The organism is Streptomyces sp. NPDC030222, from assembly GCF_055573115.1.
Genome location: NZ_JBVICA010000022.1, coordinates 13,401 through 69,566 on the forward strand (window position 1 = coordinate 13,401; position 56,166 = coordinate 69,566).

The window sequence follows — 56,166 nt, forward strand, 5'->3', positions numbered from 1 at the left end:
TTTCTTCCGGGGCTTTCCCTTTTTGTCCTCCTTCCCCCCAGAAGACTCTCAACACCCCCACCCTCCCCCCCCCCCCCCGGTGCCCCCCCCCCGCGCGCGTACCGGGGCGTCAGGCGTTGGCGCAGAGGTTCCCGGCTGCGGGGTTGAGCAGCGAGACGGCGCCCACGCTGTTGCCGCAGAGGTTGAGCGGGAGGTGGATCGGGACCTGGATGACGTTGCCGGACAGGACGCCCGGCGACGAGGCGGCGACGCCCGACGCGCCGGCGTCGGCGACGGCGGTGCCGGCTCCGGCGATGGTGCCTGCGGCGACGAGGGCGGTGGCGGCGAAGGCGGTACGAATGCGCATGTCTCTCCAGTTCGATGACTGCTCGAGGGCGGTTGTGGACGACAGGGCGACAGGACGTCGCGCCCTCGATAACAGCGGCAGCCGCGAGGAGTTACGGGGCATTCGTCCGATCAGTGGCGCGTCGGGTGACGGTCACGCTCTGTGCTCGTTCCGATCGCCACGTGCGAGAACTGCGGACGCTGCGCATGCCGGCCGTGATGGTTCTTCGTGTGGCGGCGATGCTGTCGGAGACCTGCTGGGGAAGTCGGCGGTCGGTGAACGGACATGCCTCTCGGGCCCGTATTCCTCGACATGAAGTCCATGTCGACGCAAGGGCGTTCATGACATGCGGTGATCAAGGGCATTCGCAGCGCAACGAATTTGACCGAAGTTCAGGGAAATTGCAGCCCGCTGAATATTTCGGTTGTATTACGACATCCTTAAAAGGGACTAGACCAATTGCCTTGCGTGCGTTCAACTGCCCATCTGTGCAGTTAAGTTGACTGATCATCAAACGGTGATCGCCGGTAACGGAACCGCATCTACCGGCATGGCCCAATTTGCCCCGACTCCTCCTTTGAGCGCCTCTGGCAGGCTGCCGCGCACCCAATCCCCTGACCAAGGAAATGAGGTGCATCATGTCGGGACGAAGAAGGCTGACAACCCGTCGGCAGACGTCTCGCCGGTATATATGGGTCACCGCCGCGGTAGTCGCGGGGGTGCTCGGCGGGGGCGTCGTCGCCTTCGACGCCGTGCAGTCCGGGAACGATGACCGGCCGGCGATCACGCAGGCCGCAGGCGCACCGACGGCGGCCCCCGAGCCCGCCGCCGCGCCGACCCGTGACGAGGAACCCGAGCCGATCAAGGCGAAGCCGAAGAACGAGCCGCAGCGCGGCATGGTGTACGACGGCCTCAGCACCGCTTCCAAGGGCGACAAGTGCGCCGGTGTGTACCGCACCGACAGCGGCCTGTGCACGCACGGGCCCGACGCGCCCCCGAAGGGCGTGGACATCAAGAAGGACACGCCTCCGGCGGTCAAGTCGACGGCCCCGGCAGCCGATCCGGGCCGCCCCGACGCCGCTCCGGACGCCACGTCCGACAAGCTTGCGCAGGACGCCCCGGCCGCCCTCGACGCGCGGACCGGCAAGGCGACCGACCCCGGTCGCGCGCCCTCCGCTCCCGCGGCAACCGGCGGCTCCGCCGCCTCGCCCGGTCCCGCCGCCTCCGGCGGCTCCGCCGTGGCCAGCGGACCGGCGGGACAGACCGTGCAGTGCGACGGCGACGGCAGCACCGGCAACCGCACCCAGGTCGTGTACGTCCACGCTCCCGGCCGCGACCGCTACGCCCAGTACGCCGCCTCCTTCCGCAAGTGGGCCGCCGACGCCGACCTCATCTACTCGGCGAGCGCCCAGGAGACCGGTGGCGTCCGGCACATCCGCTATGTGACCGCGGCGGACTGCACCCCGACCGTGCTCAACATCGAGGTGCCCGCGAACGCCCTCTCCGAGTTCAGCGCCACCAACCGCGCGCTCGCCGACAAGGGCCTCAACCGCCGCGACCGCAAGTACATGATCTTCGCCGACGCGCAGGTCTACTGCGGCATCGGCACCTTCAACGGTGACGAGCGCCCCGGCCAGAACAACCTGAGCAACTTCGGCCCCTCCTACGGCCGTACGGACACCGGATGCTGGGGCGGCCACACCGCCGCCCACGAACTCGGCCACAACCTCGGCGCGGTAAACAACAGCGCGCCCAACACCAGCCGCGGCGCGCACTGCACGGACGAGTACGACGTCATGTGCTACTCGGACTCGCCGTACTACCCGCAGATGCGCACGGTGTGCGGGGACCAGAACCACGAGCAGCGGCTCGACTGCAACCACGACGACTACTTCCACACCAACCCCCGCCCGGGCAGTTACCTCGCCACGCACTGGAACATCGCCGACAACCAGTTCCTGATGCGTGCCAAGGGTGACGGCGGCGGTGGCGGTGGTGGTGGCGGTACGCAGCCGACGCCGACCCCGAGCCCCACCACCTCCACCGGACCGGCCCCCACCACGGGCCCCGACGTGACCGTCGGACAGATCACGCCCGACTCGGCCGTCGTCAGCTGGAAGAGCGTCCCGGGCGCCGCCTGGTACCAGATCGTCCTGGGCGGACGTCACATGGCGTGGGTGCAGGCCAACGTGGTCCGCGTCTACAACCTCCAGCCGGGCACCGACTACAGCGTCGCCGTCGCGGTCCGCGACACCGCAGGCAAGGACACCCGGCCGGGTCGTGCCACCTCCTTCCGCACGCCCGGCAACGGCGGAGGCACCACCACGCCGAACGTCCGTCACCTCCTCACCAACGGCGCGACCGGTATCGCCGCCGAGATCTGGGGCGGCAGGACGAGCGACGGCACGGTCCTCACCGGCTCCCGCAGCAACGGATACGCCCACCAGCAGTGGTACTTCGACGACGCCGGCAGCGGATACACCCGGATCCGCTCCGCGGTGTCCGGGAAGTGCCTGCAGCTCGGCGGCGCATCCGCCGCGGGCATGTGGGTCTCCCAGCAGCCCTGCGGCAGCTCCCCGGCCCAGCAGTGGCGCCTCGCGGCGAAGGGCGGCGGGGTGACCGTCACCGCGAAGTCCGGCGACTTCGTCCTCGGCGTGAGCAACCGCCCGTACTACGGCGCCTGGCTGCTGGAGCTCCAGAGCCCGGACGGCCGTCCGGCCCAGATCTGGACGGTCCAGAAGACCTCCTGATCCCTGTGCCCCACTGCCGGGGGCGGGCCGAGAGCCCGCCCCCGGCACCTCCGTTTTCCGTCCCACCACAGGAGCCGCACGACATGCGCCGCGTCCGCGCCGCCCTGCCCCTCGCCGGCCTGCTGCTGTCCCTCGCCGCCGTCCCCGCCCAGGCACACGGCGACACCCTGCTCGTGGAGATCACCGGCCACCGCCAGGGCCACATCACGACCACGGTCACCTGGGAGAACGACAAGGACCCGGTCGACGAGAACGTCGCCGCGACCGTGAACGCCCAGAGCCCCGACGGCACCCGTTCCGCGGGCCCCTGGCGACTGGTCCGCAGCCCGGGCACGCCCACCGGCTACACCACGGCCGAGGCCCTGCCGCCCGGCCGGTGGAACGTCACCGTCGAGGCGGGATTCCCCGGCCTGGGAGCCGCGAAGAAGGAGATCACGGTGGAGGCAGAGGCGTCCCGGCCGTCGTCCCCGCCGGACACGTCGTCCCCGCCGGCGCGGACGTCACCGCAGGCAGCCGCCGGAGCCGCGAGCGCCCCGGCCGCCCCCGCGGCCACCCGCGCGTCCGCCCCGCAGCAGGCCGACGGCAACACCCTGACCTGGGCGCTCGGGGCCGGCGGCCTCCTCGTCGCCGCGGCGGCCACCACCTGGTGGCTCCGCCGTCGCAGCACCTGACGGTCCGGCGCGCGGAGGAGCGCCGGGGCCGGGCGACCAGCCGGGGGCCCACGGACACCCCCCGCCGGGGGTTGTCCATCGAGCCGGACACCCGCTACTCTTCGGCCTCCTCCAGCCGCTCGCCCGGCGCCGTCGCCATCACCAGCTGGGTGATGGTGGAGCCGTCGTAGGTCCGTGCCGTGACCCGGTACAGGCCCGGGCTCCGCACCGTGACCTCGGCGACGATCCGCCCGTCGGCCCAGGCCGGCACCGCCGCCCGGCGGTTGCCGGGATCCTCCAGGTCGACGACGTCGCAGGTGAGACCGGCGAGCGAGTCGACCTCGTCGAACGACACGGTCCAGGGCCGCCCGGCCTCGACGAGGTCCGGAGTGGTCAGACCACAGCCCTGGTCGCCCTGGGGCGGCCCCAGATGGGCGTCCTCCCGCAGGATCTCGGTGACGGCGTCGAGCGAGGCCGACGCCTTCGCGACATCGCCGTGCTGGAGCGGGAGCGGCGTCACCGCCGGGCTGATGGAAGCCGACTCCTTGTAGACGGTGCCGTCGCCGTGGACATGGAAGTACCTGACCCGGTCGTGGCGGTCGCGGATGAGGGTCCCGTCGCTGTTCTGGCGCGCGCCGTCGAGATGCGCCTCGACCCGCCCGCCGTCGATGGTCAGGCTCTGCCAGGTGGGCTGGTTGACGCCGACGACCGAACGGTGGTCCGGCAGGCGGATCTTCTTCTGCGACTCGTGGAAGGCCGCGGCGTCGCGCGCCAGCTCGGCGTTGCCGCCGATGGCGGTGATGTCCGCGGGGGTGAGCCGGCGCACGTTCCCGTCGGCGCGCAGCGCCTTGTACTGGGGCAGCAGATCGTGGAGGCCCGGCATGGTCGCGCAGATGGAGCGCAGTCTGCGGTGCGGCAGCGGTACCGGCGTGCCCCGGCCGGTGTTGAGGATGACGGTCGCCTTGACGGCCCCGTGGAAGGGCGTGCCGAGGGTGATGACGCCCCGGGTGTCGGCGGCCAGCTCGGCGTCGTACTCCGCGCCCAGCGCGGCGCGGGTGACGAGGCCCCCCATGGAGTGGGCGACGAAGACGAGCCGGCCCGGACGCTCGTCCACGCGGTGCCGGCGGGCGGCGTCATGGGCGGGGTGTCCGCGCCAGGCCGTGAGGTGCCGGCGGGCGGCGTCGGCCAGGAGACGGGCGTTGACGGCGACGGGAAGCCGCCAGTCGTACCCGAACTCCAGGACGGCGGCGGGATGCGCGACGCACCGGCGCACCGTGCCGACGAGGTCGGTATAGGGCTCGTGGCCGGCCAGGTAGGGCGTCCAGGCGCTGTGCTTCAGGAGGCCGACGGCCTTGATCCTGCCGTGCCTGCCCTCGAGTTCGTCGTCCGTGAGCCGCAGCGCCCGGAGTCCGCCGGGGAGGGTCCACGCCTTCAGCAGCCAGGAGACGCCGCCCAGGCCCCAGACGGTCTTCCCGGATTCGGTGTCGAACAGCTCGCTGCCCATGATGCCGGGCACCACGACGACCGCGTCCTGGGTGACGTGGTCCGGTAACTCGCCTTCGGAGCCGTGGATCACAGCTTCGGATCGATGGTGCTGGTGGTCGTCCATGGCTGTGAACAATAGGGAACGTGAACGGGGATCGGGCAGAGATCGGCTTACTGGGTTCCACGGGTACGACGGTGGCGGTCGGGGCACCTCCTTCCCCGCCGGCAGGGCTGCTGGTCGCCCTGGCGGTGGAGGACGGCACCCCCGAGTTCGGCGCGGCGGTCGACGAGCAGCTGGAGGCGGTGGCCCTCTGGTGGGAGAGACCCCGGCCGGACGAGCCGGGCTTCGTGAAGGTGCAGTCGCGCGCCCCGCGCACCCGGCACGACGTGGAGTGCTTCCTCCACCGGTCCGGGGTGCGCGAGGCGGAGCCGGAGGTGCCCCTGGTGCTGTTCGTCACCGGCCACGGCTTCGTCGGCTCGTCGTCGAAGCACTACACCCTGCTGCAGGACACCGACCGCACCCGGCTGCTGGGCACGGGCCTGCGCACCAACGACATCGTCACCGCCGCGCTCGACTCGCACGCCCGCGACGTCCTGGTGATCGTCAACATGTGCGAGGCGGCGGGGATCGCGCCGGAACTGCTGGAGCTCGAACGGGACCTGGCGATGTCCCGCACCACGGGCGGCACGCTGAACGTCCTGGCGACCACCGGTCCCCGGACACGGGTCCTGGGACGGGAGTTCGCGCTCGTCCTGCGGGAGGCCCATGACTGGGTGAGCTCCCGGCAGCACATCACCCGCCCGTACCTGACGATGGCGGAGTTCACCGAGGCGCTCCGGCACGCCACCGGAAAGGTCAACGCGAGGTACGGGAGGAAGCTCCTCGGACCACGCCCGGTCCTCACCGGCGGACTGGACGTGCCGACCGCGACCCTGCCCAACCCCGGATACCGGCCCGGGAACGCGGTCGTCGCGTCCAGCCGCCGGGAGGTGGCCGCCACCTCCGACGAACTGGACTACTGGCTGGAGAAGGCGAGCGGGCGCACCGGCGCCGCCGACCCCGGCTGGTACTTCTCGGGCCGCCACGCGCTGAACCGCGAGGTGACCGCCTTCCTGCAGGGCCCGCCGGGGGTGCTCGTGGTCACGGGCACCGCGGCCAGCGGCAAGTCGGCGATCCTCGGCAGGGCGGTGACCCTGAGCGACCCGTCGTTCCGTGCCTCCGCGCGGTACGCCGAGGCCGTCACCCACTGCCCCGACGACACCGTGCCCGTCGCCGACGCGGTGACCGTGGCCGTCACCGCCCGCAACCGTGACCCGCTCACGCTCCTGCGTACCGTCGCCCAAGGCCTCGGAGCCACGGCGGACCCGGCGGGACGGGACGCGGTCCGCCGCTGGCAGGCCGGCCTGAGGACGTTCCTCATGACCCCGGGACCGATGGTCACGATCGTCGTCGACGCCCTGGACGAGGCGTACGACCCCATGGGATGCATACGCGACGCTCTGGCGCCGCTCGCCGTCCACGCCCGAATACCGGCCGACGGGCCGTCACCGGCCGCGGGCCCCGTACCGGACACCCCCGGCCCGTCACCGGCCGTGTGCCCGCCGCTGCTCCCGGCCCAGGGCGGCTCCCGCCCTCCGGGCGACGCTCCGGGGCGCGGCCTGAGGCTGCTGCTCGCGGTGCGCAGCAGCAGCCCCGCCGCTCCCGCCCACGGTCCGTCGGCCTCCGGCCCGTCAGTCCCCGGTCCGTCGGCGCCCGTCCCGGCTCCGTCCGCGTCCGGCCACGACCTCCTCGACGAACTCCGCGCCCAGTTCACCGCCCCGACCGTGCTGCGCACCGACGCGGACGGGATCGCGGACGACATCGCCGCCTACGTCCGGGCGCTCCTCGACGGAGCGCCGGCCTGGGCCGGGAACGATCTGCGCAAGGTGTCGGAGGCGGTCGCCCGGCGCGTCGAAGGGTCCTTCCTCGACGCCCGGCTGGCGGCGGAGCAGCTGCGCGCCGGCGGACCGGCCCTCCTGGAGGACCCGCGGTGGCTCGTGAGACTCGACCAGGGGACGGTCGGACTCCTGGAGGCGGACCTGAACGAGGTCGCCGAGGACGGGCTCGCCGCCGACGAGGCCCTGGCGCTGCTGCGCGCCACGGCGTTCGCGCCGGGGCGCGGAATGGCGTGGGGAGAGGTGTGGCCGGCGGTGGCCTCGGCGCTGTACGGCGGCACGCTGGAAGACGCCGACGAGAAGATCGACACGCTGCTGAAGGGACGTCTGTCGGGGTATCTCACCCATGACAGCGAGGACGAGCGACTGGTCTACCGGCCGGCCCATGACCGGCTGGCCGCGGTATTGAGGCGCTGGCAGGGGGCCGGCGGCACACAGGGTGGGGGAACTGGGGGGAGCACCTGATGCGCACAGGTGAGTATGACGGGCCGTCCGACGGCGGAGCCGCCGAGCAGGCGGACCACGCCCGGATCGCGGCCGCACTGGCGGAGCTGGCGGGGACGTACGCGAACACGGCTCCGCCGCCCTACTTACGGCGTCATCTGGCCCGGCACGCCCGGCTGGGCGGGGTGCTGGACGACGTGCACGTGCCGCCCGCGCTGCTGCCGTGGGTGACCGGCGACGGCATCAGGGGCATGCTGGCCTCGCCCAGCGACCACGGGCCCCGCCAGTGGCTGGAGGCCTGGGCCACGGTCGAGCCGTACCTGCACTCGGCGGACGTCCCGTCCCGCCTCGCCAGCCTGCACCTGGCCTACACGGCACTGCAGTACCCGCGCGTGCCCCGTGCGCGGATGCCGGAGGCGGCGGCGGGGCCCGAGGGGTCCCGGCTGACCGTCCTGTGGTCGCAGTGGACGCCCCCGGCCAACGTCCTGGCGAAGGTCGCCCACCAGGTGCAGTCGCTGGCGGCGGTCACCACGCCCGAGGGCAGGTCCCTGCTGGCCGCGGGCGACGAACAGGGCGGCATCGAACTGCTCGACGCGGTGGAGGGAACCGCGGTCGGCGAGCGCATCCCCGCTCACGAGGGAATGGTGCGCTGCCTGATCGGCGCCCCCAGGGCGGGCGGGGGAAGCCGCACTCCGGGCCCGGCACTCCTGGTCTCGGGGAGCACCGACGGCACCGTCCGTGTCTGGGACCCCGGGCGGGGCACCCTGGTCGACCAGATCGCCCGGCCGGGCAACTTCTGGACCGACGACGTGACCGCCTACACCGACGACGACGGCGAGACGGCCGTGGTGGCGGTCAACGGGGAAGGGGCGGTGACGTGGTGGAACGAACGTCTCGGCATGCGGCCGCTGCCGCCGCTCCCGGGCGAGCCGCCGCGTGACGGCAAGGCGTCCCTGACCACCACGACCGGTGCCGACGGCCGGCGGCTGCTGGTGATCGCCGACGGTGCGTCGCTGACGTTCCGGCAGGCGGAGGATCACGCCGTCGTGGCCGAGTACCCCCTCGCGGGCGCGGTCCGGGTGCTCGTCCCCACCACCCGGGAGGGGACCGTCGCCGCGGGACACGCCGACGGCACGGTGTCCCTCTGGTGCGCCGACGGGTACCGCGGCACCCTCGTCGGTTGCGACAGCGCGGTGACGGGGCTGGCCGCCCTGCGTCTGGACGGGCGCGACCTGCTCGCCGCGGGCGGCGGCAGGACCGTCGCCCTGTGGGACATCGCCGGCCCGGAGCAGGAGGCCGGGCGGCTCGCCGGGCACACCGCGGCGGTCACCGCGCTGTGCCGGGTGTCCCTCCGGGGCACGGACGTGCTCGCCTCGGCCGCCGCGGACAACACCGTGCGTCTGTGGGACCGCGACCTGCTCGCGCAGGCGCTGAACGGCGACGGCAGCTCGGCCCGGTGCACCACGGGCGGGGCCTTCCTCGCCGACCACCGGGCCCGTGCCGCCCGGCTCGCGATCAGCGGCAGCGATCCCCGGCTCGAACTGTGGGACACCGTGAACGGCCGCAGGATCGCGGGCATCGACACCGGATGTCCGGTGACCGCCATGGCCTGGGCGGAGCGCGCCCAGGGCCACCTTCTGCTGTGGGCCGGGGAGGACAACGGCATCCGCTGCTGGGACGCGACGACCAGGAGTCTGCTGCCGGCCGTGCTGGAGGGCCACCGCCTGCCCGTGCAGGCCATCGACGCCTGCACCACGGCACAGGGCCGGCACCTCGCGATCAGCGGCGGCGACGACTGGACCGTGAGGCTCTGGGACCTGGACGGGCTTACGCTCCTGCGCACCTGGAAGGGGCACGAACTCCGGGTCCGCGCCGTCGCGGCCGCCTCGGACCACCGCAGCCAGGAGTGGTTCGCCTCCGCCGGTTCGGACGGCACCGTGTGCCTGTGGGACGTCGACCGAGGCCTCGTCGGACGGCCCATCAGATGCCGGCAGGGCCTCATCGACGCCCTCGCCGTCAACGCTCTCCCGACCAGCGGCCTCCCTCCCTATCTGGCCAGCGGCGGCGACGACGGCAGCATCCGCCTCTGGGATCTCCTGACCCGTGAGCCGCTCGGCGAGCCGCTCCGGGGCCACACCGCCGGGGTCAACGCCCTGGCCACGTGGTCCGCCGACGACCACGGCTGCTTCCTGGCCAGTGCGTCCGGCGACGGCACGGTCCGGGTCTGGGACCTCGTCGCGGGCCGGTGCGTGCTCCAGCTCGCCACCGGGAGCCCCGTACGGACCCTGTCGGCCCATGCCGCGGCGAGCAGCGAAAGGGTCGTGCTCGCCCTCGCGGGCGAGGCGGGCGCCGTGGTCCTCGAACTCGACCTTGTCGACGCCCGGCAGAGCGGAGCCTGACCATGGGCTGTGCGCCCCCCGGAATCCTTCGTGCGCCCCTCATTGATTGGTGCAACAGGCACTCTTAAGTCCTACCAGCACACGAAAATGATCGTTCGGCATGTGCCAGGGACGGTCCCACCGTGCGGCGCTGCCCCCGCAACAACCGTGCTACGGCAACGAGCACAACACCCGAGACGATCACCGGCTCGACGGCGAGCCCGCGCGCGGCGGCGCCGGCCCCTGCCGTCGGGCCACGAGCATCACCGGCCGCGTGCCCGCGCGCCCGCGCGAGGGCACGCGGCCGGAGCTAGGAGTGGCGCGCATGAGCAGGGCGACACAGCAGCCCGACGTCCGCCTGATCCCCGCACCCGACCGCGGCATCTGGCGGCTGGGGAAGGCCAAGGAGCCCCTGAGGTACGAGAGGATCAGTCCGGACGACGACTCCCGGGCCGGAGGCAACCGCTGGAGCCTGGTCGGCTACGGCACGCTGTACTGCGCCTCCGCCCACGACGGCTGCTTCGCCGAGGCCCTGGCCCCCTTCCGGGTGCACCCCTCGATGCGCGAGGTCATCGCGGACGACTGGCAGGAGCCTTACTACATGACCCCGGGGAAGATCCCCCGGGACTGGACCACCCGGCACACCCTGGTGCGCTTACAGCCCTCCAAGGACGCCCGATTCCTCGACGTCGACGACGAACGCACCCTGAGCACCCTGTCCCGCGAGCTCAAGGACGAGCTCGCCGAGCACGGGGTCGACGAACTGACGGCCGAGCACATCCAGGGCTTCAACCGGCGCATCACCCGGCAGATCTCCGCCTGGGCCATCAGTCAGCGCACCGGCCACACACGGCAGGAACGCCTCGTCCACGGCATCGCCTACCGGTCGCGCTTCGGTATGCGGCAGTGCTGGGCCGTCTTCAGCGACGTGGAGCTCCAGCAGGTGGAGTCCAGCCTGGTCTTCCCGGAGGCCGAGGCCCTGCGCACGGTCGCCGAGGAGTACGGCCTCACCATGCTGTGACCCCGTCGGCCGCCCGCCGTACCCTGCCGTACCCCACTGCCACCCGCCTTGGACTCCCCGAAAGTCCACCCTGAAGTCCACCAGGAAATCCACCGCCTCGCCATAGTCCGAACGAACGAAATCACCCCGATCTCCTCAGGAGTCACGCCGCCGTCCCGCCCCGGGAACGGCGGCGAAACTGCAGGCCAACGCCTCTCCTTCCGCGTGATGCAGAACTCTTGACGTTTCGTCAACCGTGTCGACAATCTCGGCCAAGCAGTGGAGTAGGGGTGGCAAAGTGGGTAGCCTATGGGGTGTCAGTAACCGAGAAAGTGGGGGGATCCTATGTCCGTTGCCAGGAAGCACTTACCGGCCTCGTGCGACGTGCCGTTCCCGGCGCGGCCCGGCCGAGGCTCCGGGAGTACGCCGGCCGGCGAGCGTCGCAGGACGGCCTTCTCCGGCCTCGATCCCCTCAGTCATCCCTGCACCGGATCGCACGCGACCGGCAAGCACCGATGCTGAACACCGCCGCCCGGCCGGCGATCCGGACGACCCGTGACGGTCATGCTTCCCGACGGGTCCGACACCTCCACACGAAGCAGTCATAGCCCGCCGGACCAGCGTCCCATGCGCTCTCCCATCGACACCGCATGCGACAGCCGGGTCCCCGCGTGCATCAAGCACCCGTCGTCTGACACGCGACCGCCATGCATCCAGGCGCGCAGTCAGGACAACGAGGGAGACGACACCATGGCCCAAGAGACAGACACCGCCCCCAAGAGCGCGGCCAGTGCCGAGCGCGCCCACGCCCTCACCGTGCGCATGCACATCGACGAGATCGCCCGGTTCCTCCAGGACAGCCTCGGGCAGCGCCTGACCGCGAGGATCGCGGGCATCAGCGATCCCAAGCAGGTCGGCAAGTGGGCGTCCGGCGACACCAGGCCACGACAGGAGTCCGAGGACCGGCTGCGCGCCGCGCTCCAGGTCTTCCAGCTGATCCAGGACGCCGAGAGCCTGTACACCGCCCGCGCCTGGATGATCGGAATGAATCCCCAGCTCGAGGACGAGGCGCCAGCACAGTGCATCGCCGACGGGCGGTTCCGTGACGTCATGGTCGCCGCGCGCGCCTACGTCGACGGAGGCTGAACCCGTCACCCCTGCTGCCCGCCGCCCGGCGGGCAGCAGCGCAGGGCGTGTCACACCTCCCGGGGTCAGATGATCCCGGTGGAGTGCGCCGGGGCGCCCAGGCCCCACGCCTGGTGCATCGCGTCGGCGAACGTGCCCGCCAGCTTCCGTTCCCCCGAGGCGTTGGGATGCGTCCCGTCATAGGTGTCGAGGTCGATGTCGTACCCCGCCGGCTGCGAGGCCAGCAGCAGTGGCGAGCGTTCCTCGTCGAGGTCGGCGACCAGCTTGGCGAGGAGCTCGTTGAAGCGGCCGACCTCGGCCGCGAACTCCGGTGAGCCGACGGCCAGCACGTTCGGTACCACCGGCAGGCACACCACCTGGATCCGGGGATTGGCGGCACGCGCCTCCATGAGGAAGAGCCGTGCGTTCTCCACCGTCTGGTCGGCGTTCGTGTAGAAGCCGAGGTCTATCAGGCCCAGGGAGACCAGAACGGTGTCCGCCCGCGTCGAGGCGACCGTGTCCCGGATCAGCGGTGCCATGTGCAGCCAGCCCTCGCCCCAGCCCGCCAGGTGCCCCCGTGCCTTCTCGGGGAACGAGGGATCGCCGTACGCGTACGAGACGGGAGCGTCGGCCGAGACGTCGTGCAGCGTGGTGCGGGGCCCGACGATGGCGAAGGGCCCGCCGAACGAAGCCGACAGGTGCTGCCACATACGGAAGCGCCAGGTGTGGTCGCCGGCGCTTCCGATCGTCATGGAATCGCCGACGAAGAGGAACCTGTGCACCCGGTCATGATGGCCGAACGGCCGGGATCACGCTCCTGACCAGCCATGTGAGTCTGAACACGCCGTGGGGATGGCAGTCTTGGGTCATGCGTGCGCGTTCGTTCGTCTCTGTCTCCGGGGCCGTACTGGCCGTCGTCCTCGCCGCCGCGGCACCGGCGGCCGCGGACGACGAGGACCGTTTCACGATCAAGGACACCCGGATCAAGGAATCCAGCGGCCTGGCCGCGAGCCGGAACCATCCGGGCGTCTACTGGACGCACAACGACAGCGACGACGGCCCGTACGTGTACGCCGTCGACGGGCGCACCGGGGAGACGGTGGCGACGATCTCCCTGAAGGGCGTCGGCCGGCCCCGCGACGTCGAGGCCATCTCCATCGGCCCGGACGGCTACGTCTACGTCGGCGACATCGGCGACAACCTCAACGGCAGCTGGAACCACGTGTGGATCTACCGTTTCCGCGAGCCGAAGCAGCTCCGGGACGCCACCGTCGAGGCGACCCAGTTCACTGTCCGCTACGCCGACGGCCCCCGCGACGCCGAGGCGATGATGGTCCACCCGGTCACCGGCCGCGTCTACATAGCCTCCAAGAACGAGGACGGCGGCGGCCTCTACGAGGGCCCGGCGCGGCTCTCGGCGTCCGGGTCGAACGTGTTCCGCAAGGTCGGCGAGGTGCCGTGGGTGACGGACGGCGCGTTCTCCCCCGACGGGAAGGAGCTGACGCTGCGCAGCTACTTCAGCGCCCGGGCGTACGAGTGGAAGCCGGGCGCCGGCGGCACCGGCCGGCTCGGCGCGGACCGCGCGGTCCGCGCCCCGCTCCTGGGGCAGGCCGAGTCGGTGACCTACACGGCGGACGGCAGCGCGCTGATGTTCGGCTCCGAGGGCGCGCAGAGCGATGTGGTCCGGGTCGAGGTCCAGCGCCCCGGCGGCCCGACCGGCGGCCCCGGCAAGGACTCGGGCTCCCCGGGCCGGCAGCCGGGAGGAACGCTCCCCACGGGCGACAGCGGCGACCTCACGGTCGGCGTACTGGTCGTCGCGGCGGCGGCCGTCGTCTTCTTCGGGCTGAAGCGGCTGTTCCGCCGGGGGTGACGCCCGGGGGTGTCCGGCGGATCACGGCCGGACCCTGCCCGGCACCTCCTGGCAACCCCCTGGCCGTCGGCAGGGACCTGCGGTCGGCCGGGACGGCAGGGAGCCCGTGACACCCCACCGGGATGTCACGGGCTCCATGAACGCCGGGTCTCCGGGAGCCCGCCGGCTACAGCCTCTCGATGACGTAGTCGATGCAGGCCGTCAGGGCCTCGACGTCCGCCGGGTCGACGGCCGGGAACATCGCGATGCGGAGCTGGTTGCGGCCGAGCTTGCGGTAGGGCTCGGTGTCGACGATGCCGTTGGCGCGCAGGGTCTTGGCGACCGCGGCCGCGTCCACCTCGTCGGCGAAGTCGATCGTGCCGATGACCTGGGAGCGCTTGGCCGGGTCGGTGACGAACGGGGTGGCGTACTTGGACTCCTCGGCCCAGCCGTACAGGGTGCGGGCGGAGGTCGCCGTGCGGCGGACCGACCAGTCGAGGCCGCCCTGGCCGTTCAGCCACTTCAGCTGCTGGTCGAGCAGGAAGAGGGTGGAGAGGGCGGGGGTGTTGTACGTCTGGTTCTTCAGCGAGTTGTCGATCGCCGTCGGCAGCGAGAAGAACTCCGGCACATGGCGGCCGGACGCGTGGACGCGGGCCGCGCGCTCCAGGGCGGCGGGGGAGAACAGGGCGATCCAGAGGCCGCCCTCCGCGGCGAAGGACTTCTGCGGGGCGAAGTAGTAGACGTCCGACTCGGTCACGTCGACCGGAAGGCCGCCCGCGCCGGAGGTCGCGTCCACCAGGACGAGGGCGCCCTCGTCCGCGCCTGCGACCCGCTCGACCGGCGCGGCGACACCGGTGGAGGTCTCGTTGTGGGTGAGCGCGTACACGTCGACGCCCGCCTCGGCGGCCGGCTCCGGGTGAGTGCCCGGCTCCGAGGAGATCACGGTCGGCTCGGCCAGCCACGGCGCGAGCTTCGCGGCCTTGGCGAACTTGGAGGAGAACTCCCCGAAGCTCAGGTGCTGCGACTTGTTCTCGATGAGCCCGTGCGTCGCGATGTCCCAGAAGGCGGTGGAGCCGCCGTTGCCGAGGACCACCTCGTATCCCTCGGGGAGCGAGAAGAGGTCCCGGACGCCCTGGCGGACCGAGCCGACCAGGTTCTTGACCGGGGCCTGGCGGTGGGACGTGCCCAGCAGGGACGTACCGGTGGCGGCCAGGGCGTCCAGCGCCTCCGTCCGCACCTTGGAGGGGCCGGCGCCGAAACGGCCGTCGGCGGGCTTGATGTCAGCGGGAATCTGGATATCGGCCACGCTCGGAGCGTAGTCGGTTCCGCCGACCCGTGAGCGGCGTTGTCCGGCGGATGAGACGAGGACCTCCCGGTTCCGGGACGCCGGATCCGTGGAATCCGGGACGTCCCGGCGGGTTCCGGCCGCCGTGCACCGTCACCCGACCGGGTAACCGCGCGGCGGCAGCCCGCGCCCCGTCCGTGGGACCGGGGGCGCCCGGCCGTCATGCCGCGCCGGGGCACCGTGTGCCCTGCGGGCGCACCCCGGGCACGCTGGTCGCATGGACGGGCACCGGGAACTGGAGCGGGCGCTGCGGGCCGCCGTGCGCGGCGAGGTGGAGTTCGGGGCGCAGGCGCGGGCCCTCGTCACGATGGACGCGTCGAACTACCGGCGGGTGCCCGCCGGGGTGGTCGCGCCACGAGGGCCGGAGGATGTCGCCGCGGCGCTGGCGGTGTGCCGGGAGCACGGGATGCCGGTCGTGCCGCGCGGCGGCGGCACCTCGATCGCGGGACAGGCGACCGGGACCGGAGTGGTGCTGGACACGACTCGGCACCTGCGGTCGATCCTGTCCGTGGACGCGGAGGCACGTACGGCCGTGGTGCAGCCGGGCGTGGTGCTGGACGTGCTGCGAGAGGCGGTGCGGCCGTACGGGCTCACCTTCGGGCCTGATCCCTCCACACACGGCCGGTGCACCCTCGGCGGCATGATCGGCAACAACGCGTGCGGTGCCCACTCGGTGGCGTGGGGGACGACCGCCGACAACGTGCGTGCGCTGCGGGTGCACACCTACGACGGCACCGAGCTGCGGCCCGGACAGGGGTGGGCGGGAGCACCGGAGGGACTGCGCGGGCTCGTCGAGGGTGAACTGGCGCTGCTGCGCACCGGCTTCCCGCAGGAGCTCCCCCGGAGGATCTCCGGCTATGCGATGGACGCGCTGCTCCCCGAGCGGGGTGCGGACGTCGCCCGCGCGTTCTGCGGCAGCGAGGGCACGCTGGGGGTGGTGACCGAGGCCGTCGTCCGACTGGTGGAGACGCCCCGGGCGAGGGCCCTGGCGGTGCTCGGGTACGCCGACGAGAGCGCGGCCGCCGACGCCGCGCCGGCGCTGCTGCCGCTCGGCCCGCTCACCGTCGAGGGCATGGCCGCCGACCTGGTGCGCGGCCCCGCGGCCGGACTGCTGCCCAGGGGCACGGCCTGGCTGTTCGTGGAGACGGGAGGCGCGGACGCCGCAGAGGCCCGGGCGAACGCCGAGGCCGTGCTGCGCGCCGCGGACGCGCTCGACGGGACGGTCGTCGACGGCCCGGCCGCGCAACGGGCCCTGTGGCGGCTGCGCGAGGACGCGGCCGGCACCGCCACGCGCCTGCCGGACGGCAGCGAGGCCTGGCCGGGCTGGGAGGACTGCGCGGTGCCGCCCGCCCGGCTCGGCGCGTACCTGCGGGACTTCCGCGCGCTGATGGCCGCGCACCGCCTGCACGGCTCCCCGTACGGGCACTTCGGGGAGGGCTGCATCCATGTCCGCATCGACTTCGGCCTGCTGACCGACGACGGGGTACGGGCCTACCGGCGCTTCTCGGAGGAACTGGCCGAACTGGTCGTCGCACACGGCGGGTCGCTCTCCGGGGAGCACGGCGACGGGCAGGCGCGCGCCGAGCTGCTGCCGAGGATGTACGGCGACGAACTCGTCGCGCTCTTCGGGCGGTTCAAGGACGTGTGGGACCCGGACGGCGGGATGAACCCGGGGGTGCTGGCCCGGCCCGCCCGGCTCGACGAGAACCTCCGCTTCGCCGTGCTGCCGCCCGGACCGGTCGACGTCGTCTTCGGATACCCGCACGACGGCGGGGACTTCCGGGCCGCCGTACGCCGGTGCGTCGGTGTCGCCAAGTGCCGTACGGCGCAGGTCACGGGCCCGGAGGTGATGTGCCCCTCGTACCGGGCCACCGGCGCCGAGCAGCACTCCACCCGGGGCCGCGCCCGGCTGCTGCACGAGATGCTCGCCGGCGGGATCGTCACGGACGGCTGGCGCTCCGAGGAGGTGCGGGACGCGCTCGACCTGTGCCTCTCCTGCAAGGGCTGCCGCAGCGACTGCCCGGTCGGCGTCGACATGGCCACGTACAAGGCTGAGTTCCTGCACCACCACTGGGCCGGCCGGCGTCGCCCCGCGTACCACTACGCACTGGGGTGGCTGCCGCGCTGGCTCCGGCTGGCGGCGCCCTTCGCCGGCCTCCTGAACGCGGCGGCCCGGCTCCGCCCCGTGGCCGCCCTCGCCGGACGCGTCGGCGGTCTCGCGCCGGAGCGCGGCCTGCCGCCACTCGCCACCGAGACGTTCGTGCGCTGGTGGCGGCGCAGCGGACGGCCGACGGGCACGGACGGGCAGGTCGTCGTGTGGCCCGACACGTTCACCGACCACCTCGAGCCCTCCGTGGGGCGCGCCGCGACCGCGGTGCTGGAGGCCGCCGGGCTGCGGCCGGTGCTGCCCGGGGGAAGGGTGTGCTGTGGCATCACCTACGTCTCGACCGGACAGCTCGACCGGGCCCGGGCCGTCATGCGGCACACCCTGGACGCCGTGGCTCCGCTGCTCGACGCCGGCCTGCCCGTCGTCGTACTCGAACCGAGCTGCGCCGCCGCCCTCCGCGGCGACCTGCCCGAGCTGTTGCCGGGGGACCCGCGGGCGGGGCGGCTCGCCGCGTCCGTACGGACGTTCGCCGAGGCGCTGGAGGAGTACGCGCCGGACTGGCGGCCCCCGCGCATCGACCGGCCCGTCGCCGGCCAGACGCACTGCCACCAGCACGCCGTACTGGGCGACGCAGCCGACCGCCGGCTGCGGGAACGCGCCGGCCTCACCGGCGACCTGAGCGGCGGCTGCTGCGGGCTCGCGGGCGACTTCGGCTTCCAGCGCGGTCATTGGCAGGTGTCGGTCGCCTGCGCCGAGGAGCAGCTCCTCCCCGCCGTCCGCGCCGCGGCCCCCGGCACCGAGATCCTGGCCGACGGCTATTCGTGCCGCACCCAACTCGCCCAACTGGCCGGCCGCCCGGGCCGCCACCTCGCGGAGGTGCTGGCCGAGGCGCTGAGCGAGGGGGTGCCGGGCGGCGGGGCGGCCCCTGGGACCACTCGGCAGGACGGAGACGAAGCGGCCGGCGGCTCGGGGCGGCGGGGACGGCCGTAACGGGTGGGATCGGGGCGGGTGCGCAGCGGGGGCCGGAGCCGTGGGCGAAAGGGTGTCCGGAATGCGGCTCAACCTTCAGCGACGGTTCCTCGTCTCACAGCGGGATCTGCTACTCCCGTGCGGCCGGGGCGCGTTGACGTCCCGCCAGGGGGAGCAGGCATCCAAAGACCACGGAGATCCTGCAGACAGAGGAGACACCCCCCAATGCGTCTTTCCCTGCCCGACAGCCGCCGTGCCCGGCGCATATCGTCCGCCGCGCTCGCGTTCGGCGCGGCCGCCGGCCTGCTGGCCGGCGGCGTCACGGCGGCCCACGCCGCCGGTCCGTCGCCCGCCGGACCCAAGGACAGCGGGCGGCCCAGCGCCTACATCATCGGCGGCGTCGACAAGAAGGACGGCTCGCTGCCGTTCATGGCGGCGATCCTCAGCAAGGGCAAGGGCAGCGCGACGGACCGCCAGTTCTGCGGCGGCAGCCTGCTCGCCCAGAACGTCATCATGACCGCCGCGCACTGCGTCGAGGGCGAGAAGGCCAAGAGCATCGAGGTCACGGTCGGCCGGACCGTGCTGTCCAAGAACAAGCAGGGCCACCTGCGCAACGTGACCGACATCATCGTCCACCCGCGCTACAGCAAGGGCCAGGAGGCCTACGACGTGGCGTTCCTGCTGATGGACAAGCCCGTCAAGGGCATCGCGCCGGTGCTGCTGCCCACGCTCGGCACCGACGCGCTGATCCGTCCGGGCGCGACCGCCACGGTCGCGGGCTGGGGCAACACCAACACCGAGATCCCGTCCTTCCCGGACCGGCTGCGTGCCGTGGACGTTCCGGTGCTCTCGCACATCGAGTGCAAGGCGACCTACCCGTCGTACGACAAGAAGGTCAACATGTGCGCGGGCGTCGAGGGCAAGGACTCCTGCCAGGGTGACAGCGGCGGCCCGATCTACCGCAAGCTCCCGGGCCGCCAGGGCGTCTACCAGATCGGCGTCGTGTCGTACGGCGACGGCTGCGCCGAGCAGGGCGCGCCGGGCGTGTACACGTACACCGGTTCGTCCCAGCTGTGGGCGACCCTCGGGGAGTCGCGCGACGGCAAGCGCATCAAGAAGATGCTCGGCCGCTGACGTCCCGGTCCCGAGCCGTCCGGCCCTTCGGGGCCGGGCGGCCCGGGCCGCTCGGGCGCGTACCCCCGTGTCATCATGGGTGCATCCCATTGAACACGGAGGTTCAGCGCAGTGAACGATCTTGGCCGGGCCGAATCGGTCGCAGCCGCTCCCGTCGCACCCGTGGCGGAGTCGGCCGCCGTACCGGCCGGAGGTCGTGCCGGACGCGACGCGGGCCGCTCCGGCCGCGGCGGGGGCGGACGCCTCGGACCCGTCGCCCTGGTCGTGGCGGGCGGGGTCTCCGTGCAGTTCGGCTCGGCCGTCGCCGTGCTGCTGATGCCCCAGGCCGGCGCAGCCGGCGTCGTCACCCTGCGCCTGGCCGTCGCCGCGCTCGTCCTGCTGCTGGTCTGCCGCCCCAAGGTGCGCGGATACACCCGAGCCGACTGGGGCACCGTCCTCGCGTTCGGTCTCGCCATGGCCGGCATGAACGGGCTCTTCTACCAGGCCGTGGACCGCATTCCGCTCGGCCCCGCGGTGACCCTGGAGGTGCTGGGCCCGCTGGCCCTCTCGGTGATCGTGTCGCGGCGCCCGGTCAATCTGCTGTGGGCCGGTCTCGCGCTCGGCGGCGTGGCGCTGCTCGGCGAGGGCGGGTTCGGGCGGCTCGACCCGCTGGGCGCCGCGTTCGCCGTCGGCGCGGGCGTCATGTGGGCGCTGTACATCGTGTTCAGCGCCCGCACCGGGCGGCGCTTCCCGCAGGCCGACGGGCTGGCCCTCGCGATGGCCGTGGCCGCCGTGCTGAGCCTGCCGCTGGGCGTCATGGAGTCCGGCTCACGACTGCTGGTCCCGTCGACGATCGCACTCGGTGCCGCGGTCGCGATGCTGTCGTCGGTGCTCCCCTACACGCTGGAGCTGCTCGCGCTGCGGCGGCTGCCGGCCTCCACGTTCGCCGTCCTCATGAGCCTCGAACCGGCCATCGCCGCCACCGCCGGCTTCCTCGTCCTCGGCCAGGACCTGTCGGCGACCGACACGGTGGCGATCGTCCTGGTCATCGCGGCGAGCATGGGCGCGGTACGGACACAGATGGCCCGAGTCGCGGCACAGCAGGAGCCGGCGGTCTGACCGACGGGGCCGCGGCGGCGCCGGGCCGCTGTCGGTGACCGCCGACGGCCTGTCGTACGGATGGCTCCCTCGGCGGCGCGGCCGGGCGGGTGCGGGGCGCTGTGGCGTGGGCGGACGCGCGCGAGTCCGGGATGGCCGGGGACGGGGCGTCCCGGACTCGGCCCCGAGCCGTGGCCATGAGGGTTGGAAGGGTGAGACCGGGCGACAGTCGGAGGAGCGGCGTTGTGGTGCCCGCTGGCCCTTCCGACTCGAACAGGTCAGCACATGGTTTTGAGCGGGGTCGGCCGACCAGACGACGGGGTGCGGCAGCACACCCTCCGCTCTCGGGATGGGAACGTAGCCGCAGTCGGCTCGAATCCTCATTCCGGGGCAAGGCCCGATTGATCGTTTGGCTTGGAGCGCCAGGGTGATGCCATCGGTGGTGTGTACCCTGCAGTCGTCGACAGGCTCGCCGGTCTCGCACGCGACCTGCTCGACCACGCCGGTCCACAGGCCCTGCACCGGTGCTGCGGCCTCGCTGGCGAGGATGGCGACGGCGAACCATGCAGCGACGCGGTCCTGGAAGTCGAAGCCGCCAGCTCCGGCGCTACCACCCGCGTCCGAGCGTGCTGACGAGTTCTCGTTCACAGGCCGCTCCTCGATCTGTTTCACCCGGAGCGTCGACTCCATCTCCGCCGCGGACGATCTACGTCTCACTCAGAGCGCTGTTGGGACGAGCGGAAACCTCCACCCAGATGGTCTTCTTGGGGTGTGGCTGATATGGCAAGCGACTTCCGGACTGCTTCGGTCAGCGAAGCCGCGCGCATGTCGTCGGAGCCGCTGATGATGTGGTTCATCGCGTAGCCGAAGGCGATGCCGTGCTCGGGGTCGGCGAAGGCGAGTGAGCCGCCGCGGCCGGTGTGGCCGAAGGCGTTCGGGCCGGTCATGAGGTTGCCCTCGGTGGGGAGCATGTATCCGGTGCTAAACCGGCTCGGGAACACCAGCACCTGGTCCTTGCCGCTGGCCTGCTCTTCGGTCGCTGAGGCCAAGGTCTCCTGGGTGAGCAGTCGCACGCCGTCTACGTCACCGATCATCGCGGCGTACATGCGGGCGAGTGCCTGCGCGGTGCCGATGCCGTTGGAGGACGGGAGTTCCGCGGCCTGCACCTCGGGGGAGTCGAAGTCGATCGCGGCCGGGTCGGTGACCGCGTACGCCCGGTTGCTGAAGGAGTTCGGGTCCCGCCAGGCGGCGACTTGTTCGCGGAGTGCCTCGGGGATCGACTCGGCCGGCACCGTCGTGAGGTCTACGGCCGGTCGCCGGTACACCATGCGGCTGACGCGATCGCGTTCGCTCGTTGGCAGGCCGATGAAGAAGTCCAGCCCGAGGGGGCGCGCGATCTCGTCGGCGAAGAAGCGGCCCGGCGAGCGGCCGGAGACTCGGCGGATCACCTCGCCGACCAGCCAGCCCCAGGTCCGGCCGTGATACCCGTGTGCAGTGCCCGGAGTCCACAGCGGACGCTGGGCCGCCAGCGCTGCTGCCATGGGATCCCAGGCCAGTGCCTCGGCCAACGGCAGAGGTTCGTCCAGGGCGACGAGACCGGCCTGGTGGGACAGCAGCCAGCGCACGGGGATGTCCGCCTTGCCGTTCGCCGCGAACTCCGGCCAGTACTTCGCCACCGGCGCGTCGAGGTCGAGCATGCCGCGCTCGGCCAGCATGTGCGCTGCGGTCGCCGTGGCTCCCTTGGTCGCCGAGTAGACCAGTTGCAGGGTGTCCCTCGTCCACGGACGGCCGGTCTCGGGGTCTGCGAGGCCACCCCACAGGTCGACCACCGGGCGGCCGTGCCAGTAGACGCACACTGCCGCGCCGATGTCCCCGTGCTGGGTGAAGTTCTCCATGAACGCCTCGCGGACCGGCTCGAACCCGGGCGCTACCTCACCGTCGATCGCTGTCATGCCGCTCATCCTGGCAGCCGGGCTGCCCGCTCTGGCAGGGCAAGTGGGCCGTGCTCAAAGGTATTCGGCATCGATGCGTACAACGAGGGTGACGCGTTCGCCGCTCGTGATCGGCCGTACGCCGTGGATGTGGTCACGGGTAGCCGGGAAGGCGACCAGGGTGCCGCAGGGCGGCTTGTCGAAGTGGCCGCGCAAGTGGGCCGTGCAGTGGGCGATGACCTTCTCCTCCAGGTACGTCGGGATCTCGACGTACTCGCTCTTACGCAGCGTTTCGTCGATGACGCCCTGGTAGGTGCGGGGGCGGGCGGTGTGGTTCTTCACGTGGTCCATCAGCGCTCCGCAGAGGCTGAGGGGGATGGCGCTCTCTACGACGAGCGGTAAGCGGCTTTTCCAGGTCATGAGGTGGTCTCCTTCCACCAACGGGTGCCTTCGGGCGAGTCCTCAAGGACGACGCCTTGCTGGGTGAGCTGTTCGCGGATCGCGTCGGCCTCGGCGAACTTCGACCCGATGGCTCTGCACCCGCTGACCTACGTGCGAGAAGGCAAGGGCTGGGGCAAGGCCGAGTCAGCCCGGCGCATGCGCGAACGCGGGGCCGAGCTGGGCGTACCGCTGGCCACCAACCGGACGACGGAGAAGGTATTCGCTGATCTGGTCAGGAGTGGTCACATGGATCGCCGGGGCACGGGCGCTTCAGACGTCTTCGTGGGGCATGCGTGCTGGATCGCGTTGGTAGCCAGATCCGAGACAAGGAGTCGGGCGACTTCGATCCCCCCGTCAGGGAAGCGCCAGCGCTGGAGGATGTCGACGGTGTGTCGGCGGGCCCAAGCGGCGGTGTTGGGGGCGGCGGCGAGGGTCAGTTCGCTGATGGACGGGGGGGACCTGGTTCATGCGGGTGGCTCCCTCGGCGGCTTGGCCGGGCGGGTGCGGCGCTTTGGCGTGGGTGGAGGCCCGCGAGGCCGGGACGGCTAGGGACGGGGCGTCTCGGCCTCGCGGGCTGCTTGAGGGGTTACTTCGTGGCGACGACGTAGACGCTGCCCCAGCGGCGCTTCGGGTTGGCCATGGTGGGGTCGAAGGTCCAGGGTTCGACGGTGGTGAAGCCGGCCTCGGTGAAGAGCTGGACGAGCTTCTCGTGGTCGTAGGCCCACAGGTGCGGGGTGTACGTGAGGTCGTCGTCCTGGTCGCGGAAGACGAGGTTCACGAGGTCGAGCCGCGTGTTGATGTCACGGCGGCAGTCGCGCTTGGCGTACCAGCGCTCGATGGTTTCGTCGGTGGCGTTCAGGGGGCCGGGGTACTGGCTCAGAGTGAAGGCGGCGTCGGGGACGCCGGTGATGATCCGGCCGCACGGCGCGAGGACACGGTGGGCCTCGCGGGCGTAGTGCTTGGCCGAGCGCGGGTAGTCGATGTGCTCCAGGAAGTGCTCGGAGAAGATCTCGTCGGTGCTGTCGTCCTGGAGGGGGATGCCCTCGCGGATGTCCCAGAGGAGGTCGGCCGGCGGGACGAGGTCGATGTTGAAGAAGCCGTCGATGCGGTGGGCCCCGCCGCCGATCTGGACCCTGGCGGGCTTGTCGTCGATGCGGCCGTTGGGCCAGGCGCGCCGGCTGGCGTGGTGGTAGCGGTGGAGCTCGACCTCCTTGGCGGCGCTCCGGAGGGTGCGGGCGAGGCCGTGGGTGGTGGCGGGGTCGGCGAGGACCGAGGCGATCTGTTCGCCGAGGAGGTCGACGGAGGGCATGCCGGAGGGACTCATCACGGATCTCCTGCGTGTGAGGTTGCTCGGGGTGGGGTGGGCCGCGAATGGCGGCGGTGATCAGGCGGCGCTGGGCGCGGGGGCGGTCCACTGGTTGTTGCGCATGAGGGTGTACTTGATGTCCACCAGCCGCGGGGCGATGGTCAGCGAGAGCTCTTCGGCAGGGTGGAGGTGGCCCGTGTCGTCCTGCTCGGCGCGCCAGACGCGGTAGTCGAGGTTGGGGTAGGCCGGGTTGATGCCGATCTCGCCCTTGGGCATCGTGCCGTTGAACGGGGCGACGATGTCCATGTGGTTCCAGTAGTTCCAGGCTTGCAGCGCCTTGTGCTGGTCGAAGTAGAAGTAGAAGTCGGGGTAGCGGCCGAAGGTGCGCAGTTCCCGGTGGATGAGGTGACCGAGGAGCGGGCCGAGCTGCGTGGCCAGGGAGTCGAACTCCCAGCGCGTGTGGTGCCAGGCTTCGGGGGCGTCGCCAGGCGCGAAGAGGCGGGCGGCTACGAGGTAGCTGATCCGCTCGACCAGGTACGCGCTCGCGTGGCTGGTGTCGATGGTCGGGTCGACTCGGTGGATGAGCGCGGCCAGCTGCTTCGGACGGAGACGGAACCTCGCGAGGTCGAACTTGCCGGCCATCGCGGGGAAGGAGGCGAACAGCATCTCCTTGTAGAGCCAGTTGTTCAGCTCGCCGAGCTCGGCCAGGCGCCGGGTGTGGCGGGAGGCCGAGTGGAGCATCAGGTATTCGGCGACCGCTTCGAAGTACAGGTAGCCGAGGATCGGCAGGCGGGGGATCGTCTCGTCGAGCAGTTTGAGGAACGGCTCGGCGTCGACCTGGGTGCCCTGGTAGGCGACGGCGGCAGCGGTGGCGAGGAACGCGGCCGAGTTCTTGACCCGGCTGACGACGGTCTCGCGCAGCTGGTGCCGTTCGTTCTTGCTCAGCAGGTATTCGAGGTGGCTGTAGATCTGCAGGTGGATGAGGCCCAGCCGCAGGTAGTCCACGCCGGCGAGACCACGGTACGCCTGCGGCGGGGTGTCGATGTCGAAGATCAGCGGGGTGGGGACGCGATCGGTGACGCCGAGCTTGGCCAGGAAGGTCGGCGCTTCCTTGGTCAGGACGTAGGCGCCGAGGTTGTGCATGCGGAAGCCCTGGTCGATCGCGGTGAGCGGTGCGCAGTAGATGCTTCCGACGAGGCAGCCGCCCGACGGGTAGAGCACTCCCTGCCGGCTGATCTCCTCCAGGGCGTGGGTGACGTGCAGGAGGTACAGCTTGCCGTTTCCGTTCAGGGCCTCGAAGAGGGCGTTCTGCCGAAGCAGGTGGCCGTTCGGGGTCTCCTCGGCGAGCCGTCGTTCCCAGCCCGCAGTCTGGGTGGCGAGCGGGTCGGTGTGGTCGGCGGGGCTGGGGATGAGGGTGGAGTCGAAGAAGGCGTGGGCGTCGGCCCACAGGTGGTAGGCGTCGAGGAAGTCCATGGTCAGACCAGGCCCTTCTCGGCGAGCGCGTAGCGGACGGCCGCGGTGCCGCTGGCCCCGGCGAGGTAGGCCCGCTCCGAGACCAGGACAAGGTCGAAGGCGAGGCCGCGCAGCTGGTCGAAGGCGGGCTCGCGGACGTACCGGGAGTCCGGCCACCACTTCAGCTTCGGCAGGCGGTAACGGTCCAGGGCATCGGCGCCCTTGACCACGTCGGTGATGCGCTCGGCCCGGGCGTGGTCGGACTTGTCGTCCGCCGTGAACGCCTCGTACGGGACGTCGTGCAGTCGGACGGCCGTGGCCGCCTGCACGATCCGCCGGGGCGTGGCGGCGAGGCCGAAGTGGCCCCAGACGGTGTCGGCGTTCGCGGCGAGCCAGATGGCCGCGCGGGCGCCATGTCCGCAGTCGTCCTGGTCGTGGCGCCGCTGGCAGTCGTGTACGGCAGCGGCGAGGATCGCCGTGGCGGTGTCGGCGTCGTCGAGGCCGTTCGTCTCGGCGAGGACGGCGGCGAGCGCCGCCGTCCTCATGGCGTGCCGGACGCCGTGGAGCGAGGTGTACAGGCGGGGGTCCGCCCACCACCGGGTGGGCAGACCGCCGTGCGCGAGCAGCTCCTTCGACTGCGAGCGCAAGGCCGGCCGCGCTGCCGGCGTAAGGTCGGGCCTGTGGTCGCTGATCCACGCGATGGTGGCGTGGTCCATGTGCTGGTGGAGCGGCAGCCGCCCTCGGGCAACCAGGTCGATCAGACTTGCGGTCAACGGGGTCGTGCTCACTCGTGCCCACCCCCTTGGTGGTCTCCGCGGTGATGTTCCCTACCGGATCGGCGCGGCCTGCTGCTCGCGCTTCTTGCTCTCCTTCTCGGCGGCCTCGAAGGCGGCGGTGAAGTCGGCCAGCTCCTGCTCCGTCATCAGGGTCACGCCGAGCGCCGTGGCGACGTCCGTGATCTTGGCCTCGGCCTCGGCGCGGGCGGCGTCCGAGGCGCCGTCCTCCAGCAAGACCTCGAACTCGGCGTGGTAGCCCCACGCCTCACTCCACTTGACCGCGATCTCGACGTCGTCGAGGCGGAAGTTGTGGCGGAAGTTGAACACCTCGTGCATTGCCGTCTCCAACCCGAGGGCGTTGAACACCTTCACCGCGGCGGGAACGTCTGCGGGGGCGATGGCGAACTCGGTCTCCGCGAAGGCCGCACCCTGCCCGATCTTGCTCCCCTTGAGTGTGATCTTTGCGGTGCCGGCGGCGGTGTTGTCGGTGACCTTCAGGAGCTGGTCGGGGAGCACGTAGAAGTAGATGTGCTTGTCGTCGGGGCCCAGGTCTTCCCCGTCCGCCTTCAGGCGGGTGACGAGCTGGTCGTGGACCTCCTTGGTGAAGCGGGCGCGCATCTCGATCTCGACGGCCACGGTGCTGCTGCCTCCTCGTTTCAGGCATGGCGAAGCCAGCCGGACCCTGCCGCGAGGGGGCTGTCCGGTCGGGCGATCGCTATGGGGTTGGTGGTCGAACGTGGGGTGATGCGGCCGATGCGGGTGCCGGCCGCATCACCCCGGTGATGCGGCGGGTGTCAGCCGAGGACGCCGAAGCGCTCCTCGACCACACCCGAGTGCAGGAACGTCGGCAGCTGGACGCCTCCCACCGACGTGCGGCCGGTGGCGACCTGCTCCTCCGTCTCGCTGGGGAAGCCCTCCAGCAGACGCAGGCACTGCTGGGCCCATTCCTGCGACGCGGGCCAGTCGCCCAGGTCGCGGTGGCGCACGGCCAGGGCGTACGCGGTCTCGGTGGCGGCCCACCGGTCGGTCGCCAGCTCACGCTGGAAGATCGACTCCAGCTCGTCGGTGGAGGCCAGGCGGGTCTGGTTGGTCATGGTGCCCTCTCGGTTCAAACGGTCGTGCCCCAGTGGTGATCAACGCCCTGGCGCCCCCGTGGTGACGCCGTGACCCGCTGCTAGTACGTGTAGATCTCGGCCAGCGTCTTGTAGTCCTGCAGCTCGTCCTTGTCGAACCACAGCTCCACCTCCTGCTTGGCCTCCTCCGCGTTGCCGGAGGCATGCACGAGGTTCGCGACCGCCTTGCCCGAGGCGATGCTGGCCGCCGCGCTGTAGTGCGAGAAGTCGCCCCGCACCGTGCCGGCCGGAGCCTGGTTCGGGTACGTGCTGCCGACGATCTTGCGGACGGTAGCGATGGCGTCGAAGCCTTCCAGCACCAGGGCGATGACTGGCCCCTGCTGCATGAACGTCGCCGTGAGGTTGTAGACCTCCGAACCAAGCCGCTCTTCAAGATCGAAATAATGCTTGCGGGTGAACTCCTCGTCCATCCACTTCATCTTCGTGCCGACGATCTTCAGCGCGGCATCCTCGAATCGAGTGATGATCCTTCCTGCCAGGCCACGCGCCAGCGCATCGGGCTTGAGCAGGACGAGCGTGCGCTCGACAGTGTGTGCCTGAACCTCGGCCATTGACTCCCTTTCGCCTTGCTAGCAACCGAACATGACGGACGATCAGCCGTCATCTGCTGAGGTTACCGGCGCTGGCAGGGCGGTTCGGGCGTGCGGGCAATGCCCCGGACGGGCGAACGTCGGCCAAGGTGCGGCCGATCAGCCCATCGAGAGGCCCGATTCGGCCAACTTCTCTGTCTCCGCTATCCGCTGGGGGTACACACCTAGAATCTCCCTGTGGTCGTCTGACGCTCTCGCGCTTCTCATACGCCTTCCAGGGACTGAGCCTTCGGCAGGTGATTCCTTGGCCCCTGGTGACTCCGATTCTTCCGGGGCTCTTCCCGCGTGACCATGAAGTGGCAGTGCAGTGGAAGTGCACTTTCGGCGCGCGGATTCCTGCACCGGGGCGGCGGCAAGGGGGCAGTCTTGTGGACGTGATCGAGCGCTGGAGCGGGCGGTACGCCTGCCTGCTGCAGTCCGCCCTACGGCTCGGCAACGAACAGTTCGCCGCCCAGCTGGGTATCGCCGTGAGGACGGTGGCCACCTGGCACTCCGACGCGTCCGTCGTGCCTCGCAGGGAGATGCAGCAGCTTCTCGACACGGCCTATGAGCGGGCTCCTGCGGCTGCGCGACAGCGCTTCGCGCTCCTGCTGGCGAAGGAACAGGCCCCAGCGGACTCGACACCGCCAGGCGCGCAGGCGCTGCGGGTGGCCATCGCGGTGGTCGTCCGCGACAGCGATGTCCTTCTGGTGTGCCGACGGGAGGACGACGCCGCCGGCATCACGTGGCAGTTCCCGGCCGGGGTCATCAAGCCGGGAGGCAAAGCGGAGACCACCGCCGTGCGGGAGACCTTGGACGAGACGGGTGTCCACTGCGCGGTCCGGCAGCACCTCGGGAACCGGCTTCACCCCGTAACCGGCGTGCTGTGCGAGTACTTCCTCTGCGAGTACCTGGCCGGCGAGGCCACCAACAGCGACGCGGCCGAGAACATCGACGTCATGTGGGTCCCCAGAAACTCGGTGCCCCGCTTCATCCCCGTCGATACGATCTTCCCACCCATCCTGGCCGTCCTGGAGGAGCAGACGTGACGAACCAGAACACGGACGAGCGCCCGGGCATCGCCGCCGCCATCGTCGTGAACGAGGGACGCGTGCTGATGGTGCGCCGCCGGGTCAGCGAGGGACAGCTCTCCTGGCAGTTCCCGGCCGGAGAGGTCGAGCCCGGCGAGGCCCGCGAGGACGCCGCCGTGCGGGAGACCCAGGAGGAGACCGGGCTGACCGTGGCGGCTGTGAAGCTGCTCGGCGAGCGCATCCACCCGAAGACGGGCCGGCTGATGTCGTACACCGCCTGCGAGGTGTTGGACGGAACGGCCCACGTCGCGGACACCGAGGAGCTGGCCGAACTGGCCTGGGTCGCCCATGGCGAGATCCCGGAGTACGTGCCGTACGGACTGTTCGAGCCGGTGCAGGACTACCTCGACGCGGCCCTGCCTTCCTGAGCGGTCTCGGGTCACAGCCGTGCGTACGCTGGTAGAAGGGTTGAGCAGCGACGCCTAAGCCGCCTTTTCGGATCTTGCCGGTCAGCCCATGCCGTTCCGGTCCGCGACGATAGACGAATCCGAAAGCCGGTCTCCGCGCGGGCGGGGCCGGGCCTACGATCGGCGCTGTGATCAACTGGGAACGTGCCGCATTCGGTATATGCGCCTCATGGCTGAGCGTCGGCGAGGGCTTCGCGGCAGACGGCACTCCTGCCCGGATCGAGCCCGGTCGGATCCGCTGGCGCTTACGCGGCGAGCGTTGGGTTGCCCTGCGGTAGTGGGCCCGGGCTCGACACTGTGACCGGTTCGACGGGACGGGCGCTATAGCCCGTCCGCCCAGGTCCGCAGCCGTCCGCGCGGCAACTGAGACCACGGAACGACGGAGGTCCACCGCATCGCGGTCGGGACCTTAGTTTCGGCTGGTCGGCCGTGGCGGAGGATACGGGATTTGGACTCGTGAGGGGTCGCCGCCAACGCGCTTGCCAAAAAGGCGCGCCAAATCATGCAAGCATGCTTGCTTGTTTTTGGGACCGCTGCCATCCTCGCCGGTGACCGTCGTACCCGTGAGGGGAGCGCTCCGTGTCCGATCTGCTCGACGACCTGCTGGACGACCTCCGCGCCGAGGGCGCGGACCTCGACCGGCTCGCATCACGTCTGAGCATGCAGAAATGGAAGTGGTCGACCCCGGCGCGCGGTTGGACCATCGCCCACCAGATCGCCCACCTGGCGTGGACGGACTCGGCGTCGCTGCTCGCCGTCACCGACCCCGACGGCTTCGCCGCCGAGGCCGCAAAGGCGTTCGCGGCACCGGACACCTTCGTCGACGAGGGCGCCGAAGCCGGTGCGCGGCTGCCGCCGGACGAACTCCTCGCCCGCTGGCGGGACGGCCGTGACCGGCTCGAACAGGCGCTCCGCGACGCCCCGCCCGGCGCGCGGTTCCCCTGGTACGGGCCGCCGATGAGCGCCGCCTCCATGGCGACCGCCCGGCTGATGGAGACCTGGGCGCACGCCCAGGACGTGCACGACGCCCTTGGCAGGACCCGGCAGCCCACCGACCGGCTGCGGCACGTGGCCCGGATCGGCGTCCGCGCCCGCGACTTCGCGTACCAGGTACGCGGCGAGACACCGCCCGCGGACGAGTTCCGCGTCGAGCTGACCGGCCCGTCCGGCGAGCTCTGGGCGTACGGGCCCGAGGCCGCACCGCAGCGCGTCACCGGCCCCGCCCTCGACTTCTGCCTCCTGGCGACCCGGCGCGCCCACCGTGCCGACACCGCGCTCCGCGCCGAGGGCCAGGACGCGGACCACTGGCTGGACATCGCCCAGGCCTTCGCCGGCCCGCCGGGACCCGGCCGCCGGCCGGGCGGAGGCCCGGCGTGACGGCGGCGGACGCGCGCGACGAGCGGCGGACCACCGGGCGTGTGCTGCGCATCGGGAACGCCTCCGGGTTCTACGGCGACCGTTTCGACGCCGTGCGCGAGATGCTGGCCGGCGGCCCGCTGGACGTGCTCACCGGCGACTACCTCGCCGAGCTGACCATGCTCATCCTCGGGCGGGACCGGATGAAGGACCCCGGACTCGGGTACGCCAAGACCTTCCTGCGGCAGCTTGAGGAGGGCCTCGGACTCGCCCACGAGCGGGGCGTGCGGATCGTCGTGAACGCGGGAGGCCTCAACCCGGCCGGCCTCGCGCAGTCCGTACGGGAGCTCGCCGGGCGCGTCGGGGTGCCGGTGCGCGTCGCCCACGTCGAGGGCGACGACCTGCTCGCGCGCGGCGGCTGGGGGGACGGGGTGCTCACCGCCAACGCCTACCTCGGCGGGCAGGGCATCGCCGCCTGCCTGAAGGCCGGCGCCGACATCGTCGTCACCGGGCGGGTCACGGACGCCGCACTGGTCACCGGTCCGGCGGCGGCCCACTTCGGCTGGGGCGCCGACGACCTGGACGCGCTCGCCGGGGCCGTGGTCGCCGGGCACGTCCTGGAATGCGGCACCCAGGCCACCGGCGGCAACTACGCGTTCTTCGGCGAACACGACGTCCGCTGCCCCGGGTTCCCGGTCGCAGAGATCCACGCCGACGGATCGTCCGTCATCACCAAGCACGACGGCACGGGCGGTGTCGTCGACCTCGGCACGGTCACGGCCCAGCTGCTGTACGAGACGGCGGGCGCCCGGTACGCCGGCCCCGACGTCACCGCCCGGCTCGACACCGTCCGCCTCACCCAGGAGGGGCCCGACCGGGTCAGGATCGACGGGGTCCGGGGCGAGGCGCCGCCGCCCACCCTCAAGACGGGGCTCAACCGGCTCGGCGGCTGGCGCAACGAAGTCGTGTTCGTCCTCACCGGCCTCGGCATCGAGGCGAAGGCCCGGCTGGTGCGGGAACAGGTCGAGGAGGCACTCACCCGCGGCAAACGCCGCCCGGCCGCCGTCCGCTGGGAGCTGGCCCGGACCGACCGGGCCGACGCCGGGACGGAGGAGACGGCGAGCGCGCTGCTGCGGCTCGTCGTCCGCGACCCGGACCCGGAGGCCGTGGGCCGCGCGCTCAGCGGCGCCGCGATCGAACTCGCCCTCGGCAGCTACCCCGGCTTCCATGTGACCGCCCCTCCCGGAAAGGGCTCCCCGTACGGGGTGTTCGAGGCCGTGCACATCGACGCGGCCGAGGTGCCGCACATCGCCGTACTGCCCGACGGGAGCCGCACCACCGTCCCGCACACCGCCCGTACGCGCGTACTGGAACCGGTCGGCGAACCCCCGCTCCCCGAACCGCCGCACGAGGCGGGCCCGGTGCGGCGCGCCCCGCTCGGCCTGGTGGCGGGCGCGCGCAGCGGCGACAAGGGCGGTGACGCCAACGTCGGCGTATGGGCCCGTACGGACGACGCCTGGCGGTGGCTGGTGCACGCCCTCACCGTCGAGCGGTTCCGAGAACTCCTGCCCGAGACCGCCGGTCTGGGCGTCGTACGCCACGTCCTGCCGAACCTGCGCGCGCTGAACTTCGTCGTCGAGGGCCTGCTCGGCGAAGGCGTCGCGGCACAGGTCCGCTTCGACCCCCAGGCCAAGGCGCTCGGCGAATGGCTCCGGTCCCGGCACCTGGACATCCCCGCCGCGCTGCTCCCGTCCACCGGCCCGGCCGAGGGTGACGCGTCCGCCGGCCCACCGACGGCCCATGACCTGGGGTCCGACGATCCGTCCGCCCACGCACACGACGCCCCGCCCGATCCCCAGGCCGCCGCGCGACGCCGCCGCCCCGCACCGGAGGTGACCCCATGACAGTCCTCGCCTCGGCGCTCGACACCGCGACGCCCGAGTACGCGGCCCACCGGGAAGCGATGCTCGGCAAGCTCGCCGCCCTGGACACCGAACACGCCAAGGCGCAGGCGGGCGGGGGCGACAAGTACATCGCCCGGCACCGCAAGCGCGGCAAGCTGCTCGCCCGGGAACGCATCGAACTGCTCCTGGACCCCGACACCCCGTTCCTGGAGCTGTCCCCGCTCGCCGCGTGGGGCAGCGACCACCCGGTCGGCGCGTCGATGGTCACCGGCATCGGTGTGGTCGAGGGCGTCGAATGCGTCATCACCGCGAACGACCCGACCGTGCGCGGCGGGGCGAGCAACCCGTGGACGCTGAGGAAGGCCCTCCGAGCCAACGAGATCGCCTTCGCCAACCGGCTCCCCGTCATCAGTCTCGTGGAGTCCGGCGGGGCCGACCTGCCGTCCCAGAAGGAGATCTTCATCCCCGGCGGGGCGCTGTTCCGGGACCTCACCCGGCTCTCCGCCGCCGGAATCCCCACCGTCGCCGTCGTGTTCGGCAACTCCACGGCCGGCGGCGCCTACGTGCCCGGAATGTCCGACCACGTGATCATGATCAAGGAGCGGTCGAAGGTGTTCCTCGGCGGCCCGCCCCTGGTCAAGATGGCCACCGGCGAGGAGAGCGACGACGAATCGCTCGGCGGCGCCGGGATGCACGCCCGCACCTCCGGGCTCGCCGACCACTTCGCCGTCGACGAACCCGACGCGCTGCGCCAGGCCCGGCGCGTCGTCGCCCGCCTCAACCGGCGCAAGGCGCACCCCGATCCGGGTCCCGCCGAACCGCCGAAGTACGACGAGGAGGAACTGCTGGGCATCGTGCCGGACGACCTCCGGGTCCCCTTCGACCCGCGCGAGGTGATCGCCCGGATCGTCGACGGCTCCGACTTCGACGAGTTCAAGCCGCTCTACGGAACGAGCCTGGCCACCGGCTGGGCCCGGCTGCACGGCTACCCGGTCGGCATCCTCGCCAACGCGCAGGGTGTGCTGTTCAGCGCCGAGTCCCAGAAAGCCGCCCAGTTCATCCAGCTCGCCAACCGGTCCGACACCCCGCTGCTGTTCCTCCACAACACCACGGGCTACATGGTCGGCAAGGAGTACGAGCAGGGCGGCATCATCAAGCACGGCGCGATGATGATCAACGCGGTGTCGAACTCGAAGGTCCCGCACCTGTCCGTGCTGATGGGCGCCTCGTACGGGGCCGGGCACTACGGCATGTGCGGGCGCGCCTACGATCCCCGGTTCCTCTTCGCCTGGCCCGGCGCCAAGTCGGCCGTGATGGGTCCGCAGCAGCTCGCGGGAGTCCTGTCGATCGTCGCCCGGCAGTCCGCCGAGGCCAAGGGGCAGCCGTACGACGAGGACGCCGACGCGGCGCTGCGCGCGATGGTCGAGCAGCAGATCGAGTCCGAGTCCCTGCCGATGTTCCTGTCCGGGCGGCTGTACGACGACGGGGTCATCGACCCGCGCGACACCCGGACCGTGCTCGGCCTGTGCCTGTCCGCGATCCACACGGCACCGGTCGAGGGCGCCCGCGGCGGCTTCGGCGTCTTCCGGATGTGAGGCCTCGATGAACCAGCCCGCCCTCGCCCAGCCCGCCCTTGTCCGGTCCGTCCTTGTCGCCAACCGTGGCGAGATCGCCCGCCGGGTCTTCCGCACCTGCCGGGAGCTGGGGATCGCCACCGTCGCCGTGTACTCCGACGCGGACGCCTCGGCGCTCCACGTCCGTGAGGCCGACGCGGCCGTACGGCTCCCCGGCGACGCTCCCGCCGACACGTACCTGCGCGGCGACCTCGTCGTGAAGGCCGCGCTCGCGGCCGGCGCGGACGCCGTGCACCCCGGATACGGCTTCCTGTCCGAGAACGCCGACTTCGCACGGGCCGTCGGCGACGCCGGCCTGCTGTGGATCGGGCCGCCGCCCGACGCGATCGACGCCATGGCGTCGAAGACCCGGGCCAAGGAGCTGATGGGGCTCGCCCCGCTGGACCCCGGCCGTCTCACCGAGGACGACCTGCCGGTCCTGGTCAAGGCGGCGGCCGGCGGCGGCGGCCGCGGTATGCGCGTGGTGCGCGACCTGGCCTCGCTCGGGCGCGCACTGGAGGCGGCGCGCGCCGAGGCGCTGAGCGCCTTCGGCGACGGGGAGGTCTTCGTCGAGCCGTACCTGGAGAACGGCCGGCACGTGGAGGTGCAGATCCTCGCCGACGCCCACGGCACGGTGTGGGCGCTCGGCACCCGTGACTGCTCCCTGCAGCGCCGCCACCAGAAGGTGATCGAGGAGGCTCCCGCGCCGGGCCTGAGCGAGGAACTCACCGGCATCCTGCGGGAGTCGGCGATCCGGGCCGCCCGCGCCACGGACTACCGCGGTGCCGGCACCGTGGAGTTCCTGGTCGTCGGCGACCGGGCGCACTTCCTGGAGATGAACACCCGGCTCCAGGTCGAACACCCCGTCACGGAGACGGTCTTCGGGATCGACCTGGTCGCCCTCCAGCTGGCCGTCGCCGAGGGCACACCGCTGCCGCCCGAGCCGCCCGCCCCCCGGGGTCACGCCGTCGAGGCCCGCCTCTACGCCGAGGACCCCGCGTCCGGGTGGACCCCGCAGACGGGCACCCTGCACCGCCTGTCCGTGCCGGAGGGCCCCGGACTGCGCGTCGACGCAGGGTACGGCGACGGCGACCGGATCGGAGTGCACTACGACGCCATGCTCGCCAAGGTCGTCGCCTGGGCGCCCAGCCGCGCGGAGGCGACGCGCAGGCTGGCGCACGCTCTGGAGCGGACCCGGGTGCACGGGCCCGTCACCAACCGGGAACTGCTCGTCCGCTCGCTGCGGCACCAGGACTTCGCCGAGGGACGGCTCGACACCGGGTTCTACGACAGGCACCTGGACGAGCTCACCGCACCCGCTCCCGGCGAGGAGCACGCGGCGGTCGCCGCCGCGCTGGCCGACGCCGAGGCACGCCGCGGCCCCGGCGTGCCGCAGCGCATCGGCGGCTGGCGCAATGTGCCGTCGCAGCCCCAGCTCGCGGTCTACGGGGACCACGAGGTGCGGTACCGCCCCACCCGAGACGGCTATCTGCTCGACGGGCGGCCCGGGGTGCGGGCCGTGTCCGTGGCGCCCGACCGGGTCGCCCTGGAAGTGGCCGGCGTCGTACGGACGTACCACGTCAGCCGGTACGCGGACGGCGGCACCGGGCACGTCGGCAGCACCGTGCATGCCGGCACCGTGAACGGCAGCACCCTGCGCGCCGGCGCCCTGCACGCCGGCACCGTCCACGTCGACACCGTCACCGGATCCCACCGGCTCGCGGCCCGGCCCCGGTTCACCGATCCGCAGGACACCGCCGAACCGGGCTCGCTGCTCGCCCCGATGCCCGGCACCGTGATCCGGGTCGCCGACGGCCTCGCCGCCGGCCGCCGCGTCACAGCGGGCCAGCCCCTCATCTGGCTGGAGGCGATGAAGATGGAGCACCGCATCACCGCTCCCGCCTCCGGCACGCTCACCGCGCTCCACGCCGTCCCCGGCCGTCAGGTCGAGGTCGGAGCCCTGCTCGCCGTCGTCGACGAACTCACCGCCGCCGACGCGGCGATGACGCCCGCCGCACAGGACGATCCCGTACAGGAGGCCCAGAAGTGAGTGTCATCGAAACCGAAGAGCGCGCCGCGCTGCGCTCCTCCGTCGCCGCGCTCGGCCGGCGCCACGGCCGCGGTTGCGACCCGGCCGCGCTGTGGGCCGAGGCCGCCAAGCTCGGCCACCTCGGAGTGAACCTCCCGGAGGAGTACGGCGGCGGGGGCGGCGGCATGGCCGAACTCTCCATCGTCCTCGAAGAACTCGGCGCGGCCGGCTGCCCGCTGCTGATGATGGTCGTGTCCCCGGCGATCTGCGGCACGGTCATCGCCCGCTTCGGCACGGACGAGCAGAAGGCCCGCTGGCTGCCGGGCCTCGCCGACGGCACGGTCACCATGGCGTTCGGCATCACCGAACCCGACGCCGGTTCGAACTCGCACCGCATCACCACCACCGCCCGCCGCGAGGACGACGGAGGGTGGGTCCTCAACGGCCGCAAGGTGTTCATCTCCGGCGTGGACATCGCCGACGCCACACTGATCGTCGGCCGTACCGAGGACGCCCGGACCGGCCGCCTCAAGCCCTGCCTGTTCGTCGTCCCCCGTGACGCCCCCGGGTTCGGCCGCTCGCAGATCGACATGGAACTCGCCGCCGCCGAGAAGCAGTTCGAGCTGGTCCTGGACGACGTGCGGCTGCCCGCGGACTCCCTGGTGGGCGACGAGGACGCCGGGCTGCTCCAGCTGTTCGCCGGACTGAACCCCGAGCGCATCATGACCGCCGCGTTCGCCATCGGCATGGGCCGCTACGCCCTCGGCCGGGCCGTGGACTACGCGAGGACCCGGCAGGTGTGGAAGGCGCCCATCGGCAGCCACCAGGCCATCGCCCATCCGCTCGCCCAGGCGCACATCGAGCTGGAACTCGCCCGCCTGATGATGCAGAAGGCCGCCCGGCTGTACGACGCGGGGGACGACGTCGGTGCCGGTGAGGCCGCCAACATGGCCAAGTACGCCGCCGCCGAGGCCTGCGTACGGACCGTGGACCAGGCCGTCCACACCCTGGGCGGGAACGGCCTCACCCGTGAGTACGGGCTCGCGTCCCTCGTCACCGCCGCCCGCGTCTCCCGCATCGCCCCGGTCAGCCGGGAGATGATCCTCAACTACGTGTCCCACCAGACCCTGGGCCTCCCCAAGTCCTACTGACCGCCGTACAACTGACAGCTGTACGGCAGCCATCCAGCGGAAGGATCCGGCATGGTGTTCCACAGCGCGTACCCGGACGTACGGCCCGTCGAACTGCCCATCCACGAAGCGGTCCTCGGACGGGCCGACGAGTTCGGCGAGACGCCCGCCCTGATCGACGGGATCGACGGCAGCACCCTCAGCTACGCCCAACTCGGCATGTTCCACCGGCGGATCGCCGCCGAGCTCGCCGACGCCGGGCTGCGCAAGGGCGACGTCCTCGCCCTGCACAGCCCCAACACCATCGCCTACCCGGCCGTGTTCTACGGCGCCACCCGCGCGGGCGCCACCGTCACCACCATCCATCCGCTGTCCACGGCGGAGGAGTTCGCGAAACAGCTCCGCGACTCCTCCGCCCGCTGGATCGTCACCGTCTCGCCCCTGCTGGACACCGCCCGGAAGGCGGCCGAAGCCGCGGGCGGCATCCGGGAGATCTTCGTCTGCGACGAGGCCGAGGGACACCGCTCGGTCCGCGCCATGCTCGCCTCGGCCGCCCCCGAGCCGGACGTCTCCATCGACCCGGGCGAGGACATCGCCGCCCTGCCCTACTCCTCGGGGACCACCGGCGTCCCGAAGGGCGTGATGCTCACCCACCGCAGCATCGCCACCAACCTCGCCCAGCTCCAGCCGGCCGTCCCCATGGGCCCCGGCGACCGCATCCTCGCCGTGCTGCCGTTCTTCCACATCTACGGGCTCACCGCCCTGATGAACGCGCCGCTGCGGCTCGGCGCGACCGTCGTCGTGCTGCCCCGCTTCGACCTCGACGAGTTCCTCGCCGCGATCGAACGGCACCGCATCACCGGCCTGTACGTCGCACCGCCCATCGTGCTCGCCCTCGCCAAGCACCCGGCCGTCGCCCGCTACGACCTGTCGTCGCTGCGGTACGTGCTCAGCGCCGCCGCCCCGCTCGACGCGGCCCTCGCCACGGCCTGCTCGAACCGGCTCGGCCTGCCGCCCGTCCGGCAGGCCTACGGCATGACCGAACTGTCCCCCGGCACGCACGCCGTCCCGCTGGACGCCGCCGACCCGCCGCCGGGAGCCGTCGGCACCCTGCTCCCCGGCACCGAGATGCGCCTGCTCTCCCTCACCGAACCCGGCAAGGACGCCGGCCTCGGCGAGGACGGCGAGATCCTGATCCGCGGCCCCCAGGTGATGAAGGGCTACCTCGGCCGGCCCGAGGAGACCGCCGCCATGATCGACCGCGACGGCTGGGTGCACACCGGCGACATCGGCCGCGTCGACGGGAACGGCTGGCTCTTCGTCGTCGACCGCGTCAAGGAACTCATCAAGTACAAGGGCTTCCAGGTCGCCCCCGCGGAACTCGAAGCGCTGCTCCTCACCCACGAGGGCATCGCCGACGCCGCCGTCGTCGGCGTCCACGACCGCGACGGCAACGAGGTGCCCAAGGCCTTCGTGGTGCGGCAGCCGGCCGCGCCCGGACTGAACGGCGCCGAGGTCATGGCGTACGTCGCCGAACGGGTCGCCCCCTACAAGAAGGTCCGCCGCGTCGCGTTCGTCGACGCCGTCCCGCGGGCCGCCAGCGGCAAGATCCTCCGCCGTGAACTACGGGACCTCGAAGCAGAACGAGAGGACGCATGAACACGATCCGGGTGGCGCACGAGCGCGGCATCACCACGCTCCGGCTGGACTCGCCGGGCAACCGCAACGCCCTGTCGAAGGCCCTCGTCGACGACCTGACCGGCGCCCTCGCCGACTGCGGGGCCGACGATGACGTACGGGCCGTGGTCCTCGCCCACACCGGGTCCACGTTCTGTGCGGGCGCCGACCTCAGGGAACCCCCGGACCCCGCCGTGTTCGTCGGACTCATGCGCGGCATCGTCGCCCTGCCCAAGCCCGTCGTCGCCCGGGTCACCGGGCACGTACGGGCCGGCGGGCTCGGCCTTCTCGCGGCCTGCGACATATCCGTCGCGGGCCCCGGGGCCAGTTTCGCGTTCACCGAGTCACGTCTCGGGCTCGCACCCGCCGTCATCTCGATGCCGGTGCTGCCGCGCATGGACCCGCGTGCCGCCGCCCGCTACTACCTGACCGGAGAGCGCTTCGACGCGGCCGAGGCCGCCCGCACCGGCCTGGTCAGTACGGCCGCCGACGACGTCGACGCGGCCCTGGAGCCCGTCCTCGACGGGCTGCGCCGGGCCTCGCCCCAGGGGCTCGCTTCATCGAAACGCCTGGTGGCGGCTACCGTGCTGGAGAACTTCGACCGACACACGGCCGATCTCACCACGCTCTCCGCGGAACTGTTCGCGTCCGCGGACGCCAGGGAGGGTGTGACGGCCTTCCTGGAACGACGGGACCCCGCATGGGTGTTGTGACCGGACCCAAGCAGGACCGCAGCCGGGCGACCCGGCAGCGGCTGCTGGAAGCCGCCGTGGCCTGCCTCGCCGAACACGGCTGGGCGGGCTCCACGGTGTCCGTCGTCGCCGAACGCGCCGGAGTGTCCCGCGGCGCCGCCCAGCACCACTTCCCGACCCGCGAGGACCTCTTCACCGCGGCCGTCGAGTACGTCGCGGAAGAGCGCTCCACCGCCCTGCGCTCCCTCGGCCGCACCGACCGCGGGGAGGTCGTCGCCGCCCTGGTCGCCCTCTACACGGGCCCCCTCTTCCGGGCCGCGCTGCACCTCTGGGTCGCCGCCGCGAACGAGCCCCAGCTCCACCGCCGTGTCACCGAGCTCGAGGCCCGGGTCGGACGCGAGTCGCACCGGATCGCCGTCGAGCTGCTCGGCGCGGACGAGTCCGTCCCCGGCGTCCGCGAGACCGTCCAGGGCCTCCTCGACATGGCGCGCGGCCTGGGCCTCGCGAACCTCCTCACCGACGACACGGCCCGCCGGGAGCGGGTCGTGGCCCAGTGGGCTGAGATCGTGGACCGCGTCCTGGGCGGCGGGACCGCGGAGGCCCCGTAGGGGGCGTAGGGGCCGGCCCGGCGCGCGAAAAAAATTCCCTTGAATGCCGACGCACCCCTTCCTAGGGTGTGGCGTACACGAGAAGGGAGGTGGTTCGGCAGATGTATGACAACCGGACGCGTGAGGTGACCGCGGGCTAGCGGCCCGTCGTCGCACTCTGTGCGGTGCCGGCACTCGCCGGCCAATCCCATGCAGTCACCGACCCGCGGGCTCGCCGGTAACGTCCGGCCGGCCCCCTCCTCGGAGGGGACCCGAGCCCGCGGGTTCTGCGTTTCCAGGACCGGATCCGTACCGGACCGGGACCGGCCCGTACCAGGCCGTACCAGGCCGTACCAGGCCGGACCAGGCCGGACCAGGCCGGACCAGGCCGGGACCGTGCTGCCGTCCCGACCGTGCTGCCGTCAGACCGGATACCCGCGACGGTGTTCCGGGTACGTATCAGGAACCGGGTACGCATCAGGGACGAATCAGGCATGTGCCCCTGGCGCGTATCAGGGATGAACCGGACGTGTATCCCTGGCACGTGTCAGGGGCAGAGGCGCTCGACGCGCCACGCCCCCGATTCCGCGTCCCGGACGTAGCGCAGGCGGTCGTGGAGGCGGTTCGCGTGACCCTGCCAGAACTCGACGGTCTCCGGTGTGACGCGGTAGCCGCCCCACTCCGGCGGAACGGGCACCTGCTCGCCCTCGGGATAGCGGGCGGCCAGCTCGTCGTAGCGGCGGACCAGCTCCTCGCGGGACGCGATCACGGAGGACTGCTCGCTCGCCCAGGCGCCGAGCTGGGAGCCGTGCGGGCGGGTGCGGAAGTACGCGGCCGTCTCGTCGCGGCCGATGCGGCTCGCGGTGCCCGTGACCACGACCTGCCGGGCCAGCGCGTGCCACGGGAAGAGCAGGGAGACGTGCGGGTTCGCGGCGATCTCCCGCCCCTTGCGGGACAGGTGGTTGGTGAAGAACACGAAGCCGTGCTCGTCGTAGACCTTCATCAGGACGGTACGGGTCGACGGGCGGCCCTCGGCGTCGGCCGTGGCGACGATCATCGCGTTCGGCTCGAAGATCACGCCCTTGCTGTCGACGGCCTCCTGGAACCAGAGGGCGAACTGCCGCATCGGTTCGGCAGCGAGACCGGACTCCTGGATGATCTCGGAGCGGTAGTGCTCGCGCATGGCGGCGGGATCGGGAGCGGTGGGGTCGTAAGCGGTGTTCGGCACGGTCGCCATCCTGCCGTAGCGGGGCAGTCTGCCCGGCACGGAGTGCCGTTAACCCTCCGTGGACGAATTGGGGCAGTGTGCCGGATGTCACGCTTCCCCGCACCCGTTGAAACCACCAAAATCTACCGCTGGGCCACTGTGGCCTCCATACAGCGACGGATATCGTGCCTGTCCCGGGGCCGCCGGGGATCCACCGTCCGCCGACTTTCCCACGCAACACGAGGAGCCGCCTGATGTCCGACTTCGTACCCGGACTCGAAGGAGTCGTCGCGTTCGAGACGGAGATCGCCGAACCGGACAAGGAGGGCGGCGCGCTCCGCTATCGGGGTGTCGACATCGAGGACCTCGTCGGGCGCGTGTCGTTCGGCAACGTGTGGGGCCTGCTGGTCGACGGCGCGTTCAACCCCGGCCTGCCGGCGGCGGAGCCCTTCCCGATCCCGGTGCACTCCGGTGACATCCGTGTCGACGTGCAGTCGGCGCTGGCCATGCTCGCCCCGGTGTGGGGTCTGAAACCGCTGCTGGACATCGACGAGGCGCAGGCGCGCGACGACCTGGCGCGGGCCGCGGTGATGGCCCTGTCGTACGTCGCCCAGTCCGCCCGCGGGCAGGGGCTGCCCATGGTGCCGCAGCGGGAGATCGACAAGGCGGAGTCGGTCGTCGAGCGGTTCATGATCCGCTGGCGCGGCGAGCCCGACCCGAAGCACGTCAAGGCCGTGGACGCGTACTGGACGTCCGCCGCCGAGCACGGCATGAACGCGTCGACGTTCACGGCCCGGGTCATCGCCTCGACCGGCGCGGACGTCGCCGCCGCCCTGTCGGGTGCGGTCGGCGCCATGTCCGGCCCGCTGCACGGCGGCGCCCCGTCGCGTGTCCTCGGCATGATCGAGGAGATCGAGCGCACCGGCGACGCCGTGGCGTACGTGAAGGGCGCCCTGGACCGCGGCGAGCGCCTGATGGGCTTCGGCCACCGCGTCTACCGCGCCGAGGACCCGCGGGCCCGGGTGCTGCGCCGCACCGCCAAGGAGCTGGGCGCGCCGCGCTACGAGATCGCGGAGGCCCTGGAGAAGGCCGCGCTGGAGGAGCTCCACAACCGCCGCCCGGACCGCGTCCTCGCGACGAACGTCGAGTTCTGGGCCGCGATCATGCTGGACTTCGCCGAGGTCCCGGCGCACATGTTCACCTCGATGTTCACCTGCGCCCGCACCGCCGGCTGGTCGGCGCACATCCTGGAACAGAAGCGCACCGGCCGCCTGGTCCGCCCGTCGGCCCGCTACGTCGGCCCGGGCACCCGCTCCCCCCAGGAGATCGAGGGCTACGAGGACATCGCCGGCTGACCCGGCTCGGCGCCGACCTTCGCGAGGGGGACCCGGACGTCCGGGTCTCCCTCTGGCTTACTCCGGGCGTTCCTCACTTGGTCGCGTCCGCCCGGTCCTCCAGGCGGGCGAGGCCGATACGCACGAGCCAGACAACCGCACGCGGGTGGCACAGCTCGCCGGCCTCCTGCATCGGCACCGCCCAGTACGGCGTCCGCCGTATCGGGGCGTATTCGGTGAGACCGGCGTGCGGCACGCCCAGGTAGGTGCCGTGGCCGAGGCGCTCGACGCCCGGCGCATGGACCTTCCGCCGTGGGATGGCGCCCGGGGCCACGAGCGCGTAGTAGCGGCAGGTCCGGGGATTGTGGACGACCGGTCCGTCGAGTCCTTCGGCGAGCACGTCGGCGACGACGGCCGGATGCCCGCTCCCGGTCGCCGCGTGCACCACCGCGTCATCGAGGCGGACGGCGTCGAAGCGTACGCCGAGCGGTGCCAGGGCGACGCCCTGGTCGTGCCATTCCCGGCGGTCCTTCTCGGATGCACCGAGGGTGGCGGCGAGCCAGTCGGCGATGGTCTGAGGCACAGGAATCGGGCTCTCCCGTCACGGAAACAAAAGGAACTCCAACTTCTCTAGAGAAGAGTACATCTCTAGAGAAGTCAAGCGTGGGCGGCAGCATGCGGCTGGGTGCACGACCGCAGGCGCCTCTAAGGTGTCTAGAGAGGAGAGGATCACCGACTGATGGCCACGCAAGGCAACGGCCGCGAGCCGAAGTACCAGCGGATCGCCAACGAGCTGAAGGCAGCGATCCGCTCCGGCAGGTTCGGTCCCGGGGACCGGCTGCCCGGGGAGAACGACCTCATGGCGCAGTACGAAGTAGCGCGCATGACGGCCCGGCAGGCCCTGGGGGTGCTGCAGAGCGAAGGGGTGGCCGAGGCCCGTAAGGGCTCGGGGGTCTTCGTCCGGGCGTTCCAGCCGCTGCGCCGGAGCGGGATCGCGAGGCTGTCGCGCGAGCAGTGGGGCGGGGGACGGTCCGTCTGGTCGGCGGACATCGGGGACCGTGAGCTCGTCGTGGACCGGGTGCGGGTCACCGACGAGGACCCGCCGGAAGACGTCGCGAGGGTCCTCGGACTGGACGAGGAGGAACGTGTCTGCGTGAGGAGGAGGCGGTTCGTCCTCGACGGCAAGCCCGTGCTCCTCGCCACGTCCTACCTGCCCGCCGGGCTGGTGGCCGGGTCGGCCGTGACCGCCGAGGACACCGGCCCGGGCGGCACCTACGCACGCCTGGCCGAGCTCGGGCACGAACCCGCCCACTTCCGTGAGGAGATCCGCGCCCGGATGCCCTCCCCCGAGGAGGCCACGGCACTCGGACTCCCGGCGGGGACACCGGTAATGCTCGTCTGCCGTACCGCCTTCGCCGCCGTCGGCCGTCCGGTCGAGGTCAACGAGATGGTCCTGGACTCGGCGGCGTACGTCCTGGAGTACGACTTCGACGCCTGAGCGGGCGGCGGGCGGCCGGACGGGCCGTTGCGGGTGGCGGGGCGGGGGTATTTTCGAAGAAGGCCGTGTGGGCTGCGTCACGTTCCAGTTGAATGCTTCTGAGCGCCGAAGCGCGCGGTCGCGGTTCACGCGGAGTACGTCCTGCAGGGGGTGCCAGGGTGAGTGCTTCCCGGAGTAGTGAGACCACCGATGCCAGAGGGGCGGAGGAGCCCGGGCCCGGGCCCGGGGCGGATCTGCTCGCGGCATTGCTCGACGGGATGGACGCCGCGTTGTGCGCGTTCGACGCGGACGGGGTGATCACGCACTGGAACCGCGAGGCCGAGCGGATCCTCGGCTGGACCGCGGAGGAGGCCATCGGGCGGACCGGGTTCGCCGGGTGGGCGGTGCGGACCGCGGACGCCGACGAGGTGCAACGGCGGCTGATGGCCGCCATGGACGCCCCGGGCCGACAGGTGCACGAGTTCGCGCTGCTGCGCAAGGACGGCGGGCGGGTGCTCGTACGGACCCAGTCCGCCCGGGTGAGCGGGGCGGACGGGAAGCCCGCCGGGGTGTACTGCGCGTTCGGCGAGGTGCACGCGCAGATCGACCTGGAGCGGGCGATCGCGCTCAGCGAGGCGCTGTTCGACGACGCGTCGTGGGGCGTGGTGCTCGTCGACGTCGACCTGCGCCCCACCGTCGTCAACGCGCACGCGGCGCGGGCGCTGGGCACCGGGCGTACGACGATGCTCGGGCGGCCCCTCGGCGAGGTCATCGTGCAGGGCGTGGAGGACCTGGAGGCCGCCCTGCATCATGTCCTGGCCGACGGGTCCGTGCCGGAGTCCGCGGACGTCTGGGTCACCCTGCGCACCCCGGAGGGCGAGCGGCGGCGCTGCTGGCGGAGCGGCTTCCTGCGGCTCGCCTCGCCCCTCGCGGAGGAGCCCGTCCCGCTCGGCGTGGGATGGCTGTTCCAGGACGTGACGGATGCCCGCCTGGCCGTGCAGGACGCCGACCGGCTGCGGTTCCGTACGCACCAGCTGCAGCGCGCCGCGCGGGCGGCCGGCGAGTGCGAGGACCCCATGGAGGCCGCGATGGCCTTCGTCGACTTCGCGCTGGCCGGGTACGCCGACCACGCGCTGGTCGACCTGCTGCGCCCGTCCGGCCTGGTCCGTGCGGCGGCCACGCCCGCGGGCGCGCCCGGCCCCTGCCTGCCGGTGACCGGCCCGGCGGTGCCGGTGCGCTATCCGGAGGGACATCCCGCACTGCAGGCGGTGGACCGCATCGGCTCCGTGCGCACCGGCGCGGGCCGCGACGCGGGGGACCGCTGGGCGGCGGACCGGGAGTGGCCGGAGGACTCCGTGCACGCCCTGTGCACCGTGCTGCGCAGCCGCGGCCGCACCCTCGGCGTACTCACCTTCCTGCGCACCAGGAGCCGCCCGCCCTTCGAACGCCAGGACACCGCGTTCGCCGAGGACGCCGCCTCCCGCGTGGCCGCGGCCCTCGACCTGGCCGGGGCTCCGGGGGACTGAGCGCGCGGTGAAGCCGGGGCCGCGGAGCTCCGCGACCACCTCCGGCGAGCGCTGAAGAGATCCGGCGACAGGTACCGGGACCGAGCCGGGGCGCGAGGGTGTCTCCGGCCGTGCTTCTGCGCCGACGCCTCGCCCGCTGACGCTCCTCCCGCCGCCGTCATACCTGCGTCCGCGCCGCCAGTACCGCGTCGAGGAGCCCGGGGAAGCACGCCTCCATGTCGTTGCGGCGCAGCGCGTTCATCTTGGCGGTGCCGCGGTAGTGCTGCCGTATCACGCCCGCCTCGCGCAGTACGCGGAAGTGGTGGGTGGACGTCGACCTGCTGACCGTGAGGCCCGCCGTCGCGGCCGTGCAGCTGAGGTGCGTGCCGTCGTCGAGACCGGCGAGGAGGCGGACGACCTGGAGGCGGGCGGGGTCGGCGAGTGCCTGGAGCACGGTTTCGAGGCGCAGCTCCGCGCGCGCCGGATGGGCGGGTTCGCGGCTCCCGGCGGCCGGGGTCCGGGGCTTCGTGGTGCGTGTGGCGACTGGTGTGCCGGCGGTGCTGCTCACGGTCGATTCCCCCTTGTGCGACGACGAGTCGGAGGTTCCGGGTTGACGGGCATCCCTCCGCCGGGCAATATTGCTTGCACAAGCATCGATTGTGCAAGCAATGAACACGAAAGGATCTCGGCATGGCCTGGATCTACTTGCTCATCGCCTCGGTGTTCGAAGTCGTCTTCGCGCTGGGCACCAACGCCACGGAAGGCTTCACGAGGCTCGGACCGTCCCTGCTCACCGCGGGCGCCGCGGCCGGCGGCATCTTCTTCCTCAGCCTCGCGCTGAAGACGCTCGACGTCGGCGTCGGCTACGCGATCTGGACCGGCATCGGCTCCGTCGGCACCGTCCTCCTCGGCGCGGTGATCTTCAACGAGTCGCTGAACCTCGCCAAGATCGTCTGCTTCGTCGCGATCCTGGGCGGCATCATCGGCCTCAAGCTGGTCGACCGAGGCACCGCGGAGGCCGAGTCCGTCACCTCCTCGGCCACCGGTGCCGCGGTTCCCGAGCCCGTCCGCTGACCCGGCCGGCCCCGACCGCCCACAGGTGACCGACATGCCACTGAAGATCGAAATCTGGTCCGACTACGTGTGCCCGTTCTGCCTCCTCGCCAAGAAGGTGGTGGACCAGGCGACCGAGGGCAAGGACGTGGAGATCACCTGGCAGCCGTACGAGCTGCGCCCGGAACCCACCCCCACCCTGCTCGTCGAGGGCGACTACCTCCAGACCGTCTGGAAGAACGTGGTCTACCCGATGGCCGCGCGCATGGACATGCCCATCGTGCTGCCCGACGTGTCCCCGCAGCCGTACAGCCGACTGGCGTTCGAGGGCTACCAGTACGCCCTCGGACACGGCATCGGGGCCGAGTACAACGAACGGCTGCTGACGGCCTTCTTCCTCGAGGAGCGCGACATCGGCGACATCGGTGTCCTCACCGAACTGGCCGCCGGACTCGGCCTGGACGCCGAGGAGTACCGCACCGCGCTGGAGACCGGCCGCTACTACGAGACGCACCAGCGGCTCCAGCGGCACGCGCACCAGGACCTCGGCATCACGACCGTCCCCACGATCTACATCGGGGAGGGCCGTACCAAGGTCGAGGGGATGCCCCAACTGGCCTTCCTCACCAAGGTCATCGACCAGGTGACGGCCCTGGAGCAGCCCGCGGAGGAGTCCGTGGAGCCATCCGCGGAGGAAACCGCGGGGCGGCCCGTCGCCGCGCCGCTCCCCGTGGCCTGACGGCCACGCCGGCGCACCGCGGGAGTCCGTTGCGCCCGAAGAAGTCCGGTGCGTAGCACGGGAGTCCGTTGCGCAGCACGGGAGTCCGTAGCGCGCCGCCGACCGCCGCAGCACACGCCGCGAGGCACAGAGCGTCCCCCCATACCCCACGCCCCGCCTCCCACACCCGTATCGCCCAAGGAGAACCACTGTCATGGCCTGGATCTGGCTCGCCATCGCCTCCGTCTTCGAGGTCGCCTTCGCCCTCGGAACCAACGCCACCAAGGGCTTCACCCGCCTGTGGCCCTCGGTGTTCACCCTGCTGGCCGCGGCCGGCGGCATCTTCACCCTGAGCCTGTCGCTGCGGACGCTGGACGTCGGCGTCGGCTACGCGATCTGGACCGGTATCGGCTCCGTCGGCACCGTCCTGCTCGGCTCCGTGATCTTCAAGGAGAAGATCACGAAGGAGAAGGTGCTGTGCTTCCTCGCCATCATCGGCGGCATCATCGGACTCAAGCTGGCCTCCGGCCTCTGACGGGTCCGATCGCGAAGGTCCGGTCGCGTCGCCCCACCCGCGCCGGATTCCGCACCGGGTTCGGTGTCGGTCAGGCCCCTCCCCGCCGGACCGCCTCCGGACCCGGTACCGGAATCAGGGCCGGGACCCGGCCCAGGACCCGGCTCCGGGCGCGGCCCAGGGCCTGGATCACCCTCCGCCGGGCCCTTCCTTCCCCACAGGGCTCGTCCACCTCCCCACCCTGAACGCCCCCGGCGCCGGACCGCCCCCTTCCCGCGCAGGTCCGGTCCACCGGCCCCCACGCACGCACATACCGCTCGACGCGAACCCCCCGACGCAAGGCCCGACACGAGCCGTTCGGCACGCCGGCCAGGCACTGCCAGGCACGGCCGCTCGTGAACCCGGCCCGGCGTTTCGCACCCCGCACCGCCCGCCACGGCACCCGTCGGCACCGGCAACCACCCCGCCCGGCGCCCACACGGCGTCGCCCGCCGGCACCCGCCACGGCACCCGCACCCGCACCGCCCGCACCACCCCCGCCGCACGCCGAAGCGGCACCCATCGGACACCCCGGCCGCCTGCACCGTCCCCCGCCCGGCGGCCGGGGTCCCCACCCCACCCTCTCTGCGAAGCGAATTGCGAGGAGACATGCCTTCCCAGGGGTTTCTCGACAACCTCGCCGCACAGGCGGCACAGCAACCGCAAGGAACCGCCCTCGTCTTCGGCGAGGAGCGCGTCAGCTATCAGCGACTGGTGGAGACCGCGCAGGACCTGCGCGACCGGCTGGCCGGGCTCGGTCTCCCCGCAGGGGGACCGCTCGCCGTATCCGCCAAGAAGTCACCGGCGGCGATCGCCCTCGTCATCGCCCTCCTCCAGGAGGGCCGGCAGATCCTGCTCCCCTCGCCCGAACTGGGCGAGGACGGACTACGGACCCTCGGCAGGCAGGCGTCCTGCTCGCACGTCCTGACCGTCTCGTACGGGCCGGACGGGGCGGCCGACGTCACCGCACGGGCCGTGACCGGGCCGCTGGGCGCCGAAGGGTTCGTACTGCCGCCCGCCGGCCAGTCGTCGCTGTTCCTCACCACGTCCGGCTCGACCGGCACGCCCAAGATCGTCCCGCTGCCGGGGACGGGTGTGGACGACTTCCTGCGCTGGGGCGCCGACCACTTCGGGCTGGTACCGGGAAGTTCGGTGCTGAGCTACGCGCCCCTCAACTTCGACCTGTCGCTGCTCGACATCTGGGCGACGCTCGCCGCCGGCGGCCGTGCCGTACTCGTCGACCAGGACCGGGCCACCGACCCCGCCCATCTGCTCGCCCTGTTCGAGCAGGACCGACCCGAACTCGTCCAGGCCGTCCCCATGTTCTTCCGGCTCCTCGCCGAGGCCGCGGAGGCCGAGGGCCTCGTCCTCAAGGACGCCCGCCATGTCGTCTTCACCGGCGACGCCATGCCGCACGCGCTGCTGGCCCGCCTGGTCCGGCTGTTCCCGTCGGCCCGCTTCCACAACCTCTTCGGCTGCACGGAGACCAACGACAGCCTGATCCACGAGGTCGACGTCGAACGGATCGACCCGGGCGAGAGGATCCCGGTGGGCCGGCCGCTGCCCGGCGTGGACACCCTGCTGCTGGACGAGGACGGCCGGCCCCTCACCGGCGAGGGCACCGGTGAACTGCTGGTGTCCACTCCCTTCCAGACCTCCGGCTATCTCGAAACCGCCCGCAACGAGGGCGTGTTCGTACCCCACCCCGACGGCGCGCACCTCGGCACGTACTACCGCACCGGTGACATGGTGACCCGCCGCGCGGACGGTGTGTACGTCCTGGAGGGCCGCAACGACTTCCATGTGAAGGTCCGCGGCGTGCGGACGAACATGCAGGAGGTCGAGCAGGTCATCCTCCAGCACCCCGACGTGCGCGAGGCAGCCGTCGTCGCCCTCCCCGACGAGCTGGCCGGCGTCAGGCTGCACGCCCAGGTGCAGCGCCGGGAGGGAAGCGGCCTCAGCGGCCTCGGCCTGCGCACCCACTGCGCCGCGGCCCTGCCGCGCCCGGCCATCCCCGGATCGATCGTCGTCGGCGACGAGCCTTTGCCGCGCACGCCGACGGGCAAGCCCGACCGCAACCTCATCAAGAAGAACCGGATCGAGAGGAACGCAGCATGAGCACCACGACCGAGCAGATCACCGAGTTCGTGACCACCCAGTTCCTGCCGGACTCCGACGCCTCCGAGCTGGCAGCGGACTACGACCTGGTCGACAACGGGGTGATCGACAGCCTGGGGCTGATACGTGTCATCTCCTGGGTGTCGGAGACCTTCGACCTGCCGCTCGACGAGATCCCGATCGCGGCCGAGAACTTCCGCACCGTCGAGGCCATCGAGCGCTTCGTCGCGGAGGCCAAGGCCCCCGTCGCGTCGGCCTGACCCTTTCTGCTTCCCCTGCCCCAACCAGTCACACCAGTCATACCAGCCACACCAGGCACATCAGGTACGCATCGATTCATCCATCGATTTCGGTTACGACAAGGAGACAGCAATGATCATCCGCGGTCTGTCCGATGTGAAGCACGTCGAGTGGGGCAACGGTCTGAGCCGCCGCTTCCTGACCGAGGCGGACGGCATGGGGTACTCCCTCACCGACACCGTCGTCTTCAAGGGCACGGTCTCGAAGCTGCAGTACAGCCAGCATCTGGAGGCCTGCTACTGCATCTCCGGCAGTGGCGCCGTGGAGACCGTGGAAGGCGAGCGCATCGAGATATCCGAGGGAATGATGTACGCCCTCGACGAGCACGACGCCCATGCCCTGATCGCCTCGGACAACGAGGACTTCCGCCTCGTCTGTGCCTTCGCCCCGGCCCTGCGCGGCGACGAGGTGCACTCGCTCAGCGAGGACGGCTACTCCCGCTACTGAGCCCCGGCCGGATCCCGGCACCACAAGGCCACTTCCCCATGGCGCCGGCCCGCTGCACGGCGGGCGGGCCGGCGCCCCACCCCGAAGGACCGAAATGATCACGTGGACCGCTGAGCAGCAGGAGTTCCGGGACCTGGTGGCCCCGATCGCCGACGAACTGAACGAAGGCCACATCGAGTGGGACGGGAAGGAGGAGTTCCCGTACGAGAAGTGGGAGATCATCCGGAAGTCCGGCGTCCTGGCGGTGCCGTTCGGCGAGGAGTGGGGCGGCCGCGGCCAGTCGCTGCCGACGACGATGCGCGCGCTGGAGGGCCTCGGCTACCACTCCCGGGACGCGGGTCTGAACTTCTCCGCGTCCACCCAGATCGTCTCCACCGGCATCCCCCTCCAGCGCTTCGGCTCGAAGGAGCTCAAGGACCGCTACCTGCCCCGTGTCCTCGACGGCAGTCTGCTGGGCGCGCACGCCATCACCGAGCCGGAGCACGGCTCCGACGCGATGCACATCCGGTCGGTGGCCGTGCGGGACGGCGACGAGTACGTCCTCAACGGCTCGAAGATGTTCATCTCCAACGCGACGATCGCCGACGTCTTCCTGCTGTACGTCCGGACCGGCGAGCCCGGCAGCCCGCTCGGCCTCAGCGTCTTCCTCGTCGAGAAGGACACCCCCGGCCTGCGGGTCGGCCCGAACATCCCGAAGATGGGCCTGCACAGCTCCCCGCTGAGCGAGGTCTTCCTGGAGGACGTGCGGGTGCCGGCCGCGAACATGCTCGGCTCCGAGGGCGCCGGATTCCTGATCCTCGACTACGTGATGAAGCGGGAGATCCTCTTCTCCTTCTCCATCAACCTCGGCGAGATGCAGCACCGGCTGGAACGGGTCATCGCCCACGCCAGGCAGCGCGAGCAGTTCGGCCGGCCCATAGGCAGCTTCCAGGCCGTCTCGCACAAGATCGTCGACATGAAGATCGCGGTCGAGACCTCCCGCAAGTGGCTTTACGACACCGCGGAGAAGGTCGTCGCGAACAAGGACAGCACCATCGACGTCGCCGCCACGAAGATCACGGTGAGCGAGGCCAACAAGGCGACCGCGCTCGCGGCCCTGCAGATCTTCGGCGGCTACGGCTACCTCACCGAGCACGGCATCGAGAAGGACGTGCGCAACGCGCTCGCCGGGACCATCTACTCCGGCACGTCCGAGATCCAGCGCAACCGCATCGCGGCGATGCTCGGCCTCTGAGCCGCGCAGTCCCGAGGCCCGCAGTGCCGAGGCCCGGCCCAACGCGCGACGCCCGGCCCCATGGCCGCGAGGCCCGGCCTCCGGCCCGTACCGCCGGTCGGGCGGGCGGGCGGTCCGGTGCCACCCCCACACCTTTCTTCTCTTTCTTCCTCACGACATCCGCACCCGTACGAGTCCCGGAGGGACGTGTCATGACCATCGCCCCCGCCGAGCACCATGCCGCCAGCTACGAGTACCTGCTGCGGCCCACCGACTTCCTCGACCACGACTCAGCGGAGGTCCAGGAGTTCGTCGACCGCTGGGTGACCGACCGCGACGCACCCGCCGCCAAGCAGGCCGTGGAGCTGTACTACGCGGTCCGCGACAACGTCTTCTACGAGGTCTACGACGCCGACCTGTCCCGCGAAGGGCTGCGCGCCAGCTCCATCGCCGTCGGCGGCAAGGGCTTCTGCCTGCACAAGTCGGTCCTCTACGCGGCCGCCGTCCGCGCGGTCGGCATCCCCAGCCGCCTCGTCTACGGAGACGTCCGCAACCACCTCGCCTCCGACCGGCTCAAGCAGCACATAGGCGGCGACGTGTTCTTCCACGGACTGACGTCCGTGTACCTGGACGGCCGCTGGATGAAGGCCACCCCGGTCTTCAACAAGCTGCTGTGCCGGCTCTACGGAATGACCCCGCTGGAGTTCGACGGCACCGGCGACAGCCTGTACCACCCGTTCGACGGAGCGGACGGCGACTCCGCGCAGTCCATGGAATTCCTGCGCATGCACGGCGAGTTCGACGACCTTCCCTATGACTACGTGATGACCAACATGCGGGCCAAGCACCCGGGCTTCGTGCACGGCGACGGCACCGTCGCCGGGGGCTCGCTCGCCGACGAGGCGTCCTGAACGCACCGCAGGCACCCGGTCCGCGCGAGTGCCCCGGCGCCCCGCCCGTTCCCACCATTGCTTCGTCCCGGTCACGACCTTCTCCAGGAGCACCGATGAACAACGCCACCACCACCCCGGCCACCACCCCCGACGACGGCTGGCGCGCCCGCGCCCGGATCGGCGTGGTGGTCCCGCACGCCGACGTCGGCCCCGAGTCCGAGCTGCAGGCGATGGCGCCCGAGGACGTGTTCATCCACGGCTCCCGGCTGCACTTCGGGGCGATGCGCCCAGGCGGCGAGATGGACCCGAAGATCCCGCACTCGCCGGTGCACGCGTTCATCGAACCGCCGCACGTCGACATCGCCACCGAACTGCTCGCGGCCTCACCGCTCGACTCCATCGCGCTGGGCTTCACCAGCTCCTCGTACGTGGTCGGCGTCGACGGCGAACGGGCCCTCTACGAGCGGCTCAGCGAGCGTACCCGCGGCATCCCGCTCACCGGCACCACCATCGCGGCCGTCGCCGGCCTGCGCGCGCTCGGCGCCGAGCGGATGGCGCTGGTCAACCCGCCGTGGTTCGACGACGAACTGTCCGGCCTGGGCGCCGCGTACTTCACCGACCAGGGCTTCGAGGTCGTCCAGCACGGCCCCTGCGGGCTCCCCAGCAACCAGAAGCTGATCACCCCCCAGGCCCTGTCCGACTGGGTGCGCACCGAGGTCGCCTCCTCGAAGCCGGACGCCGTGCTCGTCGCGGGCAACGGCATCCGCGCCGTCGGTGTCGTCAAGGGGCTGGAGGAGGAGCTGGGCTTCTCCGTGCTGACCGCCAACCAGGTGCTGTTCTGGCACGCTCTCCAGCTCGCCGGCGCCGCGGACGCCGCCGCGGAGATCACCTCGTACGGCCGACTCTTCGGGAGCACCGATGGCCCTGCTGCCCGCTGACGGCTTCGTCGCCCAGTTCATGACCCCGGACGGGGACCGGTACACCGAGCCGCTGATCTGCTGGCGGGAGGACGACACGTGCGTCTACGGCATGGTGCTGTTCAAGGGCGCGCTGCGCCGCGCCGACACCCTGACCAACTTCCTCGGCTACCGCACGACGGAGGGGGCGCCGGAGCGCCGCCTCCAGGCCGTGGGCTGAACCCCGGCGGCCCTCCCGGGACGACCCCGGCCCGGGAGCGCACCCCCGGGGAGTGGCTCTTCCCACGCGGCGTCGTCTTCACGGAGGCCGACGACAGCATGTGGGACGCGCCGCTGCCGGACGCCGAGGAGGCGCACCTGGCGGAGGCGCCGGCCCGGCGGGTGCGGGAGTTCCGGGCCGGACGGCACAGCGCCCGGGCCGGGCTCGCCAGCCTCGGGCTGCGGCCCGGTCTGCTGCTCCCCGTCCCCGGTGGCGGCGTGCGCTGGCCCGCCGGGGCGGTGGGGTCGATCTCGCACAGCGGCGGGTACTGCGCCGCCGCCGTCGCCCCGGCGGCGGTCGCCGCGGGGATCGGCTTCGACGCCGCCCAGCGGGCCACCGTGACGGAGCTGATGGCACGGGCCGTGTGCCGGCCGGAGGAACTCGAACGGTGCGTACGCGCGCCGGTCCCGGCCCCGGCGGGCCGGGCCGGAGCACGGCAGCCCTGCCCGTCGGACGAGACCGGCACCTGGCGGCCGTACCCCGCCGGTGAGTGGGCGCGGCTGCCGGTCGAGGACCGGGCGACGGTCCTGTTCTCGGCCAAGGAGGCGCTCTACAAGGCCCTCCATCCCCTCACGGGACTGCCGCTCGGCTTCCACGACGTGTCGGTGGCCCCGTCGGCGGCGCCCGGCCGGTTCACGGCCAGGATCCTCGCGGCCGGACCCCTGAACGGCCGGACGCTCCACGGCCGTTACGCCGTCACCGCCACGGAGGTTCTGACATCCGTGGTGCTCCGGCGGCGGGACCGCCCCGGCCGTCCGGCTCACCACACCGCCCGGCACGGTCCCGCCCACCACCACCCCGCCCATGAACACCCCAGGAACGAAAGGGAACCGGCCCGATGACCGCACCCACCCCCCAGCCTTCCCCCGAGGCCGACCCGCAGCTCGTCGCCCATGTGCGCCACGCCGTCCGGTTGTCGTCCGAGCACGTGGCCCGGGGCGGCATCCCCTTCACCGGCCTGGTGGTCGGCCGCAGGGGCGAACTGCTCGGCACCGGCGTCAACACGGTGTCCGAGACCCGTGACGCGACGGCGCACGCGGAGATCGTCGCCCTGCGGAACGCCGCGGACAAGCACGGTCTGAGGGCGGTGGCCGGCTCCACCCTGATCGCCTCCGGGGAGCCCTGTGCCCTGTGCTACATGGCGGCCCTCTACTTCGGCGTCCAGCACATCGTGTACGCGGCGGACCGGTACGCGGCTGCCCGCGGCGGCTTCGACTACTCCGACTCGTACCGGATCTTCGCGGTCGATCCGACCCAGTGGCCGCTGAAGGTCTCCGCGCTTCCCGTGGAGGGGTCCGAGCGGCCCTTCGACGAGTTCCGCGGCGTACGGCTGCACGACTGACCCCTCCCACCACCGCAACGAACGAAGGAGCCGACCGCATGACGGTGAACATCAAGGTGTGGTCCGACTACGTCTGTCCGTTCTGCCTGCTGGCCGAGGACCCCCTGCACAGGGCGGTCGAGGGCGAGGACGTCGAGATCGAGTGGATGCCGTTCGAACTCCG

Annotated in this window: 51 protein-coding genes (1 of these 51 cut by a window edge); 36 read left to right on the top strand and 15 right to left on the bottom strand. The window is 71.9% G+C overall.

What is annotated here, in order from left to right; translation table 11 throughout:
* Positions 1 to 109: 109 nt before the first annotated feature.
* The gene (locus ACZ4Z5_RS26745) at positions 110 to 346 is read right to left on the bottom strand and encodes a chaplin (RefSeq protein ID WP_468267052.1); all 237 of its coding nucleotides are present in this window, start codon (positions 344 to 346) and stop codon (positions 110 to 112) included.
* Positions 347 to 1,044: 698 nt separating this feature from the next.
* Between ACZ4Z5_RS26745 and ACZ4Z5_RS26750 the strand changes: the two genes are divergently transcribed.
* Positions 1,045 to 3,075: an RICIN domain-containing protein gene (locus ACZ4Z5_RS26750; protein WP_468267054.1), complete on the top strand. Its 2,031-nt coding sequence runs from the start codon at positions 1,045 to 1,047 to the stop codon at positions 3,073 to 3,075.
* An 83-nt stretch (positions 3,076 to 3,158) separates the two neighbouring features.
* A complete protein-coding gene (locus ACZ4Z5_RS26755; RefSeq protein WP_468267056.1) occupies positions 3,159 to 3,746 on the top strand; it encodes a hypothetical protein in 588 nt (195 codons plus the stop codon).
* A gap of 94 nt (positions 3,747 to 3,840) precedes the next feature.
* Here ACZ4Z5_RS26755 and ACZ4Z5_RS26760 read toward each other — a convergent pair whose 3' ends face one another.
* Positions 3,841 to 5,334 carry an esterase/lipase family protein gene (locus ACZ4Z5_RS26760; protein WP_468267058.1) on the bottom strand — a complete coding sequence of 498 codons (1,494 nt, stop codon included), beginning with the start codon at positions 5,332 to 5,334 and terminating at the stop codon, positions 3,841 to 3,843.
* A 20-nt stretch (positions 5,335 to 5,354) separates the two neighbouring features.
* On the opposite strand from ACZ4Z5_RS26760, the gene ACZ4Z5_RS26765 reads away from it, so the two are divergent.
* The 4 genes from ACZ4Z5_RS26765 to ACZ4Z5_RS26780 all read left to right on the top strand — a co-directional run bounded on the left by ACZ4Z5_RS26765 (position 5,355) and on the right by ACZ4Z5_RS26780 (position 12,113).
* Positions 5,355 to 7,610: a hypothetical protein gene (locus ACZ4Z5_RS26765; protein ID WP_468267060.1), complete on the top strand. Its 2,256-nt coding sequence runs from the start codon at positions 5,355 to 5,357 to the stop codon at positions 7,608 to 7,610.
* Positions 7,610 to 9,988, top strand: coding sequence for a hypothetical protein (locus ACZ4Z5_RS26770; protein ID WP_468267062.1), 2,379 nt, complete (start codon positions 7,610 to 7,612; stop codon positions 9,986 to 9,988). The genes ACZ4Z5_RS26765 and ACZ4Z5_RS26770 overlap by 1 nt, the downstream gene beginning before the upstream one ends.
* A 304-nt stretch (positions 9,989 to 10,292) precedes the next feature.
* A complete protein-coding gene (locus ACZ4Z5_RS26775; protein WP_468267064.1) occupies positions 10,293 to 10,988 on the top strand; it encodes an RES domain-containing protein in 696 nt (231 codons plus the stop codon).
* Positions 10,989 to 11,717: 729 nt separating this feature from the next.
* Positions 11,718 to 12,113, top strand: coding sequence for an XRE family transcriptional regulator (locus ACZ4Z5_RS26780; RefSeq protein ID WP_468267066.1), 396 nt, complete (start codon positions 11,718 to 11,720; stop codon positions 12,111 to 12,113).
* Between the two features lie 65 nt (positions 12,114 to 12,178).
* On the opposite strand, the gene ACZ4Z5_RS26785 is transcribed toward ACZ4Z5_RS26780, so the two are convergent.
* Positions 12,179 to 12,874, bottom strand: coding sequence for a GDSL-type esterase/lipase family protein (locus ACZ4Z5_RS26785; protein WP_468267068.1), 696 nt, complete (start codon positions 12,872 to 12,874; stop codon positions 12,179 to 12,181).
* Between the two features lie 86 nt (positions 12,875 to 12,960).
* Here ACZ4Z5_RS26785 and ACZ4Z5_RS26790 point away from each other — a divergent pair, with 86 nt between their 5' ends.
* Positions 12,961 to 13,962, top strand: coding sequence for a WD40 repeat domain-containing protein (locus ACZ4Z5_RS26790; protein WP_468267070.1), 1,002 nt, complete (start codon positions 12,961 to 12,963; stop codon positions 13,960 to 13,962).
* A 166-nt stretch (positions 13,963 to 14,128) separates the two neighbouring features.
* On the opposite strand, the gene serC is transcribed toward ACZ4Z5_RS26790, so the two are convergent.
* On the bottom strand, positions 14,129 to 15,247 hold the full coding sequence (serC, locus tag ACZ4Z5_RS26795) for a phosphoserine transaminase (RefSeq protein WP_468267072.1): 1,119 nt from the start codon (positions 15,245 to 15,247) through the stop codon (positions 14,129 to 14,131).
* A gap of 256 nt (positions 15,248 to 15,503) precedes the next feature.
* Here serC and ACZ4Z5_RS26800 point away from each other — a divergent pair, with 256 nt between their 5' ends.
* The 3 genes from ACZ4Z5_RS26800 to ACZ4Z5_RS26810 all read left to right on the top strand — a co-directional run bounded on the left by ACZ4Z5_RS26800 (position 15,504) and on the right by ACZ4Z5_RS26810 (position 20,594).
* The gene (locus tag ACZ4Z5_RS26800; RefSeq protein ID WP_468267074.1) at positions 15,504 to 18,383 is read left to right on the top strand and encodes an FAD-binding and (Fe-S)-binding domain-containing protein; all 2,880 of its coding nucleotides are present in this window, start codon (positions 15,504 to 15,506) and stop codon (positions 18,381 to 18,383) included.
* Positions 18,384 to 18,587: 204 nt separating this feature from the next.
* Positions 18,588 to 19,496: a S1 family serine peptidase gene (locus ACZ4Z5_RS26805; protein ID WP_468267076.1), complete on the top strand. Its 909-nt coding sequence runs from the start codon at positions 18,588 to 18,590 to the stop codon at positions 19,494 to 19,496.
* 111 nt (positions 19,497 to 19,607) lie between these two features.
* Positions 19,608 to 20,594, top strand: a complete 987-nt coding sequence (locus ACZ4Z5_RS26810) for an EamA family transporter (RefSeq protein WP_468267078.1) — start codon at positions 19,608 to 19,610, stop codon at positions 20,592 to 20,594.
* Positions 20,595 to 21,286: 692 nt separating this feature from the next.
* Here the strand turns inward: ACZ4Z5_RS26810 and ACZ4Z5_RS26815 are convergent.
* The 8 genes from ACZ4Z5_RS26815 to ACZ4Z5_RS26850 form a co-directional block, all read right to left on the bottom strand.
* Complete coding sequence (locus ACZ4Z5_RS26815; protein ID WP_468267080.1) at positions 21,287 to 22,525, bottom strand: serine hydrolase domain-containing protein; 1,239 nt, start codon at positions 22,523 to 22,525, stop codon at positions 21,287 to 21,289.
* 54 nt (positions 22,526 to 22,579) lie between these two features.
* On the bottom strand, positions 22,580 to 22,924 hold the full coding sequence (locus tag ACZ4Z5_RS26820; RefSeq protein ID WP_468267082.1) for a 2OG-Fe(II) oxygenase: 345 nt from the start codon (positions 22,922 to 22,924) through the stop codon (positions 22,580 to 22,582).
* Positions 22,925 to 23,531: 607 nt separating this feature from the next.
* Positions 23,532 to 24,269 carry a class I SAM-dependent methyltransferase gene (locus ACZ4Z5_RS26825; RefSeq protein ID WP_468267084.1) on the bottom strand — a complete coding sequence of 246 codons (738 nt, stop codon included), beginning with the start codon at positions 24,267 to 24,269 and terminating at the stop codon, positions 23,532 to 23,534.
* A gap of 60 nt (positions 24,270 to 24,329) precedes the next feature.
* On the bottom strand, positions 24,330 to 25,724 hold the full coding sequence (locus tag ACZ4Z5_RS26830; protein WP_468267086.1) for a hypothetical protein: 1,395 nt from the start codon (positions 25,722 to 25,724) through the stop codon (positions 24,330 to 24,332).
* A 2-nt stretch (positions 25,725 to 25,726) separates the two neighbouring features.
* Positions 25,727 to 26,491 carry a hypothetical protein gene (locus ACZ4Z5_RS26835; RefSeq protein WP_468267088.1) on the bottom strand — a complete coding sequence of 255 codons (765 nt, stop codon included), beginning with the start codon at positions 26,489 to 26,491 and terminating at the stop codon, positions 25,727 to 25,729.
* A gap of 39 nt (positions 26,492 to 26,530) precedes the next feature.
* The gene (locus ACZ4Z5_RS26840) at positions 26,531 to 27,115 is read right to left on the bottom strand and encodes a hypothetical protein (RefSeq protein WP_468267090.1); all 585 of its coding nucleotides are present in this window, start codon (positions 27,113 to 27,115) and stop codon (positions 26,531 to 26,533) included.
* 158 nt (positions 27,116 to 27,273) lie between these two features.
* Positions 27,274 to 27,573 (bottom strand): hypothetical protein, encoded by a 300-nt coding sequence (locus tag ACZ4Z5_RS26845; protein ID WP_468267092.1) that lies wholly within the window; start codon positions 27,571 to 27,573, stop codon positions 27,274 to 27,276.
* Between the two features lie 80 nt (positions 27,574 to 27,653).
* Entirely contained in the window at positions 27,654 to 28,163 is a 510-nt protein-coding gene (locus ACZ4Z5_RS26850) for a nucleoside-diphosphate kinase (protein ID WP_030344300.1), read from the bottom strand.
* Between the two features lie 407 nt (positions 28,164 to 28,570).
* Here ACZ4Z5_RS26850 and ACZ4Z5_RS26855 point away from each other — a divergent pair, with 407 nt between their 5' ends.
* The 10 genes from ACZ4Z5_RS26855 to ACZ4Z5_RS26900 all read left to right on the top strand — a co-directional run bounded on the left by ACZ4Z5_RS26855 (position 28,571) and on the right by ACZ4Z5_RS26900 (position 40,688).
* A complete protein-coding gene (locus ACZ4Z5_RS26855; protein WP_468267095.1) occupies positions 28,571 to 29,230 on the top strand; it encodes an NUDIX hydrolase in 660 nt (219 codons plus the stop codon).
* Positions 29,227 to 29,640, top strand: coding sequence for an NUDIX hydrolase (locus ACZ4Z5_RS26860; protein ID WP_468267097.1), 414 nt, complete (start codon positions 29,227 to 29,229; stop codon positions 29,638 to 29,640). The genes ACZ4Z5_RS26855 and ACZ4Z5_RS26860 overlap by 4 nt, the downstream gene beginning before the upstream one ends.
* Before the next feature lie 618 nt (positions 29,641 to 30,258).
* On the top strand, positions 30,259 to 31,056 hold the full coding sequence (locus tag ACZ4Z5_RS26865) for a TIGR03084 family metal-binding protein (protein ID WP_468267099.1): 798 nt from the start codon (positions 30,259 to 30,261) through the stop codon (positions 31,054 to 31,056).
* On the top strand, positions 31,053 to 32,939 hold the full coding sequence (locus ACZ4Z5_RS26870) for an acyclic terpene utilization AtuA family protein (protein WP_468267101.1): 1,887 nt from the start codon (positions 31,053 to 31,055) through the stop codon (positions 32,937 to 32,939). The genes ACZ4Z5_RS26865 and ACZ4Z5_RS26870 overlap by 4 nt, the downstream gene beginning before the upstream one ends.
* Positions 32,936 to 34,534, top strand: coding sequence for an acyl-CoA carboxylase subunit beta (locus tag ACZ4Z5_RS26875; protein WP_468267103.1), 1,599 nt, complete (start codon positions 32,936 to 32,938; stop codon positions 34,532 to 34,534). Before ACZ4Z5_RS26870 ends, ACZ4Z5_RS26875 begins: the two co-directional genes overlap by 4 nt.
* 7 nt (positions 34,535 to 34,541) lie before the next feature.
* Complete coding sequence (locus ACZ4Z5_RS26880) at positions 34,542 to 36,602, top strand: acetyl/propionyl/methylcrotonyl-CoA carboxylase subunit alpha (RefSeq protein WP_468267105.1); 2,061 nt, start codon at positions 34,542 to 34,544, stop codon at positions 36,600 to 36,602.
* Complete coding sequence (locus tag ACZ4Z5_RS26885; protein WP_468267107.1) at positions 36,599 to 37,732, top strand: acyl-CoA dehydrogenase family protein; 1,134 nt, start codon at positions 36,599 to 36,601, stop codon at positions 37,730 to 37,732. Before ACZ4Z5_RS26880 ends, ACZ4Z5_RS26885 begins: the two co-directional genes overlap by 4 nt.
* A 54-nt stretch (positions 37,733 to 37,786) precedes the next feature.
* Positions 37,787 to 39,370, top strand: coding sequence for a 4-coumarate--CoA ligase family protein (locus ACZ4Z5_RS26890; RefSeq protein ID WP_468267262.1), 1,584 nt, complete (start codon positions 37,787 to 37,789; stop codon positions 39,368 to 39,370).
* Positions 39,367 to 40,101 (top strand): enoyl-CoA hydratase family protein, encoded by a 735-nt coding sequence (locus ACZ4Z5_RS26895; RefSeq protein ID WP_468267109.1) that lies wholly within the window; start codon positions 39,367 to 39,369, stop codon positions 40,099 to 40,101. The genes ACZ4Z5_RS26890 and ACZ4Z5_RS26895 overlap by 4 nt, the downstream gene beginning before the upstream one ends.
* Positions 40,089 to 40,688 (top strand): TetR/AcrR family transcriptional regulator, encoded by a 600-nt coding sequence (locus tag ACZ4Z5_RS26900; protein WP_468267111.1) that lies wholly within the window; start codon positions 40,089 to 40,091, stop codon positions 40,686 to 40,688. Before ACZ4Z5_RS26895 ends, ACZ4Z5_RS26900 begins: the two co-directional genes overlap by 13 nt.
* 526 nt (positions 40,689 to 41,214) lie before the next feature.
* Here ACZ4Z5_RS26900 and pdxH read toward each other — a convergent pair.
* Complete coding sequence (pdxH, locus tag ACZ4Z5_RS26905; protein ID WP_468267264.1) at positions 41,215 to 41,850, bottom strand: pyridoxamine 5'-phosphate oxidase; 636 nt, start codon at positions 41,848 to 41,850, stop codon at positions 41,215 to 41,217.
* Between the two features lie 278 nt (positions 41,851 to 42,128).
* Here pdxH and ACZ4Z5_RS26910 point away from each other — a divergent pair, with 278 nt between their 5' ends.
* The gene (locus ACZ4Z5_RS26910) at positions 42,129 to 43,229 is read left to right on the top strand and encodes a citrate synthase 2 (RefSeq protein WP_468267113.1); all 1,101 of its coding nucleotides are present in this window, start codon (positions 42,129 to 42,131) and stop codon (positions 43,227 to 43,229) included.
* A 73-nt stretch (positions 43,230 to 43,302) separates the two neighbouring features.
* Here ACZ4Z5_RS26910 and ACZ4Z5_RS26915 read toward each other — a convergent pair whose 3' ends face one another.
* Positions 43,303 to 43,791: a hypothetical protein gene (locus ACZ4Z5_RS26915; protein WP_468267115.1), complete on the bottom strand. Its 489-nt coding sequence runs from the start codon at positions 43,789 to 43,791 to the stop codon at positions 43,303 to 43,305.
* Between the two features lie 156 nt (positions 43,792 to 43,947).
* Between ACZ4Z5_RS26915 and ACZ4Z5_RS26920 the strand changes: the two genes are divergently transcribed.
* The gene (locus ACZ4Z5_RS26920) at positions 43,948 to 44,706 is read left to right on the top strand and encodes a GntR family transcriptional regulator (RefSeq protein ID WP_468267117.1); all 759 of its coding nucleotides are present in this window, start codon (positions 43,948 to 43,950) and stop codon (positions 44,704 to 44,706) included.
* A 158-nt stretch (positions 44,707 to 44,864) separates the two neighbouring features.
* Positions 44,865 to 46,211 carry a PAS domain-containing protein gene (locus ACZ4Z5_RS26925; protein ID WP_468267119.1) on the top strand — a complete coding sequence of 449 codons (1,347 nt, stop codon included), beginning with the start codon at positions 44,865 to 44,867 and terminating at the stop codon, positions 46,209 to 46,211.
* Positions 46,212 to 46,368: 157 nt separating this feature from the next.
* Here the strand turns inward: ACZ4Z5_RS26925 and ACZ4Z5_RS26930 are convergent, their stop codons facing one another.
* Entirely contained in the window at positions 46,369 to 46,758 is a 390-nt protein-coding gene (locus ACZ4Z5_RS26930) for an ArsR/SmtB family transcription factor (protein WP_468267121.1), read from the bottom strand.
* Positions 46,759 to 46,880: 122 nt separating this feature from the next.
* Between ACZ4Z5_RS26930 and ACZ4Z5_RS26935 the strand changes: the two genes are divergently transcribed.
* The 13 genes from ACZ4Z5_RS26935 to ACZ4Z5_RS26995 form a co-directional block, all read left to right on the top strand.
* Positions 46,881 to 47,264 (top strand): DMT family transporter, encoded by a 384-nt coding sequence (locus ACZ4Z5_RS26935; protein ID WP_468267123.1) that lies wholly within the window; start codon positions 46,881 to 46,883, stop codon positions 47,262 to 47,264.
* Positions 47,265 to 47,298: 34 nt separating this feature from the next.
* Entirely contained in the window at positions 47,299 to 47,982 is a 684-nt protein-coding gene (locus tag ACZ4Z5_RS26940; RefSeq protein WP_468267125.1) for a DsbA family oxidoreductase, read from the top strand.
* A gap of 193 nt (positions 47,983 to 48,175) precedes the next feature.
* Positions 48,176 to 48,496 carry a DMT family transporter gene (locus ACZ4Z5_RS26945; protein WP_468267127.1) on the top strand — a complete coding sequence of 107 codons (321 nt, stop codon included), beginning with the start codon at positions 48,176 to 48,178 and terminating at the stop codon, positions 48,494 to 48,496.
* A gap of 627 nt (positions 48,497 to 49,123) precedes the next feature.
* Positions 49,124 to 50,632, top strand: a complete 1,509-nt coding sequence (locus tag ACZ4Z5_RS26950) for an AMP-binding protein (protein WP_468267129.1) — start codon at positions 49,124 to 49,126, stop codon at positions 50,630 to 50,632.
* A complete protein-coding gene (locus tag ACZ4Z5_RS26955; RefSeq protein WP_468267131.1) occupies positions 50,629 to 50,892 on the top strand; it encodes an acyl carrier protein in 264 nt (87 codons plus the stop codon). The genes ACZ4Z5_RS26950 and ACZ4Z5_RS26955 overlap by 4 nt, the downstream gene beginning before the upstream one ends.
* 112 nt (positions 50,893 to 51,004) lie before the next feature.
* Positions 51,005 to 51,379: an ectoine synthase gene (locus ACZ4Z5_RS26960; RefSeq protein WP_468267133.1), complete on the top strand. Its 375-nt coding sequence runs from the start codon at positions 51,005 to 51,007 to the stop codon at positions 51,377 to 51,379.
* A 94-nt stretch (positions 51,380 to 51,473) separates the two neighbouring features.
* On the top strand, positions 51,474 to 52,613 hold the full coding sequence (locus ACZ4Z5_RS26965; RefSeq protein ID WP_468267135.1) for an acyl-CoA dehydrogenase family protein: 1,140 nt from the start codon (positions 51,474 to 51,476) through the stop codon (positions 52,611 to 52,613).
* Positions 52,614 to 52,804: 191 nt separating this feature from the next.
* Positions 52,805 to 53,503: a transglutaminase-like domain-containing protein gene (locus ACZ4Z5_RS26970; protein WP_468267137.1), complete on the top strand. Its 699-nt coding sequence runs from the start codon at positions 52,805 to 52,807 to the stop codon at positions 53,501 to 53,503.
* Positions 53,504 to 53,598: 95 nt separating this feature from the next.
* On the top strand, positions 53,599 to 54,423 hold the full coding sequence (locus ACZ4Z5_RS26975; RefSeq protein WP_468267140.1) for a maleate cis-trans isomerase family protein: 825 nt from the start codon (positions 53,599 to 53,601) through the stop codon (positions 54,421 to 54,423).
* Positions 54,404 to 54,622: a DUF6253 family protein gene (locus ACZ4Z5_RS26980; protein WP_468267142.1), complete on the top strand. Its 219-nt coding sequence runs from the start codon at positions 54,404 to 54,406 to the stop codon at positions 54,620 to 54,622. The genes ACZ4Z5_RS26975 and ACZ4Z5_RS26980 overlap by 20 nt, the downstream gene beginning before the upstream one ends.
* A 98-nt stretch (positions 54,623 to 54,720) precedes the next feature.
* Positions 54,721 to 55,503 carry a 4'-phosphopantetheinyl transferase family protein gene (locus ACZ4Z5_RS26985; RefSeq protein WP_468267144.1) on the top strand — a complete coding sequence of 261 codons (783 nt, stop codon included), beginning with the start codon at positions 54,721 to 54,723 and terminating at the stop codon, positions 55,501 to 55,503.
* On the top strand, positions 55,500 to 56,003 hold the full coding sequence (locus ACZ4Z5_RS26990) for a nucleoside deaminase (RefSeq protein WP_468267146.1): 504 nt from the start codon (positions 55,500 to 55,502) through the stop codon (positions 56,001 to 56,003). The genes ACZ4Z5_RS26985 and ACZ4Z5_RS26990 overlap by 4 nt, the downstream gene beginning before the upstream one ends.
* Positions 56,004 to 56,041: 38 nt before the next feature.
* A protein-coding gene (locus ACZ4Z5_RS26995; RefSeq protein ID WP_468267148.1) for a DsbA family oxidoreductase crosses the window boundary here: on the top strand, positions 56,042 to 56,166 show its beginning. It continues 541 nt past the right edge of the window; the window shows 125 of its 666 coding nt (coding positions 1-125); it begins with the start codon at positions 56,042 to 56,044; its stop codon lies beyond the right edge, outside the window.

What these genes read in the sequence shown, in the direction of transcription:
- ACZ4Z5_RS26830 (WP_468267086.1), bottom strand. Translation starts at nt 25,724, where the DNA reads ATGGACTTCCTCGACGCCTACCACCTGTGGGCCGACGCCCACGCCTTC.
- ACZ4Z5_RS26815 (WP_468267080.1), bottom strand. Translation starts at nt 22,525, where the DNA reads ATGACAGCGATCGACGGTGAGGTAGCGCCCGGGTTCGAGCCGGTCCGC.
- ACZ4Z5_RS26965 (WP_468267135.1), top strand. Translation starts at nt 51,474, where the DNA reads ATGATCACGTGGACCGCTGAGCAGCAGGAGTTCCGGGACCTGGTGGCC.
- pdxH (WP_468267264.1), bottom strand. Translation starts at nt 41,850, where the DNA reads ATGCGCGAGCACTACCGCTCCGAGATCATCCAGGAGTCCGGTCTCGCT.
- ACZ4Z5_RS26935 (WP_468267123.1), top strand. Translation starts at nt 46,881, where the DNA reads ATGGCCTGGATCTACTTGCTCATCGCCTCGGTGTTCGAAGTCGTCTTC.
- ACZ4Z5_RS26875 (WP_468267103.1), top strand. Translation starts at nt 32,936, where the DNA reads ATGACAGTCCTCGCCTCGGCGCTCGACACCGCGACGCCCGAGTACGCG.
- ACZ4Z5_RS26880 (WP_468267105.1), top strand. Translation starts at nt 34,542, where the DNA reads ATGAACCAGCCCGCCCTCGCCCAGCCCGCCCTTGTCCGGTCCGTCCTT.
- ACZ4Z5_RS26805 (WP_468267076.1), top strand. Translation starts at nt 18,588, where the DNA reads ATGCGTCTTTCCCTGCCCGACAGCCGCCGTGCCCGGCGCATATCGTCC.
- ACZ4Z5_RS26820 (WP_468267082.1), bottom strand. Translation starts at nt 22,924, where the DNA reads ATGACCTGGAAAAGCCGCTTACCGCTCGTCGTAGAGAGCGCCATCCCC.
- ACZ4Z5_RS26745 (WP_468267052.1), bottom strand. Translation starts at nt 346, where the DNA reads ATGCGCATTCGTACCGCCTTCGCCGCCACCGCCCTCGTCGCCGCAGGC.
- ACZ4Z5_RS26760 (WP_468267058.1), bottom strand. Translation starts at nt 5,334, where the DNA reads ATGGACGACCACCAGCACCATCGATCCGAAGCTGTGATCCACGGCTCC.
- ACZ4Z5_RS26980 (WP_468267142.1), top strand. Translation starts at nt 54,404, where the DNA reads ATGGCCCTGCTGCCCGCTGACGGCTTCGTCGCCCAGTTCATGACCCCG.
- ACZ4Z5_RS26910 (WP_468267113.1), top strand. Translation starts at nt 42,129, where the DNA reads ATGTCCGACTTCGTACCCGGACTCGAAGGAGTCGTCGCGTTCGAGACG.
- ACZ4Z5_RS26800 (WP_468267074.1), top strand. Translation starts at nt 15,504, where the DNA reads ATGGACGGGCACCGGGAACTGGAGCGGGCGCTGCGGGCCGCCGTGCGC.
- ACZ4Z5_RS26900 (WP_468267111.1), top strand. Translation starts at nt 40,089, where the DNA reads ATGGGTGTTGTGACCGGACCCAAGCAGGACCGCAGCCGGGCGACCCGG.
- ACZ4Z5_RS26845 (WP_468267092.1), bottom strand. Translation starts at nt 27,573, where the DNA reads ATGACCAACCAGACCCGCCTGGCCTCCACCGACGAGCTGGAGTCGATC.
- ACZ4Z5_RS26950 (WP_468267129.1), top strand. Translation starts at nt 49,124, where the DNA reads ATGCCTTCCCAGGGGTTTCTCGACAACCTCGCCGCACAGGCGGCACAG.
- ACZ4Z5_RS26895 (WP_468267109.1), top strand. Translation starts at nt 39,367, where the DNA reads ATGAACACGATCCGGGTGGCGCACGAGCGCGGCATCACCACGCTCCGG.
- ACZ4Z5_RS26825 (WP_468267084.1), bottom strand. Translation starts at nt 24,269, where the DNA reads ATGAGTCCCTCCGGCATGCCCTCCGTCGACCTCCTCGGCGAACAGATC.
- ACZ4Z5_RS26975 (WP_468267140.1), top strand. Translation starts at nt 53,599, where the DNA reads ATGAACAACGCCACCACCACCCCGGCCACCACCCCCGACGACGGCTGG.
- ACZ4Z5_RS26960 (WP_468267133.1), top strand. Translation starts at nt 51,005, where the DNA reads ATGATCATCCGCGGTCTGTCCGATGTGAAGCACGTCGAGTGGGGCAAC.
- ACZ4Z5_RS26970 (WP_468267137.1), top strand. Translation starts at nt 52,805, where the DNA reads ATGACCATCGCCCCCGCCGAGCACCATGCCGCCAGCTACGAGTACCTG.
- ACZ4Z5_RS26790 (WP_468267070.1), top strand. Translation starts at nt 12,961, where the DNA reads ATGCGTGCGCGTTCGTTCGTCTCTGTCTCCGGGGCCGTACTGGCCGTC.
- ACZ4Z5_RS26990 (WP_468267146.1), top strand. Translation starts at nt 55,500, where the DNA reads ATGACCGCACCCACCCCCCAGCCTTCCCCCGAGGCCGACCCGCAGCTC.
- ACZ4Z5_RS26770 (WP_468267062.1), top strand. Translation starts at nt 7,610, where the DNA reads ATGCGCACAGGTGAGTATGACGGGCCGTCCGACGGCGGAGCCGCCGAG.
- ACZ4Z5_RS26920 (WP_468267117.1), top strand. Translation starts at nt 43,948, where the DNA reads ATGGCCACGCAAGGCAACGGCCGCGAGCCGAAGTACCAGCGGATCGCC.
- ACZ4Z5_RS26850 (WP_030344300.1), bottom strand. Translation starts at nt 28,163, where the DNA reads ATGGCCGAGGTTCAGGCACACACTGTCGAGCGCACGCTCGTCCTGCTC.
- ACZ4Z5_RS26955 (WP_468267131.1), top strand. Translation starts at nt 50,629, where the DNA reads ATGAGCACCACGACCGAGCAGATCACCGAGTTCGTGACCACCCAGTTC.
- ACZ4Z5_RS26940 (WP_468267125.1), top strand. Translation starts at nt 47,299, where the DNA reads ATGCCACTGAAGATCGAAATCTGGTCCGACTACGTGTGCCCGTTCTGC.
- ACZ4Z5_RS26985 (WP_468267144.1), top strand. Translation starts at nt 54,721, where the DNA reads ATGTGGGACGCGCCGCTGCCGGACGCCGAGGAGGCGCACCTGGCGGAG.
- ACZ4Z5_RS26755 (WP_468267056.1), top strand. Translation starts at nt 3,159, where the DNA reads ATGCGCCGCGTCCGCGCCGCCCTGCCCCTCGCCGGCCTGCTGCTGTCC.
- ACZ4Z5_RS26775 (WP_468267064.1), top strand. Translation starts at nt 10,293, where the DNA reads ATGAGCAGGGCGACACAGCAGCCCGACGTCCGCCTGATCCCCGCACCC.
- ACZ4Z5_RS26945 (WP_468267127.1), top strand. Translation starts at nt 48,176, where the DNA reads ATGGCCTGGATCTGGCTCGCCATCGCCTCCGTCTTCGAGGTCGCCTTC.
- ACZ4Z5_RS26780 (WP_468267066.1), top strand. Translation starts at nt 11,718, where the DNA reads ATGGCCCAAGAGACAGACACCGCCCCCAAGAGCGCGGCCAGTGCCGAG.